Origin of the sequence: Lactobacillus corticis, from assembly GCF_018327645.1 — a bacterium.
Classification (GTDB): Bacteria; Bacillota; Bacilli; order Lactobacillales; family Lactobacillaceae; genus Lactobacillus; species Lactobacillus corticis.
The window spans coordinates 1-57671 of sequence record NZ_BMAY01000006.1 but is presented as its reverse complement, the minus strand read 5'-3'; the positions used below and the strand labels follow the sequence as shown (position 1 = coordinate 57671).

The 57671-nt window shown below is 40.8% G+C and carries 52 protein-coding genes and 2 tRNA genes; 44 read left to right on the top strand and 10 right to left on the bottom strand.

What is annotated here, in order from left to right; genetic code table 11:
* Nucleotides 1–86: 86 nt before the first annotated feature.
* Genes manA through KI210_RS05070 form a run of 4 tightly spaced genes read left to right on the top strand, consistent with a single transcriptional unit; the run spans nucleotide 87 to nucleotide 3687 of the window.
* Nucleotides 87–1055: a mannose-6-phosphate isomerase, class I gene (gene manA, locus KI210_RS05085; protein WP_212780818.1), complete on the top strand. Its 969-nt coding sequence runs from the start codon at nucleotides 87–89 to the stop codon at nucleotides 1053–1055.
* 30 nt (nucleotides 1056–1085) lie between these two features.
* Nucleotides 1086–1478 (top strand): SdpI family protein, encoded by a 393-nt coding sequence (locus KI210_RS05080; RefSeq protein WP_212780817.1) that lies wholly within the window; start codon nucleotides 1086–1088, stop codon nucleotides 1476–1478.
* Nucleotides 1478–2206: a response regulator transcription factor gene (locus KI210_RS05075; RefSeq protein WP_212780816.1), complete on the top strand. Its 729-nt coding sequence runs from the start codon at nucleotides 1478–1480 to the stop codon at nucleotides 2204–2206. Before KI210_RS05080 ends, KI210_RS05075 begins: the two co-directional genes overlap by 1 nt.
* Nucleotides 2203–3687, top strand: a complete 1485-nt coding sequence (locus KI210_RS05070; protein WP_212780815.1) for a sensor histidine kinase — start codon at nucleotides 2203–2205, stop codon at nucleotides 3685–3687. Before KI210_RS05075 ends, KI210_RS05070 begins: the two co-directional genes overlap by 4 nt.
* Nucleotides 3688–3738: 51 nt before the next feature.
* Here the strand turns inward: KI210_RS05070 and KI210_RS05065 are convergent, their stop codons facing one another.
* Nucleotides 3739–5910 carry an LTA synthase family protein gene (locus KI210_RS05065; RefSeq protein ID WP_212780814.1) on the bottom strand — a complete coding sequence of 724 codons (2172 nt, stop codon included), beginning with the start codon at nucleotides 5908–5910 and terminating at the stop codon, nucleotides 3739–3741.
* 151 nt (nucleotides 5911–6061) lie between these two features.
* On the opposite strand from KI210_RS05065, the gene KI210_RS05060 reads away from it, so the two are divergent.
* The 3 genes from KI210_RS05060 (at nucleotide 6062) to KI210_RS05050 (ending at nucleotide 8466) form a co-directional block, all read left to right on the top strand.
* Nucleotides 6062–6679: a VanZ family protein gene (locus KI210_RS05060; RefSeq protein WP_212780813.1), complete on the top strand. Its 618-nt coding sequence runs from the start codon at nucleotides 6062–6064 to the stop codon at nucleotides 6677–6679.
* 73 nt (nucleotides 6680–6752) lie between these two features.
* Nucleotides 6753–8093 (top strand): glucose-6-phosphate isomerase, encoded by a 1341-nt coding sequence (locus KI210_RS05055; protein ID WP_212780812.1) that lies wholly within the window; start codon nucleotides 6753–6755, stop codon nucleotides 8091–8093.
* A 172-nt stretch (nucleotides 8094–8265) separates the two neighbouring features.
* Nucleotides 8266–8466 (top strand): hypothetical protein, encoded by a 201-nt coding sequence (locus tag KI210_RS05050; protein ID WP_371870186.1) that lies wholly within the window; start codon nucleotides 8266–8268, stop codon nucleotides 8464–8466.
* A gap of 26 nt (nucleotides 8467–8492) precedes the next feature.
* Here KI210_RS05050 and KI210_RS05045 read toward each other — a convergent pair whose 3' ends face one another.
* On the bottom strand, nucleotides 8493–9503 hold the full coding sequence (locus tag KI210_RS05045; RefSeq protein ID WP_212780811.1) for a serine hydrolase domain-containing protein: 1011 nt from the start codon (nucleotides 9501–9503) through the stop codon (nucleotides 8493–8495).
* Between the two features lie 91 nt (nucleotides 9504–9594).
* Between KI210_RS05045 and KI210_RS05040 the strand changes: the two genes are divergently transcribed.
* Together KI210_RS05040 and KI210_RS05035 are read left to right on the top strand one after the other, a co-directional pair.
* A tRNA-Glu gene (locus tag KI210_RS05040) sits at nucleotides 9595–9666 on the top strand.
* An 8-nt stretch (nucleotides 9667–9674) separates the two neighbouring features.
* A tRNA-Gln gene (locus KI210_RS05035) sits at nucleotides 9675–9747 on the top strand.
* 87 nt (nucleotides 9748–9834) lie between these two features.
* Here the strand turns inward: KI210_RS05035 and KI210_RS05030 are convergent.
* Entirely contained in the window at nucleotides 9835–11184 is a 1350-nt protein-coding gene (locus KI210_RS05030) for a Mur ligase family protein (RefSeq protein ID WP_212780810.1), read from the bottom strand.
* Between the two features lie 140 nt (nucleotides 11185–11324).
* Here KI210_RS05030 and KI210_RS05025 point away from each other — a divergent pair, with 140 nt between their 5' ends.
* From KI210_RS05025 to KI210_RS04940, 18 genes are all read left to right on the top strand, one after another.
* Nucleotides 11325–11921, top strand: coding sequence for a thymidine kinase (locus KI210_RS05025; RefSeq protein ID WP_212780809.1), 597 nt, complete (start codon nucleotides 11325–11327; stop codon nucleotides 11919–11921).
* 37 nt (nucleotides 11922–11958) lie between these two features.
* Nucleotides 11959–13044, top strand: coding sequence for a peptide chain release factor 1 (prfA, locus tag KI210_RS05020; RefSeq protein ID WP_212780808.1), 1086 nt, complete (start codon nucleotides 11959–11961; stop codon nucleotides 13042–13044).
* Nucleotides 13037–13879: a peptide chain release factor N(5)-glutamine methyltransferase gene (gene prmC, locus KI210_RS05015; RefSeq protein ID WP_212780807.1), complete on the top strand. Its 843-nt coding sequence runs from the start codon at nucleotides 13037–13039 to the stop codon at nucleotides 13877–13879. Before prfA ends, prmC begins: the two co-directional genes overlap by 8 nt.
* Entirely contained in the window at nucleotides 13879–14880 is a 1002-nt protein-coding gene (locus KI210_RS05010) for an L-threonylcarbamoyladenylate synthase (protein WP_212780806.1), read from the top strand. Before prmC ends, KI210_RS05010 begins: the two co-directional genes overlap by 1 nt.
* Nucleotides 14881–14969: 89 nt before the next feature.
* Nucleotides 14970–15599, top strand: a complete 630-nt coding sequence (gene upp, locus KI210_RS05005; RefSeq protein ID WP_212780805.1) for a uracil phosphoribosyltransferase — start codon at nucleotides 14970–14972, stop codon at nucleotides 15597–15599.
* A 115-nt stretch (nucleotides 15600–15714) separates the two neighbouring features.
* Nucleotides 15715–16428 carry a F0F1 ATP synthase subunit A gene (gene atpB / locus KI210_RS05000; protein WP_212780804.1) on the top strand — a complete coding sequence of 238 codons (714 nt, stop codon included), beginning with the start codon at nucleotides 15715–15717 and terminating at the stop codon, nucleotides 16426–16428.
* Nucleotides 16429–16447: 19 nt separating this feature from the next.
* A complete protein-coding gene (atpE, locus tag KI210_RS04995; RefSeq protein ID WP_212780803.1) occupies nucleotides 16448–16672 on the top strand; it encodes a F0F1 ATP synthase subunit C in 225 nt (74 codons plus the stop codon).
* Between the two features lie 45 nt (nucleotides 16673–16717).
* Nucleotides 16718–17230, top strand: a complete 513-nt coding sequence (atpF, locus tag KI210_RS04990) for a F0F1 ATP synthase subunit B (RefSeq protein ID WP_212780802.1) — start codon at nucleotides 16718–16720, stop codon at nucleotides 17228–17230.
* On the top strand, nucleotides 17230–17778 hold the full coding sequence (locus KI210_RS04985) for a F0F1 ATP synthase subunit delta (protein WP_212780801.1): 549 nt from the start codon (nucleotides 17230–17232) through the stop codon (nucleotides 17776–17778). The genes atpF and KI210_RS04985 overlap by 1 nt, the downstream gene beginning before the upstream one ends.
* Nucleotides 17779–17791: 13 nt before the next feature.
* Nucleotides 17792–19303 (top strand): F0F1 ATP synthase subunit alpha, encoded by a 1512-nt coding sequence (gene atpA, locus KI210_RS04980; RefSeq protein ID WP_212780800.1) that lies wholly within the window; start codon nucleotides 17792–17794, stop codon nucleotides 19301–19303.
* Between the two features lie 10 nt (nucleotides 19304–19313).
* Nucleotides 19314–20276 carry a F0F1 ATP synthase subunit gamma gene (locus tag KI210_RS04975; RefSeq protein WP_212780799.1) on the top strand — a complete coding sequence of 321 codons (963 nt, stop codon included), beginning with the start codon at nucleotides 19314–19316 and terminating at the stop codon, nucleotides 20274–20276.
* A gap of 22 nt (nucleotides 20277–20298) precedes the next feature.
* Nucleotides 20299–21738, top strand: a complete 1440-nt coding sequence (gene atpD / locus KI210_RS04970) for a F0F1 ATP synthase subunit beta (protein WP_212780798.1) — start codon at nucleotides 20299–20301, stop codon at nucleotides 21736–21738.
* Between the two features lie 11 nt (nucleotides 21739–21749).
* On the top strand, nucleotides 21750–22190 hold the full coding sequence (locus tag KI210_RS04965; protein WP_212780797.1) for a F0F1 ATP synthase subunit epsilon: 441 nt from the start codon (nucleotides 21750–21752) through the stop codon (nucleotides 22188–22190).
* Nucleotides 22191–22253: 63 nt separating this feature from the next.
* Complete coding sequence (locus tag KI210_RS04960; protein ID WP_212780796.1) at nucleotides 22254–22484, top strand: DUF1146 family protein; 231 nt, start codon at nucleotides 22254–22256, stop codon at nucleotides 22482–22484.
* A gap of 81 nt (nucleotides 22485–22565) precedes the next feature.
* The gene (locus KI210_RS04955) at nucleotides 22566–23555 is read left to right on the top strand and encodes a rod shape-determining protein (RefSeq protein ID WP_212780795.1); all 990 of its coding nucleotides are present in this window, start codon (nucleotides 22566–22568) and stop codon (nucleotides 23553–23555) included.
* Nucleotides 23556–23567: 12 nt separating this feature from the next.
* Nucleotides 23568–23873: a membrane protein insertion efficiency factor YidD gene (gene yidD, locus KI210_RS04950; RefSeq protein WP_212780794.1), complete on the top strand. Its 306-nt coding sequence runs from the start codon at nucleotides 23568–23570 to the stop codon at nucleotides 23871–23873.
* A gap of 26 nt (nucleotides 23874–23899) precedes the next feature.
* Nucleotides 23900–24127 carry a DUF2969 domain-containing protein gene (locus KI210_RS04945; protein ID WP_212780793.1) on the top strand — a complete coding sequence of 76 codons (228 nt, stop codon included), beginning with the start codon at nucleotides 23900–23902 and terminating at the stop codon, nucleotides 24125–24127.
* A 17-nt stretch (nucleotides 24128–24144) separates the two neighbouring features.
* On the top strand, nucleotides 24145–25338 hold the full coding sequence (locus KI210_RS04940) for an FtsW/RodA/SpoVE family cell cycle protein (RefSeq protein ID WP_212780792.1): 1194 nt from the start codon (nucleotides 24145–24147) through the stop codon (nucleotides 25336–25338).
* Nucleotides 25339–25374: 36 nt separating this feature from the next.
* On the opposite strand, the gene KI210_RS04935 is transcribed toward KI210_RS04940, so the two are convergent.
* Nucleotides 25375–26697, bottom strand: coding sequence for an ATP-binding protein (locus KI210_RS04935; RefSeq protein ID WP_212780791.1), 1323 nt, complete (start codon nucleotides 26695–26697; stop codon nucleotides 25375–25377).
* A complete protein-coding gene (locus KI210_RS04930) occupies nucleotides 26697–27410 on the bottom strand; it encodes a LytR/AlgR family response regulator transcription factor (protein ID WP_212780790.1) in 714 nt (237 codons plus the stop codon). The genes KI210_RS04935 and KI210_RS04930 overlap by 1 nt, the downstream gene beginning before the upstream one ends.
* 179 nt (nucleotides 27411–27589) lie before the next feature.
* On the opposite strand from KI210_RS04930, the gene KI210_RS04925 reads away from it, so the two are divergent.
* The 5 genes from KI210_RS04925 (at nucleotide 27590) to KI210_RS04905 (ending at nucleotide 35798) form a co-directional block, all read left to right on the top strand.
* A complete protein-coding gene (locus KI210_RS04925) occupies nucleotides 27590–30013 on the top strand; it encodes a glycoside hydrolase family 3 C-terminal domain-containing protein (protein ID WP_212780789.1) in 2424 nt (807 codons plus the stop codon).
* A gap of 98 nt (nucleotides 30014–30111) precedes the next feature.
* Nucleotides 30112–30618 carry a hypothetical protein gene (locus KI210_RS04920; RefSeq protein ID WP_246487326.1) on the top strand — a complete coding sequence of 169 codons (507 nt, stop codon included), beginning with the start codon at nucleotides 30112–30114 and terminating at the stop codon, nucleotides 30616–30618.
* 380 nt (nucleotides 30619–30998) lie between these two features.
* Nucleotides 30999–33971 (top strand): beta-glucosidase, encoded by a 2973-nt coding sequence (locus KI210_RS04915; protein ID WP_212780788.1) that lies wholly within the window; start codon nucleotides 30999–31001, stop codon nucleotides 33969–33971.
* Between the two features lie 369 nt (nucleotides 33972–34340).
* On the top strand, nucleotides 34341–34727 hold the full coding sequence (locus KI210_RS04910; protein WP_212780787.1) for a hypothetical protein: 387 nt from the start codon (nucleotides 34341–34343) through the stop codon (nucleotides 34725–34727).
* Between the two features lie 57 nt (nucleotides 34728–34784).
* Nucleotides 34785–35798: a glycosyltransferase family 2 protein gene (locus KI210_RS04905; RefSeq protein ID WP_212780786.1), complete on the top strand. Its 1014-nt coding sequence runs from the start codon at nucleotides 34785–34787 to the stop codon at nucleotides 35796–35798.
* A gap of 58 nt (nucleotides 35799–35856) precedes the next feature.
* Here KI210_RS04905 and KI210_RS04900 read toward each other — a convergent pair whose 3' ends face one another.
* From KI210_RS04900 to rpsD, 5 genes are all read right to left on the bottom strand, one after another.
* The gene (locus tag KI210_RS04900) at nucleotides 35857–36330 is read right to left on the bottom strand and encodes a universal stress protein (RefSeq protein ID WP_212780785.1); all 474 of its coding nucleotides are present in this window, start codon (nucleotides 36328–36330) and stop codon (nucleotides 35857–35859) included.
* 67 nt (nucleotides 36331–36397) lie between these two features.
* Nucleotides 36398–36682 carry a hypothetical protein gene (locus KI210_RS04895; RefSeq protein ID WP_212780784.1) on the bottom strand — a complete coding sequence of 95 codons (285 nt, stop codon included), beginning with the start codon at nucleotides 36680–36682 and terminating at the stop codon, nucleotides 36398–36400.
* A gap of 333 nt (nucleotides 36683–37015) precedes the next feature.
* The gene (locus KI210_RS04890) at nucleotides 37016–38329 is read right to left on the bottom strand and encodes a replication-associated recombination protein A (RefSeq protein ID WP_212780783.1); all 1314 of its coding nucleotides are present in this window, start codon (nucleotides 38327–38329) and stop codon (nucleotides 37016–37018) included.
* A 3-nt stretch (nucleotides 38330–38332) separates the two neighbouring features.
* The gene (locus KI210_RS04885) at nucleotides 38333–38797 is read right to left on the bottom strand and encodes a YueI family protein (RefSeq protein WP_212780782.1); all 465 of its coding nucleotides are present in this window, start codon (nucleotides 38795–38797) and stop codon (nucleotides 38333–38335) included.
* A gap of 81 nt (nucleotides 38798–38878) precedes the next feature.
* Nucleotides 38879–39490 carry a 30S ribosomal protein S4 gene (gene rpsD, locus KI210_RS04880; protein WP_212780781.1) on the bottom strand — a complete coding sequence of 204 codons (612 nt, stop codon included), beginning with the start codon at nucleotides 39488–39490 and terminating at the stop codon, nucleotides 38879–38881.
* Nucleotides 39491–39834: 344 nt separating this feature from the next.
* On the opposite strand from rpsD, the gene ezrA reads away from it, so the two are divergent.
* The 12 genes from ezrA to mreD all read left to right on the top strand — a co-directional run bounded on the left by ezrA (nucleotide 39835) and on the right by mreD (nucleotide 57568).
* On the top strand, nucleotides 39835–41550 hold the full coding sequence (gene ezrA / locus KI210_RS04875) for a septation ring formation regulator EzrA (RefSeq protein WP_212780780.1): 1716 nt from the start codon (nucleotides 39835–39837) through the stop codon (nucleotides 41548–41550).
* Nucleotides 41551–41637: 87 nt separating this feature from the next.
* Complete coding sequence (locus tag KI210_RS04870) at nucleotides 41638–42795, top strand: cysteine desulfurase family protein (protein ID WP_212780779.1); 1158 nt, start codon at nucleotides 41638–41640, stop codon at nucleotides 42793–42795.
* A gap of 7 nt (nucleotides 42796–42802) precedes the next feature.
* Nucleotides 42803–44020, top strand: coding sequence for a tRNA uracil 4-sulfurtransferase ThiI (gene thiI, locus KI210_RS04865; RefSeq protein WP_212780873.1), 1218 nt, complete (start codon nucleotides 42803–42805; stop codon nucleotides 44018–44020).
* 287 nt (nucleotides 44021–44307) lie between these two features.
* Nucleotides 44308–48006, top strand: coding sequence for an SEC10/PgrA surface exclusion domain-containing protein (locus KI210_RS04860; RefSeq protein ID WP_212780778.1), 3699 nt, complete (start codon nucleotides 44308–44310; stop codon nucleotides 48004–48006).
* Between the two features lie 223 nt (nucleotides 48007–48229).
* On the top strand, nucleotides 48230–49087 hold the full coding sequence (locus tag KI210_RS04855; RefSeq protein ID WP_212780777.1) for a helix-turn-helix domain-containing protein: 858 nt from the start codon (nucleotides 48230–48232) through the stop codon (nucleotides 49085–49087).
* Between the two features lie 683 nt (nucleotides 49088–49770).
* A complete protein-coding gene (locus KI210_RS04850; RefSeq protein ID WP_212780776.1) occupies nucleotides 49771–52410 on the top strand; it encodes a valine--tRNA ligase in 2640 nt (879 codons plus the stop codon).
* 1 nt (nucleotide 52411) lies between these two features.
* Complete coding sequence (locus KI210_RS04845) at nucleotides 52412–53662, top strand: bifunctional folylpolyglutamate synthase/dihydrofolate synthase (protein ID WP_212780775.1); 1251 nt, start codon at nucleotides 52412–52414, stop codon at nucleotides 53660–53662.
* Entirely contained in the window at nucleotides 53662–54342 is a 681-nt protein-coding gene (locus tag KI210_RS04840) for an HAD family hydrolase (protein ID WP_212780774.1), read from the top strand. Before KI210_RS04845 ends, KI210_RS04840 begins: the two co-directional genes overlap by 1 nt.
* A 49-nt stretch (nucleotides 54343–54391) precedes the next feature.
* Nucleotides 54392–55027, top strand: a complete 636-nt coding sequence (locus KI210_RS04835) for a JAB domain-containing protein (RefSeq protein WP_212780773.1) — start codon at nucleotides 54392–54394, stop codon at nucleotides 55025–55027.
* 100 nt (nucleotides 55028–55127) lie between these two features.
* Nucleotides 55128–56132 carry a rod shape-determining protein gene (locus KI210_RS04830; RefSeq protein WP_212780772.1) on the top strand — a complete coding sequence of 335 codons (1005 nt, stop codon included), beginning with the start codon at nucleotides 55128–55130 and terminating at the stop codon, nucleotides 56130–56132.
* Nucleotides 56133–56180: 48 nt separating this feature from the next.
* Nucleotides 56181–57029: a rod shape-determining protein MreC gene (gene mreC / locus KI210_RS04825; protein ID WP_212780771.1), complete on the top strand. Its 849-nt coding sequence runs from the start codon at nucleotides 56181–56183 to the stop codon at nucleotides 57027–57029.
* Entirely contained in the window at nucleotides 57029–57568 is a 540-nt protein-coding gene (gene mreD / locus KI210_RS04820; RefSeq protein ID WP_212780770.1) for a rod shape-determining protein MreD, read from the top strand. Before mreC ends, mreD begins: the two co-directional genes overlap by 1 nt.
* Nucleotides 57569–57671: the final 103 nt, after the last annotated feature.

Sequence of the window (57671 nt, the reverse complement as noted above, 5' to 3'; positions counted from 1 at the left end):
CTGACATACCGTTAGCTAGCAGCTTAATTTTAGAAAAGGCTTTCAATAGCCAAAGCAAAAACTTATACTTAACTCGAGGTGATTAGATGGAACCATTATTTTTAACCCCGTATTTTCGACCAAAAATCTGGGGTGGTCGCAAATTGGACACAATTTTTCATTACAATATACCTGAGGGCAAAGTCGGTGAAGCCTGGATTATTTCCGGCTATAAGGATGACGCTTCAACTTTGACTTCTGGTCCATACAAGGGCCAATCTTTAAGACAGGTTTACCATGAACACAAGGAATTGTTTGGTAATCCTACCAGTGAGGAATTTCCTTTGCTGGTTAAATTTCTGGATGCAAATGATAATCTGTCGGTCCAAGTTCACCCAGACGATGAGTATGCTCGTAGAGTAGAACATGATCGAGGAAAAACTGAAAGTTGGTATGTTTTGCAGGCAGATCCCGGATCATATTTGATCTATGGCCATAATGCCAAGACTAAGGAAGAATTGGCCAAGATGATCAAAGATGGTGACTGGGATCATTTATTGCGCAAGGTGCCGGTAAAAGCGGGGGACTTTTTCTACGTTCCTGCTGGCACGATTCATGCCTTAACTAAAGGGATTTTGGTCATCGAAACTCAGCAATCGAGTGATGTAACTTATCGCTTGTATGATTGGGACCGCGTAGATGAAAAAACTGGCAAAAAGCGGGAACTTCACACGCAAAAGAGTATCGACGTGACAACTGTTCCTCATGTTGATCCCCAAATGGCAGTTACTGAAACCAGCGAACAAGACGTTAAGATTAAGACCTTAGCTCAACCGCCGATGTCGCCGCATTTTTACCTGTGGCAGCTTGACCTAGACGGTGAGTGGCAGACCGGCCTTAACGACCACCCATACTTGTTGGTTTCGGTGATTCAAGGCAGCGGCCAGCTGCAGGCTGATGGAAAAGTATATGATTTGCAACTTGGAAGCAATTTCATTATTCCTAATGGGATGAAGAAATTCACATTCACTGGTAAAATGAGGTTAGTAATGTCTGCACCTGGCGAAGGCGAGTAGATAAATCTAACCGAAGAGAGTGAAAAAAGTTTGATCTATGTTGCATGCGGTAGCATATTAATTGCGATTGGAGTAATTTGGCTAATTAATCCAGCTAAGCGGCCTAATCGAATTTATGGCTATTGGTCTTACTTAGCTATTACCACTAAAGAAAGCTTTAAATTAGCCCAAAAGTGGGCAGCTGGCTATTTTATCTTGTACGGCGGGATTCAGCTCCTGTTAGGGGTTGGCATCCACTATTTAAAGTGGGATCGGTATTTTCTATGCTGGTTATTGACTTTCTATCTCTTCATCATTTTCCCAATTGCAAGTACTGAGACAAAATTGAAAAAGTATTTGCTTGCTCGTCATGAACTGCCGGCAGATTATGTCAATCCAGACGATGTAAAACACGAAAAAGTTAAAGGATTCAAGGATCAATAATGAACTTAAATATTTTAATAGTCGAAGACGATAATTCTGTTGCCGAAATGATGGGCTTATTCTTTAAAAAAGAAGATTGGAATGAAGACCTGGCAACAGATGGTGAACAAGCAGTAGAAATGTTCAAGGCAAATCCCGAGAAATACGATATGATTACCCTGGATTTGAATTTGCCGAAAAAAGATGGCATTCAGGTAGCTAAAGAGATTCGGGCAATTTCACCCAAGGTGCCGATCATCATGCTGACGGCTAGAGATACCGAAAGCGACCAAGTCTTGGGCTTAGGAATCGGAGCAGATGAGTACGTAACCAAGCCTTTCAGTCCGATTGCTTTAATTGCCCGGATCAAGGCTTTGCACCGGCGGGTCATGATGGAACAAGAGGCTGATGACAAGCAAAGTGGAGAAAATAGCGACTTTGATGTTACTACTAAGCATCTAGAAATTTCTAAATCACGCCGAGAGGTTCGCTTTGACGGTCGAGTGGTAGAAAACTTGACGCCTAAGGAGTTTGACTTACTATATACCATTGCGCAAAAACCACAACAAGTCTTCTCACGTGAACAACTGCTAGAGCTGGTCTGGGGTTACGAATATTATGGCGAAGAACGAACTGTTGATGCACATATCAAGAAGCTGCGGCAGAAGCTAGACAAATTTGCTCCTCAAATTATTCAAACAGTTTGGGGCGTAGGCTATAAATTTGATGATTCGAAGGTTAAGCAATGAAGTTAATCTATCAGAACCTTCTCGGCTTCTTAGTCGTAATCTTAACAAGTGTCTCAATCATTGGTTATTCGGAAATTAAGTATGAATCTGTCCAATCCTATCAAAATAACTACAAACGGCTTGAAGGATATGCTCAAGCCTTAGGCAACATGGCAAAATCTGATGGCGATGGCAAGACGGCGGTTTTGAGCAATAATTTTCTGAATAAATTGCAGTTTGTTTTTCGGGATGACCAGGTCAGTATCAGTATTTTTGATAAAAACGGTCAGCAGATTTATCCTAAGAGCGCAGGCGAGGTTAAACTGCGAAAGGGCGTACTGAAAACCCTGAAAAGCGGAAAAGAAATCCGCATTTCAAATACGCAACGCGAGCAGGCGACCAAAAAAACCGATAAGGTAGCTTTCACTGGGGTCTTTGTGCCTTGGTTTAGCGGGAACACGATGATTGGCGTTATTTGGATTGGCGCGCGGGTTAACAATATCGAACGACCGATCCAGATGGCTAAGCGGAATTTGGTAAACGCCTTAATTATTTCAATTGCTGTGGCACTCTTGCTCAGCATCATCATGAGCTACTATCAGTCGAATAAGATCAAGCGTCTTTCTTTAGCAACTAAAAAGGTTGCCCAAGGAGATTTTGAAGTCCAGCTGCCTCATCGCAATCGGGATGAAATTGATGAATTGGCCGGCAACTTTAACAAGATGGTGCGGACCTTGAAACGCTCTGACGAAGAAGTCAAGGCGCAAGAAAAGCGGCGCGATCAATTCTTGGCTGATGCTGCGCATGAAATGCGCACGCCGTTAACCACGATTAATGGTATCTTAGAGGGCTTGCAGTATGATGTCATTCCTGAAGAAGATAAGCCTAAGTCAATTGAATTAATGCAGCATGAGACCAAACGTTTGATTCGGTTGGTAAATGAGAACCTTGACTATGAAAAAATCCGCAAGAACAAGGTGGTATTGCTAAAGAGTGAATTTGATGCCAAACCGCTCTTGGATGATGTCAAAGAACAGCTTTCGGGCAATGCCAAAAAATCTGATAACGAGTTGATTCTTAAGGTCCCGAAGAAATTGCCAACATATGCAGACCCCGATCGCTTCACGCAAATCATGGTAAATCTGATTCAAAATGCCATTCAGTTTACCGAACATGGGCAGATCCAAATCGTTGGTCGGCGAATTCCACATGGCAGTCAATTCCAAGTAATTGATAATGGCATCGGCATGAGTCAGGAACAAATGAAGTACATTTTTGAACGGTTTTTCAAGGCTGACCCATCACGGGCACGTCTGGGGACCGGAGAATCCGGTTTAGGTCTGGCCATCGTTTCTAGTTTAATAAAACAGCATGGCGGCAAGATTGATGTATCATCTGAGCCAAATAAAGGTTCTACTTTTACGGTAGAACTTTATGACAAAGGCTATGAACAAAAGGCTCAAGATGATCATAAAAAGCTAGTTCCTGAAGATGAAAATTAAAAGTTTGATAGTATAACAAAAAAGCAGCGCTTTGCGCTGCTTTTCTAATGCTTATTTTTCCGAACTGCTGCTCGAGCTAGAGAGTTCTTGATCAGTTACGGCCTTCGGTATTTTCGTGATTTCACTACGTCTGCCTGCTAATTCAGGGGCATCAGTTTGATATAGCTTAGTGGTAGTATGATTGCCGTTTTCGCTGTAAAGCGAGGTTGACCGTTTTCCCAGCTCTCGTTCAACTTTTCGCATTTGTTGATAGTTGGTGGTGTAATTGAAATTCTCAGGGTTTACCGGGATAAAGCCGCTGGGCGTATAATACCGCAGCAAATTCTTATTATTCAGCAGGTCTGAGTATTTCAAAGACAATCTTGCGGTTTTGCTTAACTTAGCAATTTCAGTCTTTTCTTTTGGAGTAAAGTTAACAATTTGTTTGCCATCTTTACGCTTATAAACTGTGCCTTTGATTCCCTTGCCGCCAATAATGACATAATTTTCGCTAACGATCGTGCCATTTCGGAAAACAATCCACTTCCTGCGATCTTCAGAAAGCATGTCAGTACCAAATTGCAGGTACTTTTTGGTGGCGACGCCAAGTAAGTGCAGGAGGGTTGGCAAGACGTCAATTTCGCCGCCAACTTGGTTTTCTCGTTTTCCTTTTAGGTTATCAGCGTAGATCATAAATGGTACGCGCTGCATTTCAACATTATTGTAGTTATTCCAAGTATCACTATCCTGGCCCAGTACTGGCGCCAAAGTTTCATATTCGGAGTTGCTTAAGCCATAGTGGTCGCCGTAAATAACAACCATCGTGTCCTTCAGCAAGCCGGATTTTCTGAGGTAGGCAAAAAATTCTTGCAGAGCCTGGTCAAGATAGTGGGCGGTTTGGAAGTAATTATTGATCGTCTTATCACTTGTTTTGGTGGTCTTAAAGCTTGGGTCTAAGTCTTCTTCATCCATATCAAAAGGAATATGGTTAGTGACGGTTAGATATTTAACATAGAAAGGCTGCTGCAGATGCTCAAGATATTTAATGCTTTCGGCAAAAAGCAATTTATCCTTGATACCATAGCCAATGGAATCTGACGATTCCTTTGAAAAATAATTTTTGTCGAAGAAATAGTTATATCCCATATTCTTGTAGACATCATTTCGATTCCAAAAGGTGCCCACGTTGCCATGAAAGACGGCTGAAGTATAGCCGTACTGTTTCAAAATTTGGGGTGCTGCCTGGAAGGTATTTTCTGATCCCAAGCTGGTGAAAAGCGAGCCATCAGAAATCCCATAGGTGCTGGTTTCCAGCATATTTTCGGCATCACTGGTCCGGCCCAGCCCCACCTGGTGGTAAAAGTTGCTAAAAGAAAGGGTGTGGGGACCGCGATAAAGCGAATTTAGGAAGGGCGTAACTTCTTTACCGTTGATTTTTAAATTAAGCAAGAATTGTTGGAAGCTTTCAAGGTGGATCACAATTACGTTTTTCCCTTTTTCCGCCCCATAGTACTTTTTATTAGGCTTGGCATAATTTTGAGAAAGGTAATTCATAATCTTTGAAAGATCACTGGTGGAGGCGTTTTTGGTCACCGATCCCGTCTCCAGGCTCTTAATCCCATCATAGATGGTAAAAGTATCAATCCCAGTGTATTTAACCACATAGACGCGATCAAAGGTATTTCGCAATAATCTTGGCCGCGAGGTTTCAGCTAAAGTCAAGTTTGCAACTGCTAAGAAGATTGCAAAACTAGAAACCCCCAAGGGTTCAATGACTCCGTAAGATTTTTGATCGATCTTTACTTGCCGGCTAAGCAGCAAGGCGATGATGATGACAAAATCTACCAAAAAGATTAGATCGTAGGGCTGCAATAAGGCCACTGTGCTTTTTCCTAGACCTTGCGAAACCTTGCCCGCATTGAGCATGGTTTTAACCGTTAAAAAGTCCGAAAATTGCCGATAGTAGAGGATGTTGGCAAATAATAGAATCGAGTTTAATCCATCCATGACCAGCATCACAATGTATGAAATCAGCGGCTTAGGAACGTAAAAGCCAATGCTGATCAAGAAAGCTGCCGTACCAATCGGGCTGGTCCACATAATGATGTGCTGCCAGGGATCAGATAAACCTAAGTTAAAGTCAGTGTAAGCAACTAGAATGTACTTTAATGAATAAAGCGTCACTAACAGGCAGAGAAACCCTAGCCTAGTATTTAGAAATCGTCGTAATTTTGTTAAGTTCACAACTTTGTTCTCCTTTAGTAACCTAATTTTATAAGAGTTCCAGGCTGATGACAAATTATCGTCAAGAGTTTCAAGATTCTTAACATTTTCGCCCAATAAATTTAGCAAAAGTCGGCTATAATTAGGTAAGAATTTTTAAAGGATTGGTAGCATGTTATTCTTTGGACCCTTGTACAATTGGCTAGCCGCTCACTATGCCATGCAAATTAATCATTTTGCACTCGTTAAATTAATTCTGACAGCACTTGATAAAACTATCTTTTATTTTCTGATTTTTGCCTTCTTTCGCTTGTTATGGCTTTTTGGCGTAAGGCATCGGCGAAGTTTAGCCAGCGAGGTCAGCGTTTGGCTATTAGTTTTTTATATGCTGCTGGTTTTTATGGGGACGACTTTTAGGGATGCCTACTTCCCTTGGCAAATTGAATTGCATTTGCATCGTCCTTTGTCCGATATCAATTTGGTCTTTTTAAAAGAAACCTGGAAGATGATCTATGCGCCAAGCCATTTGGACTTTTATTACAATTCTTTAGGCAATATTTTATGTTTCCTGCCATTCGGCTTCTTGTTCCCGATTGTCTTTTCAAAAAAGGCGACTGCTGCTAAGACCATTTTGCTAGGGATGGGCTGGTCGATTACCATTGAAATTTGTCAATTTTTCTTGGCCACCGGCGTGACTGATATCGACGATGTCTTTTTTAATACCGTTGGAGCCAGCTGCGGATATCTATTGTATCGCCTGTTTAAACGGGTAAAAAAAGAAATATCCTAGAGGTCTAGAAATCGGTTACGAAGATTGCTACAATAGGGCTTGTGAAATATATATTTTAGTTAGGAAGCGGATTATGAGTTTAATTAAATTTGATAGCAGTAAATTGACGCCATTCGTTCATGAAAACGAATTGAGCGAAATGCAAGCTATGGTTGATGCAGCTGATAAGGAATTGCATGACGGTACTGGTGCTGGTGCTGATTTCCGCGGCTGGGTTAACTTGCCAGTTGAATATGATAAAGATGAATTTGCTCGGATTAAAGCAGCAGCTAAGAAGATCCAAAGCGATTCAGATGTCTTAATTGGAATTGGGATTGGTGGTTCTTATTTAGGTGCCCAAGCCTCAATCGAATTCTTGAACGGTGCTTTCTATGGCCGTGACAAGGGCAACTACCCAACAGTAGTCTTCTGTGGTAATTCTCTATCTGGCTCATACCTTTATGACTTAATTGAATGGTTGGGCGACAAGGACTTCAGCTTGAACGTAATTTCTAAGTCAGGTACTACCACTGAACCATCAGTAGCCTTCCGGATTTTGAAGGACAAGCTGATCAAGAAATACGGTAAGGAAGAAGCTAACAAGCGGATCTACGCTACTACCGACCGGCAAAAGGGTGCTTTGAAGACTGAAGCAGATGCTGAAGGCTACCAAGAATTTGTTGTTCCTGATGACTTAGGCGGTCGTTTCTCAGTTTTGTCAGCTGTTGGTTTGTTGCCAATTGCTGCTGCCGGCTGCGACATTGACGCTTTAATGCAAGGTGCTGCTGATGCTCGTGCTGATTACTTGGGCAAGACTGATTTGAAAGAAGACAGTCCATACCAATATGCAGCTTTACGTAACATTTTGTACCGGAAGGGCTACACTACCGAATTATTGGAAAACTACGAACCAACTGTTAGAATGTTTGGCGAATGGTGGAAGCAATTGATGGGTGAATCAGAAGGTAAGGACCAAAAGGGCATCTTCCCAGCAAGTGCCAACTTTACTACTGACTTGCACTCATTGGGCCAATACATTCAAGAAGGTCGTCGGAACTTGATGGAAACGGTTGTTCGGGTTGTTAAGCCAGCTCACGACGTTGAAATTCCAAACGACGACAAGAATTTGGATGGTTTAAACTTCTTGTCAGGCAAGACGATGAACTACGTAAACGACCGGGCATACGAAGGCGTGGTTTTAGCTCACACCGACGGTGGCGTTCCAGTTATGACGGTTAACATTCCTGACCAAACTGAACATACTTTGGGCTACCTGATTTACTTCTTTGAATTAGCCGTAGGTATTTCAGGTTACCTGAATGGCATTAACCCATTCAACCAACCAGGCGTTGAAGCATACAAGCGTAACATGTTTGGTTTGTTAAACAAGCCTGGTTATGAAGACTTGCATGATGATTTGCAAAGTCGTCTTTAATTAGCAAAGCCTAATAAAAAGGACAAGCTGAAATTGCAGCTTGTCTTTTTTTATATCATAAAATAACACAGCCTATGTCTACAAATGTAGCTAAAAGTATTGATATATCAATAATGTAAAGGCTTTCTTTTTGAAATAAAATAGCATATAATAGATTCCGAAAGGAAGGAATATGGCAATGATGGTAGATAATTTATGGGTAAAAATCTTATGGGTTGTGGTTTATGGCATAACTTGCTATTACACTTTTACGGGGCAAATGATGCCGGCAATGTATTGGATGGCAGGTGGCATGTTGGCGCAAAGCGTCGTAGATTTAGTCTATTATTTCATGCCGCATCATTCGATGAAAATGAACGAAAAATCTATGTAAAAAAATAAGCATGGCCTTGGCTATGCTTATTTTTTGCTATTTTCAGCTAAGAAGGTATCGATAATCCGTTTTCTCATGGCAAGAAAGATCGTATTATGGCCAGTCGGATGAACCCGATTAGTCAACAGGATTAAGCCGCTTTGCTTTTGCCGGTCGAGAATAATTAAGGTTCCAGTGAAGCCGGTATGCAAAATAACTGGATGGTAATCAGCTGGATCAAAACGCAAATCCCAGCCCCAAGCCCGCGGCTTAACACCGGATGGCGTCCGGTCAAAAAACAATTGCTTGACTGTTTGCTGACTATAGGGCAAGACTTCTAAATTTTGACCAAGAATACCCTGGCTGAATGAAATTAGGTCTTCCATGTCAGCAAATAAGCCCGCGCTTCCGCAATCAGGGCCAAGCTGGCGGGCTTTAGGATCATGGGGGATGCCTTTTAAGACTTTTCCGTCGACTAGGGCTGTAGGGATGCACTCACTTGGATTAGGAGAAAAAGTTGCATGCTTAAGTCCCATCTCTTGCAGGAGATGCTGACTAACAGTTTGTACCGGTTGGTGATAGATTGCTTTGATGACCAAGCCTAATAAGATGAAGTTGGTATCAGCATAGCGCATTTTGCGATTGAATTCGTCGGTTACCGGCAAGTTCACGATAGCCTTTAATAAGTCATCATGGGATAGTTGGTCGCGATTAGGAATCCAACCGCGAATTCCACTAGTATGCGTTAACAGGTGCTGCAAAGTGATGCGCCGATCAGTGAAGTCGGGCACAAAGTCGGCTAATTTTTCAGAAAAATTCAATTTTCCCTGATCGTAGAGATGCAACAAAACATTTTCGGTTGCTAATACTTTGGTCAGGCTTGCTAGGTCATAAATGGCAAAGGGGCTAAGCTGCTCTAATTTGGGATAAATTGCCGAAAAGCCGAGCGTTGAGGTGAAAACTTGTCTTCCATTCAGAAAGGCATAGTTGGCACCGGGAACGATTCGTTCTGAGACCATCGCTTCAATTAAATGCTGCGTTTTTGAATAATCAATCATGGTTAAAAACTGTCCTTACTATTGATCTCCATTATAAATAAAAGTTCTTGACAAGACCAGACCAAAGTAGAATAATAATACCTGTTGGATTTGCCCGTTGGTCAAATGGTTAAGACGCTACCCTCTCAAGGTGGAGTTGCGAGTTCGATTCTCGTACGGGCGATCAAACACTGGGATGTAGCCAAATTGGTAAGGCAGTGGACTCTGAATCCATAATGTTCCGGTTCGAGCCCGGACATCCCAATTTTTTTATTCTTTAGCTTCAACCTGCGGGTTGAAGCTTTTTTTGTACAAAAAAAGCAGCATCAAACGATGCTGCTGGGCACTGGGGCTACATGCCTGCTTTAATGATTTTCTTTTCAGCCATTTTTTTGCGTAAGGCAAGCATTGCCGTGTAAGTTGAAAGAATATAGACCTTCTTGGTAGGCAGTTTGCCGATTTCTTCAATCAAGCTGTCATAGTCAGGATTAATCAACATGGCCCCGTTATCAAAGCCGGCAATTTCTAAGCGAAAGGCCATATCGTGCCAGCGCTGGCCGCCAACTAAAACTTTCTTAATCTGTTGGGGATTTAAACTTTCATAGTCAGCATCCCAAATCCAAGAAGTATCGATCCCATCGGCGTGGTTGGCATTAAGCAAGGTAACTAGCGAGAAATCATCCTGCTCGGTGTTGAGCATATGCAGGACTTCATCTAGCCCGACTGGATTTTTGACCAAAATCAAATCAATTTCTTTGCCACGGTAATTAATCAATTCTTGGCGACCGAACACCCGCTTGTTCGCCTTGAAAGCTGCTGCTACTTCGTCATCAGAAAGACCGAATTCTCGCGCAACGGCGTAGGCAGCCAGGGCATTATAAATATTGTAAGTGCCGCCGATATTAATGTGGTAGCCCTTAGTTCCCATATGAAAGGCAATTTCATTAGGCGTTTGTTTGTCAATTGAGTTTACCGTGTAGGTCAGTTTAGGCCGGTGATAACCGCAATTTGGGCAGAAGAAATTACCTAGGTTGGCATAAATTCGTTCGTGGTAGTGCAAGACGTGATCGCACTTAGGGCACAAAACACCGTCGGTGTTGACCGGAGCCTTCAGGTCGTTTTCTGGTTTTGCTCCTAAATCAAAACCGAAGAATACTTTCGGGTTTGGCAAGTCAACGCTTGAAAAAATGCTGGCGTCCCCATTGGCAATGATGGTTGCATCAGGCTGGAGCTTGATGCCGTCAACAATTTTTTCGTAGGTGGTATAGATTTCGCCATAGCGGTCCATTTGATCACGGAAAATATTTGTCAAAACGAAAGCCTTGGGGTGCAAAAGCTGGGTAACCATTTTGACGTTAGCTTCGTCTACTTCCAGAACCGCAATCTTTCTTTTAGCGCGATTTTTTCCATGGGCCAGAAAAGCAGTTACGATCCCTTGCTGCATGTTGGAGCCGCTAGGGTTGGTTAAAACATCGCCATATTTTTGCTTAAGCGCATTAACAATTAAGGCGGTAGTCATTGTTTTACCATTTGTCCCGGTGACGATAATGGTTTCATAGCCTCGGCTGAGGCTTTTAAGGACGTCGGGGTCTACTTTCATTGCCATTTTTCCTGGAAAACTAGTCCCGCCCTTGAGAACGTTATGCAAGAACCAATATGAGGACTTGCCTAGAGATGTTGCAAAACCTGATTTAAAACTCATGTCTATTCCCTCACTTCAAAAACTAAAACTTATATTAGCATAGAAGAGAGGAATAAAACGAGTTTCAAACATTTTCTCCTGCAGAAAAAACAAATTTCATCTATACTATATAGTCGGATAATTGCAAAAGGAGAACAGCAATGGCACAATTATTTTTTAGATATGGCGCAATGAGCAGCGGCAAAACAATTGAAATTTTAAAAGTGGCGCATAATTATGAAGCTCAACATCGGCAAATTGCCTTGATGACCTCAGGCTTAGATGATCGGAGCGGCAAGGGCGTAGTGGCTTCTAGAATTGGTTTGCACCGAGAGGCTGTCCCAATCGAAGCCGATATGGATTTATTTGCCTATATTAAAAAGTTGAACCAAGCTGATGAGGCACAAGGTCATGGGAAGCTGGCTTGTGTATTAATTGACGAAGCGCAATTTTTAAAACGGCATCACGTCTTGGAATGTGCCAGAATTGTTGATGAGCTGCAGATTCCGGTAATGTGCTTTGGTCTCAAAAATGATTTTCAAAATCATTTATTTGAAGGCAGCGAAAACCTTTTGATTTTTGCTGACAAGATCGAGGAAATGAAGACTATTTGCCATTATTGTGGTCATAAAGCGACCATGAATCTGCGTATCAATAACGGTAAGCCGGTATATGAGGGCGAACAAGTTCAAATCGGCGGGGATGAATCCTATTATCCAACTTGTCGTAAACACTATTTTCACCCAATTACTGATTAACAGGCAAATTGTATTAGGAAAGGAACGATTTTAACAAATGGATAAAGTGATGGCACAGCTTGAAAGTCTAGTAGCCCACTATGAAGAGCTGCAAGAAATGATGGCTGACCCCGAAGTAATTAATGATACTAAGCGGTACATGGAAATTTCCAAAGAAGAAGCGGACTTGCGCGAGGTGGTAGAGAAATATCGCAAGTATCAAGCTGATAAGCAAGAAATTGCTGACAATTTGGATATTATCAAAAGCGAAAGCGACAGTGACCTAATTGAAATGGCCAAAGAAGAAAACTCTGATTTGGAAAAAGAAGTCGCTAGCCTCGAAGATCAAATTAAAATCTTGATGCTGCCTAAAGATCCAAATGATGACAAAGACATCATTATGGAAATTCGTGGTGCTGCCGGTGGGGATGAAGCTTCGCTGTTTGCCGGCGACTTGTTGCGGATGTACGAAAAATATGCTGAACGACAAGGCTGGAATGTTTCGATTGTTGATAGCGAACAAACCGAAGTTGGCGGTTATAAGCGCGTAGCGATTATGATTACGGGTGACAAGGTCTACAGTAAGCTGAAATATGAAAACGGCGCTCACCGGGTTCAACGAATTCCAGTTACTGAATCACAAGGCCGAGTTCACACTTCAACCGCGACTGTTGCGGTAATGCCGGAATATGAGCAGGTTGATATCGACCTTGATCCTAAAGACATTCGGGTTGACGTTTATCGGTCAAGCGGTGCTGGTGGTCAGCACATCAACAAGACTAGTAGTGCCGTGCGGATGACTCACTTGCCTACGGGAATCGTTGTGGCGATGCAAGATCAACGGAGCCAGCAGCAAAACCGGGAAAAAGCCATGGAAATTTTAAAGTCGCGGGTTTACGACTATTACGAAAGTCAAAATCGTGACCAATACGATGAAAAACGTAAAAATGCCGTTGGTACGGGGGATCGGTCTGAACGGATCAGAACCTATAACTACCCTCAAAATCGGGTGACTGACCACCGGATTGGCTTGACTTTAAACAAGCTGGATCGGATTATGAACGGCGAACTCGATGAAATAATTGACGCCTTGATTTTGTACAACCAAACTAAGCAATTAGAGGAGTTGGCAGAAAATGCCTAGAACTATACATGAAGCTCGCATGTGGGCTTGTGAAACTGCAGATAATGTGCGTCCGGAGGACGTAGATTATTTATTAGCTGAGCGTTTGGATATGACGCCCAGTCAGTTTCAATTAAAGCAAGACTTGGTTTTAACCGAAGAACAGGAACACCAGCTAAAACTTGATGTTAAAAAGTTAAAGCGCGGAGTCAGCCCGCAATATATTTTGGGCTACAGCTGGTTTTATGGTTATAAGCTAAAAGTGGTCCGCGGAGTGCTGATTCCGCGGTTTGAAACTGAAGAATTAGTTTCCTGGGCCTTAGATCACGTAAAAAATGGCGATAAAGTACTTGATTTAGGAACGGGAAGCGGCTGTATAACCGTGGCTTTTGGTCAAGAAGCAGCCAAAAAAGGGATTAAAGATTTGGACCTCTATGCCAGTGACATTAGCGATACTGCTTTAAGAACTGCAGAAGAAAATTTTGCTGACTATGATTTGGATGTAATTGTGCGCAAAGCTAATATTTTGATCGGCTTGGAAAAGTTTGACAAGATTATCTCTAATCCGCCATACATCAAGGAAAATGAACGCGGCTACATGGATCAAAACGTTTTGGAAAATGAGCCGCAAGAGGCTTTATTTGGTGGCAAGGACGGCTTGGCCTTTTATCGTCGGTTTGCTGACCAAGTAAGAGATCACTTGCATGCTGGGGGAGAATTTTTCTTAGAATATGGCTTTAGCGAGCAAGACGAATTGCGTCAATTATTTGCCGAAAAGTTGCCTGACTTTACTGTTGAATTTCGGAATGACTTGGCTGGCAAACCTCGCATGGTATATGGAAAGTGGAATCAATAATGGAAACCAAAATACTGTCAAAAGATGATTTGGATCAAGCAGCATCACTTTTAGCACAAGGTGAGCTGGTGGCATTTCCAACGGAAACAGTTTATGGGTTAGGGGCAATTGCCACGAATGAAACCAGCGTCAAGAATGTTTACCGCGCCAAAGGGCGCCCTAGTGACAATCCACTAATCGTAACCGTTGCGGATGAAGCCATGATGCGCCGGTATGTAAAAGCAGTGCCTGAAGAAGCTGAAAAGCTGATCAAGCATTTTTGGCCTGGACCCTTAACTTTATTGTTATACGTAAAGCCTGGCAGCCTGCCTGAAGCTGTGACTGGGGGCTTGCCGACCGCGGCTTTTCGCTGCCCCGATGACCAATTGACGCATGATCTGATTGCTAAGCTGGGTTACCCGATTGTTGGGCCATCAGCAAACACCTCGACTAAGCCAAGTCCAACCACGGCTCAGCATGTTTATCATGACTTGAAAGGCAAGATTGCAGCGATTGTAGATGGTGGTGCCACTCGGGTGGGACTTGAATCAACCATTATTGATTTAACCGCTCAACCACCAGTCGTTTTGCGGCCTGGGGAAATCACACCGGAAGCATTAAGTACGGTTTTGGGTGAACCGGTTTTGCTCAATACCGGTAAAGTCGGTGAAAAAGATATTCCTAAAGCCCCTGGCATGAAGTATCGTCACTATGCGCCTAGCGAACCGGTCGTGGTTGTGGATCAAGTTTCAGATTTTAGCAAATTGATGCTTGATGAAACCACTGGGGTGATGGCTCTGAGCTCGGTCTTGGCCGATTTAGCGGTGCCTGATGCCAATAAATTTAATTTAGGAAATAATTTAGTAGATGCAGATCATAATCTTTTTGCAGGCTTGAGATATTTTGATGATCAAGCGGGGATCAAAAAGATCTATGTTCAAGGTTTTGATCAGGGGCAAGCTAGCTATGCCTACATGAATCGGCTAAATAAAGCAGCAGCCGGCCAACACTATCGAAAATAATTAATGACTGAATACGCGAAAGGCTTTAAACCTTTCGCGTTTTCGATTAGAATAATAAGGATAATGTATATCTTTTTTAGGAGGCAGAAATGGGAAAGTTTACTGTTTTAAATCACCCATTGATTCAGCACAAGCTGACGATTATTCGTCGCAAGGATACTGGTACCAATGAGTTCCGTCGCGTTGTAGGCGAAATCGCCGGGTTGATGGTATATGAAATGACTCGGGATTTACCGCTGGAAGACGTAGAAATTGAAACTCCAATCGGTAAAACCACCCAAAAGCAATTGGCTGGGAAAAAGCCGGTTATTGTACCAATTTTGCGTGCTGGCTTAGGAATGGTTGATGGCGTTTTGGAAATGATTCCATCAGCTAGAGTTGGTCACATTGGGATGTATCGTGATGAGGAAACTTTGAAGCCTCACGAATATTTCTTCAAGATGCCGCCAGACATTGAAGAACGTGAATGCATCATCGTTGACCCAATGCTGGCTACCGGTGGTAGTGCCAACATGGCAATTGGCGCTTTGAAAAAGCGGGGCGCTAAGAATATTCGCTTGGCAGTCTTAGTGGCAGCTCCAGATGGCGTCAAGGCAGTGCAAGCTGAAAATCCTGATGTCGACATTTATGCGGCAGCAGAAGATGAAAAGCTCATGTCTAACGGCTATATTTTCCCAGGCTTGGGAGATGCCGGTGACCGTCTCTTCGGTACTAAGTAAAAATATTTTACAAATTTGTTACTTGAACACGGTTACATTCGTTAATCTTTAAATTTTAGTGTTAGAATTAAAACGTGTTCGAGTTAATCAGCACGAGAAGGGAGGGTACGAAGCAATGGAGAAATCATTCGTGTTTCAGCTTTTTGGCATTAATTTTAATTTTGCCAATATAGCTGGCTCCACGCTGATGGCACTTGCAGTCTTTTTCCTCTGCAAGTGGTTAGCGCAAAAAGTGGAACTAAGACCGAACAAACGGCAGAATGTAATCGAAATGATTTTGGACTTTACCGACGGCATCGTTAAATCGAACGTCGCCGATGAAGATGCTCAAAAGCACTTGTCATTATATGCATTTGTTCTGTTTATGTTCATTTGGTTCATGAACCAATTAGGGCTTGTTCTGGAAGTCAAAATTGGCGATCTAATGTACATTAAATCGCCAACCGCGGATCCAGTCACGACGATGACCTTTGCAATGATGACCTTGCTGCTTTCGTTCACATTCGGTATTCAGAAGTTCGGCACTGGCGGATATCTCAAGAACTACGCTGGTCCGGTGTCATTCTTGTTGCCAATCAATTTGATTGAAGAATTGACCAACTTCTTGACACTGTCTTTGCGGCTTTACGGAAACATCTATGCGGGTGAAGTGCTGCTGACCTTGATTGGTAATTCCTTAGCTCCTAGTTACGGGATACTGACTGAGATCGTCGCTGCCCCGCTCGCCATCATCTGGCAAGGTTTCTCTGTCTTCATTGGCTCTATCCAAGCATATGTTTTTGTAACTTTATCAATGGTGTACATCGGTAAAAAGGTTACGAAAGAATAAAATTCGGAGGTTTGTTTTTATGGAACAAGGTTTAAGATATCTTGCTGCTGCTATCGCAGCCGGGATTGCGGCTTTAGCTGCTGCTATCGGTAACGGTCAAGTTATCAGCAGAACCATTGAAAGTATGGCTCGCCAACCTGAAAGTGCAGGTAAGCTGCAATCAACAATGTTCATCGGTGTTGGTTTGATCGAAGCCGTTCCTATTTTGGCTATCGTTATTGCGTTCCTGATTCTCTTTCTTTAATTTGTCGGAACCAACGATTTATCTGAATGAGAGAAGGGGCAGTAAATGACATTTCAAACATTGTTTGCTGCAGAATCCGGGAAGTTATATTTCGGAGATATGATCTGGTATTTAATCTGCTTTGCCATTTTATTGGTTGCCGTTAAGCATTATGCTTGGGGCCCAGTAAAAGATATGCTGGAAAAGCGTCGGCAACAGGTTATTGACGACTTGGATTCAGCTGCAGCTAACAGAAAAAAGGCCGAAACACTGGCCAATGAACGCGAAGCTGCCTTGAAGAATTCAAGACAAGAAGCAACGCAAATTCTCTCTGACGCTAAGACGAACGCGCAAAAGCAAGGCGAGAAGATTGTAGCAGATGCTAACGATCAAGCTGCCCAAATCCGCAAGCAAGCTAAGTCTGATGCTGCACAAGCAAAGGCTGACGCAATTAATGATGCGCGCGACCAAGTGGCTGACATTTCAGTTGCAATCGCTGAAAAAGTAATTGCTAAGAATCTTTCTGCTGATGATCAAAAAGACTTAGTTGATCAGTTTATTAAGGGGCTGGATGACTAATGGCTTTAAGTAGAGAGGAAATTGCAGCACGCTATGGGACTGCTTTGTTCGGTTATGCGGAAGATGTGCACAATCTTGATGCGATCCATGCTGAACTGAACGAGTTAGCTATCGCACTAAAGGAAAATCCTAAGTTTGTGGCTACCCTAAGTGATCCAATCCTCAATTGCAAAGATAAGGAAGCACTGTTGACCAGTGTTGAGCGTGACTTATCTGAAGAAGTACAAAACTTCTTAAACATGCTTTTGGATTACAATCGCTTTGATGTTGTAATTGAGATTATTGCTTTCTTTAATCAGCTTTACAACAAGGCAAAGGGTGTCGCAAGCGGAACAGTGACTACTTCATATCAGCTTAGCTCTGACGAATTAAGTCGACTAAGTGATGGCTACGCTAAGAAGTATCATTTGTCTAGCGTGCGTCTAGAGAATGAAGTTGATCCAAGTATTATTGGCGGGGCAGTACTCCAAGTTGGAGATATTGTCATCGATGGATCAGTCAAGCATCGCTTGACCAAGATTCGGCGTCAATTAATAGATAAAAAGTAAAGAGGTGAAACCATTGAGCATTAAAGCGGAAGAAATTAGCTCTTTGATCAAGCAACAACTTGAACACTACGATGATAAGCTTGATATCGACGAAGTCGGTGTCATTACTTACGTAGGTGATGGGATCGCCCGCGCTCATGGCCTTGACAATGTCTTGGCAAATGAGCTGCTAGAATTCGAAAACGGTTCTTACGGTATCGCTCAAAACCTGGAAACTAATGATGTCGGTATCATTATTTTGGGTAACTTTGATGATATTCGTGAAGGTGACCGAGTAAAGCGGACTGGTCGAATTATGCAAGTCCCAGTTGGGGACGCCTTAATCGGCCGGGTTGTAAATCCGTTAGGGCAGCCAGTGGATGGCTTAGGTGAAATCAAGACCGATAAAACGCGGCCTATTGAAGCTAAAGCACCTGGCGTTATGGATCGTCAATCAGTTAGTGAACCACTTCAGACCGGTATTAAGGCCATCGATGCTTTGGTACCAATTGGTCGTGGTCAGCGTGAATTGATTATCGGTGACCGTAAAACTGGTAAGACGAGTTTGGCGATCGATACGATTTTGAACCAAAAGGGTCAAGACGTAATTTGTATTTATGTTGCGATTGGTCAAAAGGACTCAACCGTTAGAACTCAAGTTGAAACTTTAAAGCGCTTCGGTGCGATGGATTACACTATCGTGGTTGAAGCCGGTCCATCAGAACCAGCACCAATGCTGTATATTGCACCATATGCTGGTACTGCGATGGGTGAAGAATTTATGTACAATGGCAAGCATGTGTTGATCGTATTTGACGACCTGTCGAAACAAGCCGTCGCTTACCGTGAACTCTCCTTGCTTCTCCGTCGTCCGCCTGGTCGTGAAGCCTACCCTGGTGACGTCTTCTATTTGCACTCACGTTTATTGGAACGTAGTGCTAAGTTGTCAGACAAACTAGGTGGGGGTTCAATGACAGCCTTGCCATTTATTCAGACCGAGGCTGGGGACATTTCAGCTTATATTCCAACTAACGTAATTTCAATTACCGATGGTCAGATTTTCTTGCAAAGTGATTTGTTCTTTGCAGGTACTCGGCCAGCCATTGACGCTGGTAACTCAGTTTCTCGTGTTGGTGGGGCAGCTCAGATTAAAGCTATGAAGAAGGTTGCCGGTACTTTACGTACTGACCTGGCTTCATATCGTGCTTTGGAAAGCTTCGCACAATTCGGTAGTGATTTGGATCAAGCAACTCAAGCTAAGTTGAACCGTGGTAAGCGGACTGTAGAAGTTTTGAAGCAGCCGCTGCATGATCCAATTCCGGTTGAAAAACAAGTTGTTATCTTGTATGCCTTAACTCACGGCTTCTTAGATGCTGTTCCAGTTGAAGACATCCAAAGATTTGAAACGGAATTATACGATAACTTTGACAGCAGCCATGCAGATTTGCTCAAGCATATTAAAGAAACTGGTCAATTGCCAGATACTGATAAGCTTGATGCTGCTATTAAAGACTTTGCTGAGAGCTTTACCCCAAGTGCAAAGTAGGAGGTAGATTATGCCTGCATCCTTACTTGAGTTAAAGAAAAAGATTGCTTCAGTTAAGCAGACCGGTAAGATTACCGAGGCTATGAGAATGGTTTCGGCATCTAAGCTTAATCAAACTGAGAAACGCGATAAAGAATATACCATTTATAATGATCATGTTCGGCAAACCGTATCTCGTTTGATGTCCAGCACTTTAGTTAATTATTTTGGTAAACAAAAAAGTCGTGTTAATGAAAATAACATGAACAACTTGGACTATTCAGAAATGTTTGGACCAGGGATTGTTGCTGATATGATTCAGGGTCGCGATGAAGTCAAATCAACAGGTTATTTGGTAATTACCGGTGACCGGGGTTTGGTTGGCTCCTACAATAGCAATGCGATCAAAAATGTGATGGGCTTGCTGAAGGATTCAGAGATTGAACATAAATCTGCGAAGGTTTTAGCAGTTGGTTCAGTTGGCGCCCAATTCTTTAAGAAAAACAATGTTAATGTTGTTTACGAAAAAGATGGGATTAGCGATGTTCCAACCTATAAAGAAACTTTGCCGATCGTCTCAACCGCAATCAAGATGTACTTAAACGGTGTTTATGATGAGTTGTATGTTTGCTACACCCACCACGTGAACTCACTTTCAAGTACCTTCCGGGTTGAAAAAATGTTGCCGATTTCTGACCTTGATATCGGTGTGTCTGAAGCGGACGCTCACGAAAAATTAGAATATGAAGTTGCGCCAGATCCGGAAACCGTTTTGGCTAGCATCCTGCCACAGTATGCACGTTCAACCATCTTTGGTGCCATCTTGGATGCCAAGACCGCAGAACATGCAAGTTCAATGACAGCCATGCAGAGTGCCAGTGACAACGCTGACGATTTGGTTTCAACTTTAACAACGCAATTAAACCGTGCTAGACAGGCACAAATTACTACCGAAATTACTGAAATTATCGGTGGTGCGAATGCCCTAGAGTAAAAAAGAAAAGGAGGTAGATGTTTTGAGTAAGGGTGAAATTGTTCAAGTTATCGGCCCTGTGGTCGATGTAAAATTCCCTCTTGATAAAGAATTACCTGATATTAATAATGCTTTACGCGTTATTAAGTCAGAAGATGAATCAATCATCCTTGAAGTCACCTTGGAACTCGGTGATGGTGTTTTAAGAACCATCTCAATGGAATCTACCGATGGTCTTCGACGCGGAATGACAGTTGAAGATACTGGCGGCCCAATCTCCGTCCCTGTTGGCGAAGATACTTTAGGTCGAGTTTTCAATGTCTTGGGTCAACCAATTGATGGTGGGGAAGAATTCCCTGCAGATCATCCACGCGAAGGAATCCACAAAAAAGCACCTAAATATGAAGAACTGACAACCAGTCGCGAAATCCTTGAAACTGGGATTAAAGTTATTGACTTGCTTGAACCATACGTTCGAGGCGGTAAGGTTGGTTTGTTCGGTGGTGCCGGTGTTGGTAAAACCACGATTATCCAAGAATTAATTCACAATATTGCACAAGAACACGGTGGTATTTCAGTTTTCACTGGTGTTGGTGAAAGAACCCGTGAAGGGAACGACCTTTACTATGAAATGAAAGAATCCGGTGTTTTAGCCAAGACAGCCATGGTCTTTGGTCAAATGAACGAGCCGCCTGGTGCCCGGATGCGGGTTGCCCTAACTGGCTTAACTTTGGCTGAATACTTCCGTGATGTTGAAGGTCAAGACGTGTTGCTCTTTATCGACAACATCTTTAGATTTACCCAGGCTGGTTCAGAAGTTTCTGCCCTTTTGGGACGGATGCCAAGTGCCGTTGGTTATCAACCTACTTTGGCAACTGAAATGGGTCAATTGCAAGAACGGATCACTTCTACCAAGAAGGGATCAATTACTTCTATTCAAGCTGTTTACGTTCCTGCCGATGACTATACTGACCCAGCTCCAGCTACCACTTTTGCTCACTTGGACGCTACTACTAACCTAGAACGTAGTCTGGTTGAGCAAGGTATTTATCCAGCTGTTGATCCGCTTGAATCAACTTCAAGTGCCTTGGATCCGGAAGTTGTTGGACAAGAACACTATGATACTGCTGTTCGCGTTCAGCATGTTTTGCAACGTTACCATGAATTGCAAGATATCATTTCCGTTTTGGGTATGGACGAATTATCCGATGAAGAAAAATTAATTGTTGCTCGTGCACGGAAGATTCAATTCTTCTTATCACAAAACTTCTTCGTTGCTGAAACCTTTACTGGTCAACCAGGTTCATACGTTCCAATCAAAGAAACGATCAAAGGCTTTAAGATGATTTTGGACGGTCATATGGATGATTTACCAGAAGATGCCTTCCGTTTAGTTGGACCAATTGAAGACGCTGTTAAGAAGGCTAAGGACATGGGGGTAACTCCAAGTGATCCAGAAGCTCAAGCTTTGTTAGAAAAGTAGGGTGATGTGCAATGGCAAATCCAGAGCACCTGTTCACCGTCAAAGTGGTAACTAATAGTGGTGTGATCTATGATCACTTGACATCTATCATTGACTTTCGCGCTGTCGATGGTCAAAGATCGATTCAATTTAATCACACTCCGCTTTTGACGCCGTTAGCAATTGGTGAAGTTACAGTTAAGCGCAGCCGGGAAATGAGCCAGCGTGTTGATCATATCGCAGTAAACGGCGGATATTTGGAATTCTCAAATAATGTCGCAACAATTATTGCCGATAGTGCTGAACGTGCCCGCAATATTGACCTTAGCCGAGCAGAAGCTGCCAAAGAACGCGCTGAAAAGCGGATCAAGGAAGCTGAAGCCAAGCATGATGAACAATCAATTGCAAGAGCTCAAGTGGCCCTGCGGCGTGCTGTTAACCGGATTAGTGTTTATAATCGCTATAAGCATTAATTAAAAAAGAACGAATGCACTTTAGGTGCATTCGTTTTTTTCGCTATCAGAAGGAGGAATTTTATGCAAGCATTGGGTATTCATGCAGTCGTTAATATCATTATTTACATTGTTTTTGTGGGCATTAGTTTTCAAGTAGTGAAAAATGTCGATGTTTCAAAATTTATGAAACCTGGACACATCTTTGAAAGCCAAGTTTTATTGTTGCTTTTCGCCATTGGTTTAGGCTATATTGTAGGCAGCTTCTTCATTGCCTTTATTGATACATCCATGCAATTAAGCAATTTGTTTTAAACTTCTTTAAAGCACACGCTGCAACCGTCTAAATAAAGGCATTTATGGTAAAATGTAGCATGTATATTTAGGAGGATTAACGTGGCACGAGATATAGGAATCGATTTAGGGACCGCGAATGTCCTGATTAACGTATCAGGCAAGGGAATCGTTTTAAACGAACCATCAGTTGTGGCGGTCAATACCGAAAGTAATAAAGTAGTAGCTGTAGGTTCTGACGCCTATGAAATGGTGGGTAGAACTCCTGGTAATATTCGCGTCATTCGCCCCTTAAAAAATGGGGTTATTGCCGATTTTGACATTACCGAAGCAATGTTGTCCTATTTTATTGAAAAGTTAAATGTTAAAGGCTTTATGGCTAAGCCTAATATCTTGATTTGTGCGCCAACAGGCGTGACTTCCATCGAACAAAAGGCAATTATTCAGGCTGCCGAAAAATCCGGTGGTGGCAATGTTTACTTAGACTTTGAACCGAAAGTCGCTGCTGTTGGTGCCGGACTTGATATCTTCAAACCGCAAGGTAATTTAGTTATTGATATTGGTGGGGGAACTACCGATATTGCAGTTTTATCAATGGGTGAAATTGTTACCTCGCAATCTTTGCGCTATGCCGGTGACAGGATGAACCAAGATATCATGAACTACATCAAAAATAAGCATAACTTGCTTATTGGGTCACGGACTGCGGAACAAATTAAAATTGAGATTGGCTCGGCTTATGAGCCAGATCCTAATGAAACAATTACTGTTCGTGGACGCGATATGGTTGAAGGATTGCCAAAACAAACTACGGTTTCAGCAGTTGAAGTTCAAGAAGCTATGCATGACGGCCTAATGAGTATTGTCCGGACGACCAAGAGCGTGCTGGAAAGTACTCCGCCAGAACTTTCTGCCGATATTATTGACCGCGGCATTATGCTGACTGGTGGCGGCGCCTTATTGCATGGAATTGATCAGTTGATTGCGGCTGAATTACAAGTTCCCGTCTTAACTGCCGATCATCCACTGGAAGCGGTAGCCCTCGGAACAGGGACTTTGTTGAAGAATATTCAAAAGCATCAGCGTCATTAAAGGGTGAGTTACTTGTCACGTATTTTAATTGGACTTGTGCGTTTATATCAGAGATATCTATCGCCAATTTTGCCCGATTCTTGTCGGTATTGGCCTACATGTTCAACCTACATGATTGATGCATTAAAGAAGCATGGTCTATTATTGGGCTTAATAATGGGAATTGCGCGAATTTTAAGGTGTAATCCCTTTGTACGTGGCGGCGTAGATCCAGTACCGGATAAATTTACCATCTTTCGCAATCCGCATCCGGAACGTTACGAAGATGAAGTAATTGCCCAAGCTTTTCATACTGAGCAAAAAGCTAAGAAAGGATAAGAAGTCAGCAATTGCTGACAAATGATATGAGTAAAAAAACTGAGAATATCCCGGTTGAAATCAATGAACTAAAGGGGAGAAACGTTCCTACTTGGGAAGTTGTCATTCCGAACCGGAAGACCATTGGTCTGATTGAAGAAATAAATGGTCGTTATCGTGCTACTACCAATAAAACAGGCGAGGAACTGTTTGATAAGAGTTTAGAAAGCAGTATTAATACGCTATTAGCTTACTTCGCCCTGCACGAAAAATAATAATTGAGTGATGTTGAATGGCAAAAGTAGAGAATAAAAGAAGCGTTATTGATCGAATTGCCTGGAATATTATTTTTCCAGTAATTATCCTAGCCGCAATTGGCGTCTATGCTATTTATGTGGCTTATTCAAACGATGAAAGCAATTTGGGTTCACCTAATCGGGCAATGATTATGCAGGCCGTATGGTATCTGATCTCAATTGTCATCATTGTCTTCATCATGCAATTCGATTCTGAACAATTATATAAAATTGCACCGATTGCTTATGGCGTCGGTATCCTATTACTGATCTTGGTTCTGTTCTTTTATGACCGAACAGCCGCAGCCAATAACGGTGCAAAAAGTTGGTTTAAACTCGGTTCCTTAAGTTTTCAACCTTCGGAGCTGATGAAGCCAGCCTTCATCTTGATGCAGGCACATGTTGTAAGTGACCATAATCAAAAGTATGCCCACAATCTGCGCAATGATTGGATTTTGTTGGGCAAAATTATTGGCTGGACCCTGCCAGTTGCCGTGCTTTTGAAATTGCAAAATGACTTCGGGACGATGTTGGTCTTTATTGCGATTGTTATCGGGGTGATTTTAGTTTCAGGGATTACCTGGAAAATTATTATTCCTTTTGGAATTTTTGGAGCCGCGGTCGGGGTAACTTTGATTTTACTGGTCACTACCAGTTGGGGTCAGAAGTTCTTAAGCCATTGGTTCAGTACTTATCAGTTTAACCGAATCAATTCCTGGTTAGACCCTTCAAGCGATACTTCATCAAATGCCTATCAATTATGGCAAAGTATGAAGGCGATCGGATCTGGTCAAATATGGGGCAATGGATTTGCTAAAATTATTGTTTATGTTCCAGTCCGTGGGTCTGATATGATTTTCTCAGTAATCGGTGAAACCTTTGGTTTTGTAGGCTGCGTTAGCGTTATTTTGGTATATTTGTACCTAATTACGCAAATGGTTAGAACCGCGTTTGAAACCAAAAATGCTTTCTATTCTTATATTGCAACCGGGATTATTATGATGATTCTGTTCCACGTATTTGAAAATATTGGGATGAGCATCGACCTGTTGCCGCTTACTGGTATTCCACTGCCATTTATCTCACAAGGTGGGTCAGCCCTTTTAGGAAATATGATCGGAATTGGATTAATTCTATCAATGAAGTTCCATAATAAGGACTACATGTTTAGTACTGCCGGTGACTTTTAATTACACAAAAACTCTTGCAAGTTTGCAAGAGTTTTTTTATTTAGCGATATTTGCTGGAAATAGTACTTGTAGAGCAAACCAATGATCCTGTTTTTTTATAGTCATAGTTCCATTATACTTTTGACTGATAATTGCGATACTTCTGAGACCATATCCATGAGCAGACTTGTCTTTTTTAGTTGTTTTGGGAAGTTCATGTTTTGAAATTGGAGAATTATTTCTGGTGTAGTTCTTGATTCGAAAAATCACCATGTCTCCACGTTGAGTAATCCTTATATCAATTAAACGTTTATGTTTATCAGGGATCTTTAAAACTGCTTCAATCGCATTGTCAAGACTATTTCCAAGTAGACTGCATAAGTCCATAGTTTCAATACCTTTTAGCAGATTACCATTTGCAATACATGTCAATTGGATGTCATTATCTATGCAATATGCATTTTTTCTGGTTAAAACTACATCAGCAATTGGATTACCAGTCTTTACATCCGCTTTATACTGCTTAATATCATCTCTTAAACTGTTAATGTAGGAAAGTCTTTTCTTTTCATCAGATTCTAGGGCGATTACATCAAGTTGCTGTTTTAAATCATGAAATCTTCGATTCACCATATCACTGCTTTCGCGATATGCTTGATATTCTTCATACTGAAGTTTGAACATGTTGTTCATATTGTCTAAATCTTTAGCCAGATACTGTTCAAACCGTTGGTTCTCTAATAAAGTAAATATTAATAATCCACATAGATCAACAAAAGTTCGAATAGTAAAAACAGTGGTAGAATTGCCAATCAGTGGATTTTTAGTAGTCCATAGAAAACTGACATTACTCATTAGGAATAAAATTATCATTAAGAGTAGACTAATTAAAGCAGATTTTTTCTCAATATTGAGAAGTCCGTAGTGAATTCTTTCGATTTGTTGTAGTTTATACATTCCAAAAATCAATAAGGCATAACAAATTGCCATAAAAAATTGTGGAATTAAAGTGTGTGTAGTAAATTTCCCGATTACAGCTAACAAAGAAAATGCTTCCCAAGAAAGGGCAGCAATAAATTCTGCAAATATAAAGGCTTTACATGTGTGATAAATCCTAGTAGTAATTGGAGTTGTTTCAAGGCAAATCGTTAAATACATCCAAAGTACGTTTAAAGCCATTCCTACTAACCAAAAACTGAGAGAGAATGATCCTGCCCAAAATTGGAGTAAAATTTGAATTATACCTGCACCAAAAGCATAGAAAAATACATTTCGTCTTCTCTGGCTGGAGGGAACTTGCGAAATCATTAGCATACATGCAAGCCATTCTGCTAATGCAGTGTATATTCTTGGAATGTCAGGCAAAGTGACGAACTTCATTAAATAAGCCCCATTCCTAAATAATCAGTTAAAGCACTCATAAAACCTTTTTTTCTTGGTCGCGAGATAGGAAGTTTATAATTACCTACTTTCACAGTGTTACCGGAAACCCCCATTACGTATTTCAAGTTAACTATAAAAGAGTTGTTACAGCGATAAAAATCATATGGTAAAAGGAGTTCCTCCATATTTTTCATCGAGTCTGTAATTTCAATAGTGGAATGGTTAGGATTTTCCAGGTGAAAAGTTATCTTATGTGCTTGGCTCTCTACATAGTACAGATCATCAAGCTGAATTTTAACCATTCCATCGGAAGTATTAACCATCACGGAATCTTCACGTCTTTTTAATTGTTGTTCTATTTTTTTGAAATGCTCACTGAAACTAAAGTAGCTAACCGGTTTTAATAGGAAATCTGAGGCATTGACACGGTATCCATCTATAGCATATTGAACATAGTTAGTGACAAAAACGATTAAGATCTCGGAATCTTGTTTGCGAATTTGTTCAGCTGTGTCCATGCCGGATATACCTGGCATTTGTACATCAAGGTAAACTATATCAAATCCTTGGTTAAAATGTTCCAATAATTTTATACCAGTATCAAAGTGAAAAATTTCAATATTCTCCTGATGATCCGATTCATATTGCTTAAAACAATGAATTAATTGATCTAGTTCTTGCTGATTATCTTCGGCAATCGCTACTTTCATTTTATTCCTCCATTACATTGGTAAGTTTTAAAATATTGCTTGTTTTTATTTTAGCTTTTTTTCGAAAGACTTCACTACAAAAAATGCCAGATTTGAGTCAAAAAATGCACTTTTTGTAAAAACGCTTACACTTTTTAGCTAATATGTGATTGTACAAAGTTATTACAAAGGAGTAAAACATGCTTGCTCATCAGGATATTATAAATAAATTAACCTTACAAGAAAAAGCAATGCTGACGGCAGGGGAATCAGAATGGCAAACCAGAAAAATAGAAGGAAAAGTACCTAATATGTTTTTGTCTGATGGTCCATTTGGTTTGCGTAAGCAGTCAGGCGCCGGAGACCATCTAGGCTTAAATGGCAGTGAACTATCTACTTGCTTTCCGTCATCAGCAACATTAGCTAACAGTTGGAATCCTAATGTTACCGAGTCGGTAGGAAAGGCTTTAGGTGTTGAAGCAAGTAGTTTAGGAGTTCAACAGATACTTGGACCAGCACTTAATACCAAACGTAACCCACGTGGTGGTAGGAGCTTTGAATATTACAGTGAGGATCCGTACTTAGCAGGAAAAATGGCCGCTGGTATGATTCGGGGAATACAAGAAAATGGGACTGTGGCTACGCCAAAACATTTTGCAGTTAATAGCCAGGAAACTAGAAGAATGGCTTCTAATTCTGTTGTAGATGAGCGTGCTCTGCATGAATTGTATCTGACAAATTTTGAAATTGCTGTTAAAGAAGGCCGGCCAAAGTCAATCATGTCTTCTTATAACGAAATCAATGGTATTTATGCAAATGAGAATGTTGAGTTATTGACTAACATTTTACGAAATGAATGGGGATTTAAAGGTTATGTGGTAACTGACTGGGGAGGCGATAATGATCATATTGCCGGATTAAAGGCCGGAAGTAATGTTACCATGCCCGGGCTAGGGATGAACTCAGCCCAAGAAGTAATAGATGCAGTTAACAGTGGGAATTTAAAGGAAAGTGTACTAGATAAAAGAATAGATGAATTTTTAGATGTATTATTAGTGACCCTGGAAGAACAGAAAAAAAATACCAAAGTAGATTGGCCACACCAACACCAAATCGCCCGTGAAGCAGCAAAGAAAAGCATCGTCTTGTTGAAAAATGAAGATCATATCTTGCCTCTGAAGCCAGGTAAAAAAGTTGCACTAATAGGGGACTTTGCAGTAAGTCCACGTTATCAAGGAGCTGGTTCTAGTTTGATCAATGCTCATGAATTAGAAAATTTAAAAGATACAGCGGCAGACTACAATGTTACAATTTCTGGTTACTCTAAAGGTTATGAACGGACGGATAAGTTGAATCAAACATTGATTGATGATGCCGTAAATGTTGGTAAAAATAGCGATGTTATTGTTTTGAGTGCAGGATTAATTGAAAGTTCTGAATCTGAAGGCCTTGATCGGAAAAAACTAGATATTCCTAATAATCAGCAACAACTGATTCATGCCCTTGCTACTATTGGAAAACCGCTGGTCTTAGTATTATCAGGTGGTGCAGTAATTACCATGCCTTGGATTGGAGATGTAAATGCCTTGGTTCATGGGTATTTGGGTGGTGAAGCCGGTGCTAGTGCAATGTGGGAAGTATTAACTGGAAAATATAATCCAAGTGGACGTTTAGCAGAAACTTACCCCATGAAAGAAACGGACATTCCATTTGATAATGAGTTCCCTGAAAAGCGACGCAATGTGAATTATAAAGAGAGTATCTTTGTCGGTTATAGATATTATGAAACTTCCGACGTACCAGTGCTGTTTCCATTCGGGTTTGGCTTAAGCTATACCCATTTTGATTATTCTGTTTTGAAGGTAAATAAAAATGGTCTCAATGTTAAAGTTACAAATACTGGTAATCGGGAAGGGATTGAAACTGTACAGCTTTACGTTGGAAAGAAGGATTCAGCGCTTATTCGCCCAAAACGGGAATTAAAAGGTTTTAAACAAGTCGGTCTGGCTCCAGGTGAATCCAAATTGGTAACAATTCCATTCGATAATTATACCTTTAGATTCTGGGATCCTGACTCACATTTATGGAAAGTTGAAAGTGGAACGTATCAAATAATGATTGGTAGAAATGCAGAAGATATCGTTTTGACTAGCGAAGTCTCGATTGATGGTCTTATGGTCAGCGTTCCACAAAATGAATGGTATGAAAAGTACCGAAAGGCCGATCTTAAACATATAACGGATCAAGATTTTGCTAAACTTTATGGCTCCTCTTTACCAATAAATGAGGAAAATAAAGAAATAGGTTACAACGATCCACTTATGGAAATGCATCATGCTAAGGGTTGGATTGGGCGAATGGCAGCTGGTTGGTTGAAAAAGAAGATTGATCAAAGTTTAGCTGTCGGCAAACCTAATTTGAACTTTTTATTTAATTACAATATGCCTTTCAGAGCAATGAATAAGATGACGGGAGATCTAATCAACAGTAAGATGGCACATGATATTCTTTTTATCATTAATGGGCATTTCTGGCGAGGTACTGGAAGATTGATCAAAGATCATTTTGCTAACCAAAAAGCAATAAAAAAGTCCAAATGGTATCCAAAGGAGAAACAGAAATGAGCTCAGATGAAGTGACAAAAGAAAACAAAAAAATCAGAAAAGCAACTGATTCAGATATTGATAAACTAGATAAAAACGATGATGCCTTAACAAAGTGGATGCTGAAATATCGCCATAACGGTATAATCAAAGCTATTTTAAAATTTGAAGTGAAATATCCTACGACATATCAATTTATCGTATTTAACTTATTAAGTAATTGTGCTACGATTACTAACTTCGTTGTTTTGTGGCTATCATCTTTATTATTCTTTAAAAATATGACGCAGCCGTTTAGTTGGTGGATTTTTGATTATTCTGCCAAATCTTCTGGTGGACTGGGAGGATTCGTATCATTCCTTTTAGCATATATTTGTGCTCAAGTAGTTAATTATTTCGTTCAAAGGGATATGGTTTTCGGAGCTAAATTTGGAGCTTGGAAACTGTTTTGGTATATTGTAACTGTAGTTGTAGCAGGTATTGTTTCTGTTTGGATGCCACCGCACATTATAGCCGTGCTAAATCCATACGTTGGGGGTGGTTCTTCAACTATTGCTAATATTTGCAATATTATTGCTCAGGTAGCAATTAATTGGCCAATGATGAAATTTGTAATAATGAAATAGGCAAGATAGAAGGGCACAGGTAACACTGTGCCTTTTTTCTCAATAAATTCCACATATCTTCTATTTTTTACTAATTACTATTTTTCTGAATACGTGGAATTTATTATGCTGTAGTTTGTACCCGGGAGTAGCTGCTTCAATTGACTTTATCTATCAAGATTTCATGAAGTGGGGTTAATTAAGAAAGATAATAAACTGACTTCAGTTTTATCGAAGATGTTTGTAGACATATAACTGTGGATGTTTTTTGCACAGAAACAGAAAATGCTTTCATTTTAGCAAAATATGTAAAAACTTCAAAAATACGAACAGATTAGCTTATTGTTATAACTGTAAACGGTTACAAACAAAAGAGTTAAATAAACCAGGAGGATTGTTTTATGAAAAATCGGAAATTGCGCAGTTTGCTAATTTCCTTGGGAGTCATAATTGGTCTATTAATCATAGTTGCTGGAGCAGCCACTGTTGTTATTAGATCATTATTGGCAGCTGGGATTGTTTCTCAGTCGGACATTACAAGCACTTTAGTGTTAGGTAGCAAGTATTTTATTGCAATCGGCATTGTTTTGCTATTAATTATAGTTTTGCTGATTGTATTTTGGAAACGCGAATCTAAATTTCAATTTTGGCTAAAATGGGAATCACTTATTGTATTTTTGGTTACAATAGTAGTTTCTATGACAAGTATGATTTTTGGCCCAATGCAAGGGTTGATGAATGCCAATAATGCAGGAACGTCCATTAATTCCATTAGTAAAGAGTTGTCTAATGATGGCAATCAATTAACTCAGCAAATCAGTAGTGAAGGTACGACGCTTCTACAAAACACTAAGGGTTATCTACCTATAAAAGCTAAAAAGGTTAATGTATTTGGCTGGGCTTCGACTTCACCTTTCTACGGTGGTACCGGTTCAGGTTCTGGTAATACTTCGAAAAATATTGATATTTATCAAAGTTTGAAAGATGCAGGTTTTACTACCAATCAAAAGCTTTATAATTTCTATCACAATTATCGGAAGAGTCGGCCAAGTTCGGGCAGTATTTTAGGTGCAGATTGGACTTTGCCAGAACCAAAAGGTTCACAATATTCAAAAAGCTTAATTAACCAAACAAAGAAATTCTCAGATACGGCTATTGTAGTTCTCAGTCGTTCCGGTGGAGAAGGAAACGATTTACCTACTGATATGCGTAACATGGCTGCCAATCAGACTTACCATGGACGTAAGGATGACTTTAACAAAGGACAATCATATCTTGAAATTGATAATCCAGAAAAGGAAATGTTAAAGCTGGTAAACCAAAATTTCAAAAACGTTATCGTAGTCGTTAACTCAGCTAATTCGATGGAGTTAGGCTGGTTAAAGAATTACAGCCATATCAAAGCCGCCTTATGGATGGCAGGTACAGGTGCTCAAGGGTTTGAAGCTTTGGGTAAAATTCTTAAGGGAGAAATTAATCCTTCGGGTCGTACTACAGATACGTACGTGTATAATTTAAAAAATACCCCAACCTATAATAATTTTGGTTCATATTACTACTCAGGCCAAGAAGCTGCGTATGTACATGAGACCGAAAATATCTTTGTGGGTTATAAATATTGGGAAACTAGATACTTAAATAACCAAAAAGGTTATAGACAGCATGTTCAATATCCATTTGGATATGGTTTAAGTTATACCACTTTTAAACAAAGTATGAGTAAACTTAACGTAAATAAATCATCAGGAGAAATTTCATTCAACGTTACAGTAAAGAACACTGGAAGGCGTTCTGGTAAAGACGTAGTTCAAGTGTACTACACTGCACCATACTATAATGGTGGTATTGAAAAGTCTGCAACTAATTTACTTGATTTTGCTAAAACCAAAAACTTAAAGCCAGGCGAAAGTCAGACAATAAAGTTTAGTTTTAACCGAGCAGAGATGTCATCTTATGACGAAAAAGATGGTGGACACTATGTTCTTGATCGAGGAGAATATCAAATTCAAATTAAGAATAATTCTCATAGTGTAATTGCTACTAGAAATTATAACTTGAGTAAGAAGATAACATATAATACTCTTTTAGGTGATAGCGGTACAACCAGTAATCAGTTCCAGTATGCTGAAAATGATGGATCTAATTTCACTTACTTGAGTCGAAAGAATAATTTTGCAAATTACAAAGAAGCAACAAAAGCTCCAAGTGCTAATACTAAGTTAAAGAGCAATTTGCTTAAGACAGCTACTCTTGCTCAAAATTATAAGAACACTAATTCGAGTGGTTCAATGCCTTCGCAAAATCAGAATAATAATCTTGTTTTGTCTGACTTGAGAGGTAAGAGTTACAACAACAGCAAATGGAACAAGCTGATAAATCAAATGTCAGTTAGTGACATGGGTAAATTAATAACTTATGGCGGATATCAAACTTTCCCAATTAGATCTATCGGAAAAATCGGGACTCACGATTTCGATGGCCCTGCCGGGTTCAATAGCCTGTTTGCTAGCGTAACTTCAAAGCTTAATACTACATCATTCCCGACAGAGGTCATGTTAGCGTCTACTTGGAGTAAGCAGTTAGCAAAGAAATATGGTGAACAGGTCGGTAAGGAGGGGAAACAGGCCAACATTTCAGGCTGGTATGGTCCTGCAATGAACTTACACCGCTCAGCATTTGGCGGCAGAAACTTTGAATACTTCTCAGAAGATCCTAAACTTTCTGGTTTTATGGCTTCAAATGAAATTTCCGGTGCAAAGAAGTATGGCGTGTACTCCTACATTAAGCATTTTGCTATGAATGAACAAGAGACCAATAGATTTTACATTAAGAAAGATGGATCAATCAGCGGTTTGATGACTTGGAACACTGAACAGGCTATTCGCGAAGCTTATTTAAAACCGTTTAGAATGGCTGTTGAAAATGGTGGTGCAAGTGCTGCCATGACTTCATATAGTATGATTGGAAATCGTTGGTCGGGAGCAAATAAGCAACTACTTCAAAATATATTGCGCAAAGAGTGGGGCTTTAAAGGACTAACTGAGACTGACTACTTTGCTGGTGGTTTCTTGAATGCTAATGAATCTATTTTGAACGGTGGTGATTTGATGCTTTCCACTCTTGGTAACGCTCAAGTCACGGATACTAGCAACCCTAAAGTTGTTAAGGCAATGCGTAGGGCTAGTCATAACATCCTTTACACTGTTGCAAATAGTAATGCATATGCAAAGGGACATTACCACAAAGGGCAGAGTGTTTTGTGGAATTACCAACAAACACTCATTAGATATATCATTGTGGTAGCTGTAATCCTACTTCTTTTGCAAATCTTAGTAGTTTTCCTTTATCGTAGAAAATATGTTAAAAAATCTTAATCATAAAAAGATCGGGTATAACCCCGGTCTTTTTATATGTATATATACAGAAAATGATGACTTTTTATCAATTTATGCAAATTAGGATAAAAACGAATATTCTTTTTATACTATAAGGTAAGCGGTTCCAAGCTTTGGCCTGAGTTTTTTATTTATAAAAGCCATTAAATACTATGCTATAGGCAATAACTTTGTCAGTACCTTTGTTTATGATGTCTTAAAAAATTATTTCTGAGTAATATTTTACTTTTAGTAAAAATATTTTCTAAAAATTCAACTTTTTCTTTGTGTAAAAAATGATAACAAGTAAAATTAATCTAGATTGAATTAAGATTAATCGATTTGCGTCACAGAAAGGATATTATCTTAATGACAAATTACTTAGTATATGACATAAGAGATACTATAAATAGAAAGAATAAGGTACCCGCGACTACTTCTAGGTTAGATAACTTCATAAATATGATGTATGTAATTGCTGATAATACCAAAGGTGGTTTTCAAGGAATTGCAATTGCTGACCCAGGTAAAATCGATGTCAAAAATAAGATAATTCATTTTGGAGTATCGCTGCCATGTTTTTATGGTTTGAATGTTAAAAAGGCTTTTGTGGATCAATATGGAGTGCATGTTGACGTGGAAAAAGATGGGAAAGCTGCATTTGAAGCGATTATTGATGGAAATGAACAGGATGTTAAATTGTTTAACATTTATTGTTCCGATGTTGCTAATATTTATGGTGCTTTGCAAGCTTAATCGCTCGCCCTGAACGGTGAAAGTGGAGACACTGAATAGTTTAGATTGGAGAATGATATGTCAAAAGTTTTAAGTCTCATTGTTCCTTGCTACAATTCCGCTGCTTATCTGGAACGGTGCGTAAATTCTTTGGTAGTTGGGGGCGAGGCCGTTGAAATCATCCTGGTAGATGATGGTTCAACTGATTCTACAGGCAAAATAATTGATAGCTATGCCAAAAAGTTTCCTAATTTAATTAAGCCACTGCATGAAAAAAATGCCGGTCATGGTGGTGCAATTAATAATGCGCTAAAATACGCCACTGGGACCTATTTAAAGGTAGTAGATAGTGATGATTGGCTTGATTTTAGAGCATTGCAAGAGGTTTTGGAATTTCTGACGCAAGCTAAGGCGACAGGCCAGCTACCTGATTTGCTGCTATGTAATTACTTGTATGACAAGGTGGGAGCCAAGCATAAAAAATTAGTCAACTTTACTCGTTTGCCGAAAAATCAAATATTTGGCTGGAAGCAGCTTAAGATGCACCCTGGTCAATATATGATGCTGCACGCGGTAATCTTTAAGACTGAAGTTCTGCGATTAAGTCAGGTGAAATTGCCAGAAAAAGTTTCCTACGATGATAATATTTTAGTCTATGAGCCGTTAAAATACGTGCATAGTTTTTATTACTTAAATATTGATTTATATCATTACTTCATTGGTCGAGAGGACCAATCGGTTAATGAACAGGTAATGTTGCGAAAAATTGACCAGCAATTATTGATTAATAAAAGAATGATCTATTTCTTTGCAAAAGAAGTTGATCATCAAGCAGACTATGCTCCATATCTGAAATATTATCTGGAGATAATTACCACTATTTCTTCGGTAATCTTAATTCGCGGCAAGAAGAGAGAATATTTAATGAAAAAGCGTCAGCTCTGGAATGACTTAAGACGATTGGATTATCCGCTATATCATTCATTGCGCCGACGTCCATTCGGACAATTAATTAACCTTCCGGGGTGGGGCGGCCGAAAGTTTGTTTCTGCCGTCTACATGCTAGTTCATAAGTTATATGGATTTAATTAACCCAACAAAAAAAGCAAGAAACTTTAGTTTCTTGCTTTTTTGCTACTGCTTTCTTAAATTAATCTTTTTCTGCCTTCAGAGCAGCTTGGATCTCTTTAGTTCGACAAACCAAAACATCACAATCAGCTGTTCTGGTTACGTATTCAGTCACCGATCCAATTAGTAAACGTTCAACAGCATTCAAACCAGTTGCACCGACGACGATTAAATCGATGTGGTGCTTGGTTGGAAATTCATGTCCAATGATAGTTTTTGGAGAACCAAACTCGATTGAATAATGTACATCTTGCACACCAGCTTTTTGTGCTCGAGCATAGTACTCTTCCAACTTATCCTTGGCATCGGCAGAAACTTGTTCTACCATTGCTGAATCAAAGCTAGAAACGTTTTGGAAGGAGCGGGTATCAATTACGTGTAAAATTTCCAATACCGCGTCATTTTTCTTGGCAAGTGCCACCGCCTTGCTAAAAGCTAAGTCCGCTTCTTTTGAGCCGTCGACAGAAACTTGGATGTGTTTATATTGTTTCAGCATATTAAGCACCTCTTTCTATCTTTATTTTACCATTGAATCATAAGAATTACTTTATAAAGCGGAAAGATTATTGTTGGTTGTATTTGGTGAAGCTGATACTAAAGATGGTCAAGACCACACAGGCAGCCAGGAGAGTAACCAATTCCAGCTGTTTATTTTGTAAAGCAATGGCGATAATTCCCAGAATTGCAACTGCCAGCAGCAAGATTGAGGAAAGTTTCAATAAAGCTGAAACTTCTTTGTTGGCAGCAGTATCTACCCCTAAAAAAGTGCTATTCCGATGGCTCCAAAAGAACCAGCCTAAGACAAGCAGCAAGATAACAAAAAGAACCATCAGGATTGTAATAATCATCAAAAAACTCCATTTAAAAATTGTGTATTAACGATAAAAAAAGACGGCCCGAAGACCGCCTCTAAAAATCCAAATAAATCCGAGTTGACAGAAGAAGCTTAATGACGTTTTGTTGAACCCGCAATGTTCAATTATTCGGTCGGTATCGCAGTGAATATGGATCCTAGGACGAGCTAGTATTCCGATTCAGTAGTTACTTACCAACCACCACGTCTTCTAGTTTGATCGGTCAACTATAGACAAAATAGCTTGTCGATCAACTCAGATCACTTATTATATTACTCATTGTAATGAGTTTTGTCAAGACTTTAGTAAGCGATTACAAATGTTGAACTAACGGGATTTTTTAAGACCATCGGCTTGCATTTTTCGCAAAATTTGGTACTGCTTTTTGAAGCCGGCTTCGATCTTTGAATTACCCTTAGGTTGAAAATAGCTTTTTCCCTGTAGCTTATCTGGAAGGTATTGTTGGGCTACCCAATCATTAGGATAATCATGAGCATATTTATAATTATTCCCATGACCAAGTTTTTTAGCCCCAGCATAGTGCGCATCTTTCAAATCTGCTGGAATTTCTCCAGTGTCATGATTTTCAACGTCACTCATTGCCTGATCAATCGCCATGATCGCAGCGTTGCTTTTGGGCGAAAGGGCCAATTCGATGACGGCATTAGCCAGCGGAATTCGCGCCTCTGGCAAACCAACTGCTTGGGCTGATTGAACCGCTATAGCCGCATGTTGGGCAGCAGCGGGGTTGGCTAAGCCAATATCTTCATAAGCAATCACAGTTAGCCGGCGGCAGACTGAAATTAAGTCACCGCTCACTAACAATTTTGCTAGGTAATGGAGGGCAGCGTCCGTATCGGAACCGCGGATTGATTTTTGAAAAGCCGATAGCAAATCATAATGACTATCGCCATTGGCATCGAATCTCTGGGTTCGAACTTGGAGTGAATTGCCCATTTCCTCTAAATCGATAGTAATTTGGTCGGTGCTTTTTCCCGCCATGCGCAATTCTTCTTTGGTGGAACGGGCTGCTAATTCTAACCCATTCAAAATTGACCGCAGATCGCCATTGCCTTTTTCTAATAAAAGCGTGCGTGCACTAGGGGTGAGGGTTACATGGTCTTTTCCCAAACCATTGGTTTCATCCTTAAGAGCGCGATCGACTGCTTGACTGGCTTCTTTTTCGGTTAAAGGTTTCAATTCAAAAATCTGACAACGGGATCTGATCGCAGGCGTAACCGAAAGATAAGGATTTTCGGTCGTTGCGCCGATTAAGATGATTTGGCCGCTTTCCAATAAGGGCAGGAGAAAGTCCTGCTTTACCTTGTTGAGGCGGTGAATTTCATCTAATAACAGAATTACCGTTCCTGACATTTTAGCTTCAACGGCAACTTGCTCTAATTCCTTCTTGCCATCAGTTGCCGCATTCAGCATCCGAAAAGCGTATTTGGTAGAACCAGCAATGGCCGTGGCGATACTGGTTTTGCCAATGCCAGGTGGTCCATACAGAATCATCGAAGAAAGCAATTTTGCTTCAACCATGCGACGGATTATTTTACCTGGGCCAATCAAGTGTTGTTGCCCGACGACCTCATCTAGTTGCGTTGGCCTCATCCGGTAGGCTAAGGGTTTAAAAGCCATAAGCTACTCCTTGTGAAACAGACGGCTGAAAAAACCTGGCTTTTTCTTTGGCTCGGGTAATTTTTCGGTAGGAAATTCAGGTGGATATACTTGTCCAATTTCGATCCTTGGTTTATTGATTGCCTCTTTGGCAACTACTAAAACGGCCGAATCTTCAGGACCAGTTTTGGCCGTTTCATTATTTACCAGGGTAAAAGGAATATTCTTTTGGCTAGCTTGTCCTTCAAGTTTCCCTAAAAAGCCATTGTCAGCGATATTTCCATTTACAAGGATGGTGTAGCCTTGATAGTCATCCAAATGTGCTAAAAAAGTTTTGGTTAAGTCAGGATTGTTGATTTCTTGATTGTTCATCCGCACCAGCACCCGTTCTCGGAGTGAGCCCAAGTAACGTCGGCGTTCATCTGGTTTGGTCTGTGGGGTAATGCCTTGAGCTGCATTAGCCACTCTTTGTTCCAAGTCTTCAGTCATATTATTCACCTCATAGTAATATTGTACGAAAAAAAGACTTTCCCGGAAACGAGAAAGTCTTTTTGCTTCGCCAAAATCGTATTACAGAAGTTTGTTGTAGTATTCAACAACAAGGGCTTCGTTGATTTCTGGTTCTAATTCGTCACGTTCTGGTAAACGAACTAAGCTACCTTCCATCTTGTTGTCATCAAAAGTAACAAATGATGGGCGAGCTGAAGTTGCTTCCAAAGCGTCCTTAACTTGTTGCAAGTTCTTTGACTTTTCCTTCAAGCCAATAGTTTGACCAACCTTGACTTCGTATGAAGGAATGTCAACACGCTTGCCATCAACAGTGATGTGGCCGTGGTTTACCAATTGGCGGGCTTGTTCACGAGTAGTTGCAAGACCGAGACGGAAAACAACATTGTCTAAACGCCGTTCCAAAAGGATCATGAAGTTGGTACCGTGTTCACCTTGACGGATCTTACCAGCGCGCTTGAACAAAGTTCTAAATTGACGTTCGTTCAAACCGTACATCCAACGCAACTTTTGCTTTTCGTGCAATTGTTCGCCGTATTCAGACAAACGACCACGGTTGTTTGGACCATGTTGACCAGGAGCGTAGTTACGGTGGCTAAGTTCCTTGCCTGAACCTGAAAGTGAAATACCTAATCTTCTTGACCGTTTCCAACTTGGGCCAGTGTATCTTGACATAAAATTTCCTCCAATAATTCTACATAATAGTTATTTGGAGTAAAATATTAAGAATAGGTTCGCATTCGTGCAGCTTAGATTCACATTTTCACCCAATGCAGCCGAGGGTTACTCGTTCACTTTACGTTCTAAGCTGTTGACGTTCTTGCTGCCTATTGCTGCAAATATTTTACACGATCACTATTATAGCGGGATCATAGCGTTTAAGCAAGCATTAGGCAGGATAAAGGATAGTTTTTTCCAATTTTTCGGTATTTTGCAATAAGTTGCTTTTCTTGCTAACTTCAATACTCGTTTTCAGTTTGCTTTTTGGTATAATTTAGATAGTAGTTTGGAGGAAAACAATGTCATCTACGGAAACCTTAATCGTAATCGCCATTGTGCTCCTAATTCTTGTTGTTTTAGGACTTGGCTTATTTATAAATCGCAAGCAATTACATGAAATTGAAGCCATTGAACGAGTTTTAGACCAAATTCAGGGCCTGGATTTAGAGCAAGATATCAATCGGCTAGATCAGATGGACTTAGCTGGTGAAAGTCTTACTACGCTCAATACTTGGAAAAAACGCTACTTAGAAATTGAGCGCGAAACAATGCCGAAGATTCGCAATTTCCTATCTATGGCTGAAGCAGAACTGCCTAAATATCGTTTGTGGACATCAAATAAGTATCTTAAAGAAGCTCAGCTCTTACTAGAGGATGCTCGAAAGGGCGCAAAAGATACTAAGCAGATCTTCACCCAGTTGTTAGAATCGAATCGGGAAAACCAGATTCAATATGATGGTTTAATAACTACCTACCGGGCGATGAGAAAAGACGTGCTGGCTAAGTCGTATAATTATGGTTCTGCCATTGATCCAATTGAAGACCAGCTGGCAGAAATGGAAAAAGACTTTAGCCAGGCTAAGAACCTCTCATCACAAGGGGATCACGTTGAAGCCAAGAGGGTATTGGACCACCTCGAGACGGCACTGGGAGATTTGGAAAAACAGTTGCCAATTGTCAGTGAGGCTGAACATCAATTAGATAGCGTCTTCCAGGATCAATTAGCTGAGCTTTCTGAATCTTATAAGCAAATGATCAGTGACAAGTATTATATTGATGAAATTGATTTGCCACAGGAAGTTAAGAATATTTACGGTGAAATCGATGAAGCCAATGAATATTTGAAACAGCTTGATATTGACCAAATGACCAAGAAAACTGATGAAATCAAGAATGAAATCAGCCAGTTATATGATGTTTTAGAGGCAGAATACAAGGCTCGGCCATTCGTTGAAAAAAATCAAGCCAAAATGCTGTCAGTTTTGTCCAAGCAGCAAAGTTCTTCTAAGAAATTAGTTGATCGCTTAAAGCATATCGATGAAAGTTATGAACTGACTCACGGCGAATTAGGCGAGAGTAAAAAACTTGCCCACGAAGTTGATGAAATGAGTCATCAGTACACAGTTGATACCCAAAATATTGCTGATGGCAAGGCTGTTTTCTCCAAGGTTCGCCAATCATGGCTAAAGATGCTGGAGCGGCTGCATGAGATCGACGAAGAACAAAAAGCGATGGCTCAAAATGTTGAAGGGCTGTACGATTCTGAAAATGTTGCGGTTGAGTCAATCAATAACTTTAAGCAAGAGGTTTCTTTAGTTTATCGGAGAATTGAACGGCGCAATTTGCCAGGCAAGCCAGACAGTTTCGTGCAAATGTACACTCTGGTGGTAAATGAAATTGGCAAAGTGAGTCGTGAATTGGAACAGGTCCGCATTAATATGGAAAGGATCTCGGATGAACTGATTCAAATTTCTGATGACGTTGAACGGTTAAAGCGTGAAGCAGATGATATTATCAATTCAGCTAATTTGGTTGAATTGACCGTGCAATATGCTAATAAGTTTGATGATGAACGAATCAAGCGGGCCCAAACTGAAGCCTTGAAACTGTATGAAGACCGGTATGAGTATAAAGAAGCGCTGGATACGATTGCTACGGCAATTGAGAAAGCTGAACCAGGAAGTTATCAAAGATTAGAAAATACCTACTACAGTGAAACTCATAATAGTAATTAATTGAAGCAATCAGCTTTTTAGGCTATGATTGTAAAGTATTTAAACGGTCAAGATGATTGACCGTTTTTTTAAAGGGAGAATAAAAACTTGATTTATTTTGATAATTCAGCCACAACCAAGATCTACCCTGAAGCTCTCACTACCTATAATAAGGTAGCAACTGATATTTGGGGCAATCCATCAAGCTTGCACAAGCTTGGCGATCGCGCAAGTCAATTGCTGATGTCATCGCGTAAACAAATTGCTGGTCTTTTAGGTACCGAAGTAAATGAAATCTTTTTTACCTCTGGCGGAACTGAAAGCAACAACACGGCAATCAAAGGCACGGCCATTCAAAAGCGCGAGTTTGGAAAACACATTATTACTTCCAGCGTTGAACATGCTTCTGTTGCTAATGCTTTTACAGCTTTAGAACGTTTAGGCTATCGGGTAACGCGTTTGCCGGTCGATAAGGAAGGCCGAGTTAATCCGCAAGACTTGAAAAACGCCCTAGATAAAGACACTACTTTGGTTTCAATCATGGGTGTAAACAACGAAATCGGGACAATTCAGCCAATTGAAGCAATTTCAGAGATTTTGGACAATTATCCTAATATTACTTTTCATGTCGATAACGTTCAGGCTTTTGGCAAAAATATTTGGGACCGGGTTTTCACTCCGCGGGTAGATTTATCCAGCTTGTCAGCCCATAAATACCATGCTCCAAGAGGAATCGGTATTTTATATAAAAAGACTGGTAAGATGCTGACGCCACTGCATGATGGTGGAGGTCAGGAAAAAGGCTTGCGTTCTGGGACCGAAAATTTGCCAGCAATTGCTGCTATGGCCAAATCCATGCGTCTTTTGCTTGAACAGGAACCAGAAAATGCCGCCAGAGAACAAGCCATCAAGGAAAAGATCTATCATTATCTCAAAACTTTACCAGGAATTGAAATCTTTTCCGGGATTGATGATGGTTTTGCGCCGCACGTACTATGTTTTGCCTTAACCGGCATCCGTGGCGAAACTTTGGTCCACACCTTGGAAAGTCATGATATTTATACTTCAACAACCTCAGCTTGTGCTTCAAAGACGGCCGATGAAGCAAGCACTTTGGTGGCAATGCATGTTGACGACAAGATTGCCACTAGTGCAATTAGACTGAGTTTTGATGCAAGCAATACCATGGAAGAAGCTGATCAGTTCATCGAAGTTTTTGATGGAATTTATCGGCATTTTGCTAAGATTAATCATTTAGGAGAGTAATTATATGTTGAACTATACGGAAGTGATGGTCCGCTACGGGGAATTGTCGACTAAGGGCAAGAACCGTAAAGACTTTATTAACCGCTTGGCTGCCAACATCCAAAAGACCTTAACGGATTTTCCTGATTTGGAATTTCATCCTAAGCATGACCGACTACATATTGTCTTAAATGGCACCTCATTTGAAGAAGTCGATCAGCGCCTAAAAAAGGTCTTTGGTATTCAAACCTATTCACCAGTTATTAAAACCGAACGGACCCTGGAAGCAATTGAAAAAACTGCCTTAAGTCTGATGCAGGCCACTTTTAAACCAGGGATGACCTTCAAGGTTAATACTCGCAGAAGCGATCATCATTTTGAATATGACACAAATGAACTTAATTCAATGGTCGGCGACTACTTGTTTGACCATATGGACGGTTTAAAGGCCGAAATGAAGCACCCTGATTTAGTTCTGAGAATTGAAGTGCGGCTTGACGGCGTGTACATTTCTAATGAATTGCTCCAAGGTGCTGGCGGAATGCCGGTGGGCACGGCTGGCAAGGCGGTGATGATGCTCTCTGGCGGAATTGATTCACCAGTTGCCTCATACTTAGCCTTGAAACGGGGAGTGGATATTGAAATGGTTCACTTCTTTAGTCCGCCATACACCACTGATAAAGCTCTTGCTAAGGCCAAAGAATTGACTGGCATTTTAGCAAATTATTCTGGCAAGATTAACTTTATTGCCGTGCCGTTTGCTGAAATTCAAGAAACTATTAAAGAGAAGCTTCCAGAAGGGTACCTGATGACCATTCAGCGTCGTTTTATGTTGCGGTTAGCTGATAAAATCAGAGAAAAGCGTGGAGGCAAGGCAATCTTTAATGGGGAAAGCGTTGGCCAAGTTGCTTCGCAAACCCTTGATTCAATGATGGCGATAAATGACGTTACGACTACTCCAGTTTTGCGCCCAGTAGTAACGATGGACAAGACTGAAATCATCAAACTTGCTGAAGATATTGGTACGTTTGATCTGTCCATCATGCCATTTGAAGACTGCTGTACGATTTTTGCGCCACCTCGTCCTAAGACCAAGCCAAAGGTTGATAAAGCTCGCGAATACGAAGCACGGCTTGATGTTGATGGGTTGATTGAAAGAGCCATGGCAGGTATTGAAATAACGCCGATCTATCCAAATCAAAAGTTTTTAGCTGATAAGTCAGCTGAAGATGCAGATCTGTTGTAATAAATAGTCGGATGACCGGTATCAAGACAAAAATCAAATAATATCAAAGAACTAATTTCGTAAGTAACGAAATTAGTTTTTTTAATATATTCATATATGACTATTCTTTGAAAATCTTGAACATCCTATTTATATTAATGTTGTAAATTATTGTTTAGACACTTAGTCATAAGTACATATACTGATTTATTGTCATTTAAGTATGATTAGTTGAGATGATTTTGGGAGATTTCAGTGGACTCAAATGAGCGATAAATCAGCATTTTTTCTACTAGGGAGGAAAAATAATGAATAATAAGAAGAAAATGGTCGGCTTGGCCGGTGCTGCTCTTGCTGCTGTTGCAGGGGTAACTGTAGCTAATCAACCAGTGTACGCTGCCACAAATACGAGCACAAGTTCAACTGATGCCCAAAAACAGGCTGCAGTTGAACAAGCTCAAAAAGCTGCCAACAATGCCCAAACAGCTTCAGATAAAGCTGTTTCAGCTAAAAACGCTCAACAAGGAGTAGTTGATCAAGCTCAACAAGCAGCTGATAAGAGTCAATCAGCCTTAAATCAAGCGCAAACTAAGCAAAATGATGCCCAAAAAGCAGCTGCTTCTGCTACTTCCGAAAATATTAGCAACGTCAAAAAGCAGATTAATCAGCAGAATGATGCAATTAAGAATGATAATTCAGCAATTAGCGACGCTCAAACATCTGCCAACAATGCTAAGAGCGATGTAGCTAAGGCTCAAGGTGTCGTTGATAACGCTCAAGCAAAAGTTTCAGATCAGCAGCAAGCTGTCAATAAAGCTAAGGATAAGCTTGCCCAAGCACAAACTGATTTAAATAAGACTAAGTCAGACCAACTCCAAAACGCTGTGGCTAATGCCAAAAACACTGTTGCCAATGATCAAAAGACCATTTCGAATGATCAAACCGATATTAGCAATAAAACAGAAAATCAAACTTCAGCAGCTGATGCCTTAGCCGATGCAAAAGAAACAAAGGCGAACGTCGAACAGAGTTTGTCAGATGCCAAGGATGATCAACAAAGTGCCCAATCCGTTGTTGATCAAGCTCAATCTGAAGTTAACGCTGCTCAGTCAGTGGTTGATCAAAAAGCAAACCCCCAACAAGATGCTCAATCAGCTTACGATCAGGCTAACAACGACCTTAATTCCAGCATTTCAACTGAACCACAGAATAACTATGACGAGGCAAGCGAGAAAGTTGCGAGTGATAAGCAAGACATTGAAAATGCTCAAAACAGTATCTCAAATGCCCAAAATGGTTTAAATTCTGCTAGTGATGCCAAGAATGCAGCCGCTGATAATCTAGCAAATGCCCAAACGGATTATGATAATAAAAATGCAGCCAATGCTTCAGCACAAAATGATTTAAGTAGTGCCAAAGCAGCTGCCCAAGAAGCTCAAAACAAGAAAGAAGCAGATAAGTTAAGGAGAGATGAGATTAATGCTTCTTTGAATAATATCACCATGAACTTGAGCCAGGATTACATTGATGCCTTGAGGGCATATCAAGATGATAAGTCTGCAGCTAACAGTCAAAGGCTTAAAGCTCTTGGTGATGTATTACAAAACACCTACAAGTACCAGAGTAATGCAGAGGATGCTCATAGACCTGTTGAATATAGTCCTGAAAATCCTTTAGCTGCTGATATTCAAGAAGAATTAACATTATACGCTGCGCAACTCTTGAATAATATTAGAAGTCAGTTTGGTTATAATAAATTAACCGTAAATGCAGGAAGCCTTGAATTTGCCAAGAGAGTTGCTGCAGGCTACGATTCTGATGGTTGGAATATAAAGAATGTTGCTACAGCTTGGCATGATACAGCTACTATTAACCGAGTGGCTCAAGACATGGGACTACTGGTTCCCAAAAATTCAGTCAATGACCCTGCCCATGGAATCAGAGGAACCCAATATTATGAAAATCTAAAGGGTCAAGATATGCATTACGTGGTAGAAGATGGAATTAAGAAAATTCTAACGGACATGACTCCTTCAAAACGAGAGACTACAGTCGATAAGATGAAGCAAAAAATTTACGACGCAGTTCGCTCGATGCTGTTTGGTGATGCTGATTCAAGCTGGGGTCATGCGCTTTCACTAACAGGTTTAATGAGCAACGGCGTGGCGACTTCGTTTGGTTATGACCGTGATTCGATGGAACAAAAGCACTTTTTGCAAATTCAAACAGAAGATCCACATAATTATGTTGATAATCCGAACGGTGAGTATGCTCAGTTGGCAGGACAAACGATTGCGGTTCCAGATGCAGCAAGTGAGTTAAACCAACAATTGCAGGCTGCTGAAGCTCAACTTGCTACTGACCAAGCCGATCTGGATGCTAAGAATGAGGCAGTCACTCAAGCGCAAACTGCAGCTGACCAAACGCAAGCAGCTTTGGACTCAGCCACTGAGACTTTAACTAATGCCAAGAATGCCAACAGCCAGGCTCAAGCCGCCGTTGATGCTGCGCAAACTGCTTTAGATAATGCAAATTACGCCTTACAAACAGCTAAAAATAATTTAGCTGCCGACACCCAAGCACAAGCAGACGCTAAGGCTAACCTTGATGCTTATAATCAAGATATCGCCAATAAAGAACAACAGGTAAAAACTGCCAAGGCTGCTCTTGATAATGCAAATTCAGATTTAGCCAGTGCAAATGCTGTCTTGGATAATAAGACTGCAACTTTGAATTCTGCCAAAGCCGTTTTAGCAGAAAAAGCAAACAACACCAATGCTGCCCAAACTGCTTTTGAAAATGCGCAAGCTGATGTAAAAGACAAGGAAAGCGCATTGGCAAATGCAACTCAAGCACTGGCAGATGCTAAGAGCAAATTGGCAAATGATCAAAACAAGTTAGCAGAAGATCAAAAAGCAGTTCAAACAGCTGAACAAGAACTGCAAAATTACCTGGCTGATCTGCCAACTAAAGAAAATGCAGTTAAGGCAGCCCAATCCGTTTTAGCTGAAGAAAAGGCTAAACTTGCTAGTTTGACTGCAGATCTCAACACGAAGAATTCTGCTTTGAACCAGGCTAAGACAGTTCTTGCAAAGCAAGAGGCAGCTGTTTCAAATGCACAATCTGCTTTAAAGGCTGATCAGGACAAATTAGCCCAGCTTACTGCTCAACTGGCTCAATACAATAAGAGTCTAACTGACTTAGTTCAAGCTAAGGACGCCGTTGCAGCAGCTCAAAAGGCAGTTGCTGAAGCTCAAGCTAAACTAACTGCCGAAAAAGCTAAGCTCGCAGATCTTACCAAGGCTGCCAATACCGCTCAAACTGCTTTAACAGATGCTAACAACAATCTTGCTAAGGCCAAGGCAGCTTTGAACACGCAAGCTAAGCAGTATGGCGACAAGGTGGTTATTGCAGTAACCAAGATTAAAGTTGGTCAAAGCGTACCAAGTCCAAAATTTAGAAATGCTTTAACGCTAAAGAGCAGTGATGGTTCTAGTAAATTCGTCGTATCCTACGAGTCGCTTTCTGGCAAGAATGCAATCAGTGATTTGCCTCAGGGTACCAAGGCAGCCTGGGCTGACGAAGCTAAGGTAGCTGGGGATGCCAAAGTTGCTGGCAGCTACGATGAAACTGTGATTGTAACCTTCCCTGATGGATCATCTGTTACTAAATTAGGTAAATTGCTGGTAGAAGCAAGTGAAACTGCGAAGGCGCCTACTAACAACACTTCTAAGTCAACTGAAACCACCTCAGGCAAACTGGCAGGAGGAGCTGAAAACAGCGCACCTGCTCATGGAATGCAAAGTGAACCAGGCAAAACGCCTGCAGCCACTGTTCTTACTAACTCAAAGAAGCGGCCAATGACTAGGGCAGAATATCGTGCTAGTCATCGATTGCCACAAACAGGAGAAGCTAAGAACGGATTGGAATTGTTAGGCTTAACCTTGCTTGGCTTAACTACTGCTTTGTTCGGCTTCGACAAGAAAAAGAAGCGCGATCGCGCCTAAAATTGTTATTTTACACTCATATATTCGCTTAAAAGAGTTGCTCGTTGCAGCTCTTTTTTTGTTTTGTAAATAAAAAATAGTCATATATGAAGATCATTTGAGACCGTATTTATTGTTATTTATATTGATCATAGCGCTTTGTAAAAGAGCTGATGAATGGATTAAAGCATGAAAACATGCTTTAGAAAAAAATGTAGGAAGTTATTATTAGGTATAAAGCCGTATGAACAAATTAAATCACTCTAATACTGCACCTATTGGCGAAGCGTTAAAGCAAATGAGGAAGGCTTATGGTTTGACTCAGTCTCAAATGGCTGCAGGTGTGATTAGTGAATCTTATTATTCAAAAGTTGAAAGAGGGGATAATCGCATTAATGCTGACGCTTTAGTTAATTTGCTGGTTTCGCATCATTTTGATGTTGGAAAATTTTTTGACCGCTTAGTAAATCAAAGCTCAGTTGAACCTGACTTGCAGATTGCTACCGAAATTTCAATTGCGCAATATACCAAGAATCTCAAACGTCTTGATGAGATTTCAAAAGAATTAAAGACGCGACCTGAAGGATCGCCTTCTTGGCTGGAACTAAGAATAACTTTAGCTTATGCTTGGATCAATCATTCACCCGAACAAGTTCCTGATGGCGTTAAGAATAAGATTAAAAAGATAATCCTGGAAGATAATTGGAATCGCGGGTCATATCAAACTTTTTGCAATTCGATTATCATCTATGAAATTGAAGAAGCAGCCCCATTAGTTCGCAATGCTCTAGAACATTTTGTTGCCAACCCGGAATATGATGAATTTACCTTGCAATATGTGGCTTTGATTGCAGTTAACTTTTTGAATTGTGCCTACCATGCCAGTAAAGAAGAACGAAAATCGGTTCACTCAACAATTTGTCAAGCAATTGAATTTCTGAAGAATGATTTGCCGGTTGAGCCCGCGATCGGTTTTTATAAAATAATGGGTGTTTATTATAAAGCCTTATTTGATGGCAATTTATCCCTGGTGAATCACATTAGTGAAATAGTTAAGGAAATTGGGTATGGCTCATTAATTGAAGATCTAAAGGAAAAATAGTCAAATATGACGATTGCTTAAAACTTTTCAAAACTAAAGCTATATTATTATGGCAAGAGCAAAATGGGTTGCTTGAGCATTAAATAAGGTGTCTGGATCTAATAGAGCGTTTTTACGCACGATAAATAGGATTTGATGTCTTAAGAGAATATTTCGACGGTTTCGGAGGAGTCGAGATAGGAATGAGTGTAAAGTAGCCCTTGCAGGTTATGAAGCTATCATGGGAGTAATAGTTATAACTTGTAAGTAGACAAAAAGTACCTAGTAGATACTACCTTATTTAATATCTGCCTTTAAATACAAGAGTTACTGGCTAATAAAGAGGACAGCTTAATGGGAGTTGTCCTCTTTAACTTTTTTAAAAAATAGGTATGGTGTAGGGGTTATAGCGACTTTTTGGTGGCTAAATCCCTTGCACTCAGTCTTCTGGTGTGTCATAATCATAGCAAAGCAACGATCAAGAGGTATCGACTTTATTAACAGAGAAAGGCCATATTGCTGAGAGGCTGAAAGTTGATTTGTAGCTTGGTAGCTGATTAACTGAATCAAGTAGGTTAATCCGGACACTTCAGCACCGTTATCGCTTATAAGAGAAGCAGTTTTTCTGCTTAACGTAGGTGGTACCGCGGTTATTAGATCGTCCTAGACAACTTGTCTAGGACTTTTTTATTGGAGGAATTTAAATGACAGACTTAGCACCTAAATACGACCCCAAGGCCGTAGAAGAGGGCCGTTACCAGACTTGGCTTGACGAAGATTTGTTCAAGCCTTCAGGTGATAAAAAGGCCCACCCATATTCAATTGTTATCCCGCCGCCAAATGTAACTGGGAAGCTTCACTTGGGACATGCTTGGGATACGGCAATTCAAGATACTTTGATTCGCTTTAAGCGGATGCAAGGCTATGACACTTTGTACTTGCCAGGGATGGACCATGCCGGAATTGCAACTCAAGCCAAGGTTGAAGCTAAACTCCGCAAACAAGGCAAGGATCGTCACCAAATGGGGCGTGAAGCCTTTGTTAAGCAAGTTTGGGACTGGAAAGACGAATATGCCAACATCATCAAGAGCCAATGGGCTAAGATGGGCTTGTCTTTGGATTACAGCCGGGAACGCTTTACTTTAGACAAAGGTCTGTCAAAGGCGGTTCGCAAAGTCTTTGTTCAACTATACAATGAAGGCTTGATTTACCGCGGTGAATATATTATCAACTGGGACCCTAAGCTTGAAACTGCCCTGTCTGATATTGAAGTTATTCATAAAGATGATCAAGGTGCTTTCTACCATATTAAGTATCCATTTGCTGATGGTGATGGCTATGTAGAGATTGCGACTACGCGTCCGGAAACCATGTTTGGGGATACGGCTGTGGCTGTTGCTCCTGGGGATGAACGCTACAAGGACTTGGTTGGCAAGGAACTCATCTTGCCACTAGTTGGCCGGAGAATTCCAATTATTGAAGACCAACACGTTGATCCAGAATTTGGTACCGGTTTGGTAAAGATTACGCCAGCTCACGACCCTAACGACTTCCAAGTTGGTAATCGTCACAACCTTAAGCGGATTAACGTGATGAACGCTGACGGCACGATGAACGAAGAATGCGGCAAGTACAATGGCATGGATCGATTTGATTGCCGTAAGCAATTGGTAAAAGACTTGGATGAAGCTGGCTACTTAATCAAGGTTGAACCAATTGTCCACTCAGTTGGTCACTCAGAACGGAGCGGCGTACAAGTTGAACCACGTTTATCTACTCAATGGTTCGTTAAGATGAAGCCATTAGCTGAAAAGGCTTTGGCTAACCAAAAGACAGACGGCAAGGTAAACTTCGTTCCTGAAAGATTCGAACAAACTTTCGATCAATGGATGGAAAATGTCCATGACTGGGTTATTTCTCGTCAGTTGTGGTGGGGTCACCGGATTCCTGCTTGGTACAACAAGGAAACTGGTGAAATGTACGTTGGTGAAGAAGCACCAAAGGATCCTGAAAACTGGAAGCAGGATGAAGATGTGTTAGACACCTGGTTCTCAAGTGCCTTATGGCCATTTTCAACCTTGGGCTGGCCAGATGAAAATGCGGCTGACTTTAAGCGTTACTTCCCAACCAATACTTTAGTTACCGGCTACGACATCATCTTTTTCTGGGTATCGCGGATGATTTTCCAAAGTTTGCACTTTACTAAGGAAAAACCATTTGACAATGTTGTTTTGCACGGCTTAATTCGTGATGAACAAGGGCGCAAGATGAGCAAGTCCTTGGGTAACGGAATTGACCCGATGGACGTAATTGACAAATATGGTGCCGATGCTTTGCGCTGGTTCTTATTGAACGGGACTGCTCCTGGTCAAGATACGCGTTTCAGCTACACCAAGATGGATTCGGCCTGGAACTTTATTAACAAGCTCTGGAATGCCAGCCGGTTCGTAATTATGAACTTGCCTGAAGATGCTGCACCTGCCCAAATGCCAGATACGGCTAAATTTGACCTAGCTGACAAATGGATCTTCGACCGCCTGAATCACACTATTAGTGAAGTAACCAGATTGTTTGATGAATTCCAGTTTGGTGAAGCTGGTCGTGAAATGTACAACTTCATTTGGAATGATTTCTGTGACTGGTACATTGAAATTTCTAAGGTAGCTTTGAATGGTGATGACGCCGAATTGAAGGCCCAAAAACAAGCCAACTTGACTTGGATTTTGGATCAAATCTTGCGTTTGATGCACCCAATTATGCCATTTGTAACAGAAAAATTATGGCTATCAATGCCTCATGAAGGTAAGAGCTTAATGGTTGCAGCTTATCCTGAAGTTCACCCTGAATTTGAGAATAAGGCTGCCGACCAAGAAATGGCCTTCTTAATTGACGTTATCAAGGCAGTTCGGAATATCCGGATGGAAGTTAACGCACCAATGTCTAGTTCGATTGACATCCTGATTCAGCTTGAAAATGAAGCAGATAAGCGGATTTTAACCGACAATGCATCATACGTTGAAAACTTCCTGCATCCTAAGAAGCTTGAAGTCTCAACCAGTATTGACGCTCCAAAATTAGCCAAAACGGCGGTAATTTCCGGTGCGCAAATCTTTGTTCCACTTACTGAATTGGTTAATGTTGATGATGAAATTGCCAAAATGGAAAAAGAAGCTGATCGTTTAGTAGGCGAAGTTGAACGAGCAAAGAAGAAGCTTGCCAACAAAGGCTTTACCGAACACGCTCCACAAGCTGTGGTTGAAAAAGAAAAGGCCAAGCAAGCTGACTACGAAAGTCAATTAGCAGGCGTTCGAGAAAGAATTCAAGAATTGAAAGAAAGCAAATAGAGTGAACTTTAAAACTGCAAAAGCTGTTATCAGCTACTTATATGCTTTGCCGCGGATTCACCGCAAAAGCGATTTATCGTATATAAAACGTGTGCTGGCAGTTATGGGGCACCCAGAAAGACAGGTCAAAACTGTCCATGTTACTGGGACCAATGGTAAAGGCTCGACCTCTTACTACATTAGCGAACTCTTACAAAAGGCCGGTCAAAAGACTGGCCTTTTTGTGTCGCCCTATATCAAAGAATTTAACGAACGGATTCAACTTAATGGCCACAATATTAGTGATGAAGAACTGATTCAAGCTGCAAATAAGGTGACGGCTGCGGTTGAACAAATCCAAAAGACTGATCCAGAATTCAACTTGGTGATTTTTGAATACGAAACAGCCATGGCCTTCTATTTTTTCAAAAAAATGCGGTGCGATTATGCTGTGATTGAAGTCGGAATTGGCGGTACGCATGATAAGACCAACGTCATCGTTCCAGAAGTAAGTGTTATTACGACGATCAGTCTGGATCATGAAAAAATAATTGGACCGGGTTTGAGCGATATTGCCAAAGAAAAAAGCGGCATCATCAAGTCAGAAAGACCAGTGGTTTTAGGTAAAATCCCCCAAGCCGTTCGTCCGATAGTTTTAGATCGGGCAAAGGCAATGAATAGTCCGGTCTTTGAGTTAACTGAAGCCTTTAAGGCGTCAGTTACCGATCACTTCAGTGTCGCCGAGGTTGGCGGAATCCGTTATTGCTTTAAACAGCGACCTTTGGTTGAAACCTACGATATGGCGATTGCAGTCCAAGTATTGAATTTATTGGGGCTGGCTTTAGCACCAGCAGTTGTTGAGAAGACTATCAATTCCACCAAGATTCCAGGAAGATATCAAATTTTGCAAAAGCGGCCAATGATCATCTTGGATGGTGCTCACAACCAGCAAGCAATTAGCAATCTGCTATCTTATGTCCATCAGCAGCAGAAAGTGCGTGGTGGTCAAGTAAGGGTGTTAATTGGTATGATGAAAGATAAGGACATTAAGCAAGTCTTTGACTTGTTCAAACCGAGCGACCAAATAACGCTGACCCAAATTGATTATCCCCGTGCTGCTGGTCAGGAGGATTTTCCCCCAGCTTATCCTTTTATGGCTAATCCTGAGGCTGCTTTTCGCCACTTGCAGGCAATTAGTCAAGACGAAGATATTTTACTCGTAACCGGGTCGTTTTACTTGGTTAGCCAAATCTTGCAGATGGAGGAATCGTGATGCGCGTAGCTGGTATTACCACAGAAATCAAGGGCGTAATTTTTGATATGGACGGCTTGTTAGTCAATTCTGAAAAATTATATTGGGATGCTAACATTCAGGCCTCTGATGAATTTAACCTAGGCGTTCCGCATGATGCCTACTTAAAACTGACCGGTGCCACGGTTGAAGATATGCAGGCCTTTTATCATAAGTACTTCAAGTCGGTTGAGGATCGAGACCGTTTTATCAAACGAACCGATGACCTGGTATGGGAATGGACTGATCAAGGCAAGCTCAAATTGCAGCCAGGGGTCCAACGGGCTTTAGATCAGTTTCAAAATATGGGCTTAGAGCTGGCAATTGCGTCAAGCAATTATGATGACGTTGTTCAACATGTCCTGTGGGCAACGGGGATCCGCAACTATTTTAGCTTTTACTTAAGTTGGAAAGACGTTGAAAAAGGTCACATTAAACCTAAACCTGCCCCGGATATTTACCTTGCTGCCAGTCAAAAAATGGGTTTGGCAAAAGACGAATTATTGGTGTTTGAAGATTCATCAACTGGTGTAGCGGCGGCTCATGCAGCTGGACTCAAAGTAGTGATGATTCCTGACTTGCTGCCTGCAACGACAATTGATAAAGAAAAGGCTACAATGGTAGTTGCTAACTTCAACGAGTTTTTAAGCAAAATAAAATAACCGTGAAAAATCCCTGCTTTTTGCGTATTTAATAAAAGGAGGGATTTTAATGGAATATATTAATTATGATAAGCATCAGCTTATTCGTTCCGACTTTGAATTATTAGAGCAGTTAATTGTTGCGCTGGAGCAAGCTGGAGTAGACCAGCTGGCAGATTTGCCGAATTTTTTCCGAAAAAATCAGATCAAGGGATTAAGCGATTTTGTCCAGTTTCTTAAAGGGCCCCAAGCCTCAGCTGAACTGGCAACGGCAGCAGAAGGCTTGTTTGATCGGATTCGGGCAAACTATAGTGAATTGCCTCAAACTTTTCCTGATCACCAAGCTGTCGGACAGTATTGGGCCAATCGGTTAGGAAATTTAAAACAAGAGGAATTTTGGGCACTTTATGTGAATAATGCAGCTCAGATTGTGGCAGAAAAACAAATTTCGCGGGGAACCTTAGATCGAACGATGGTCCATCCCCGAGACGTGATGCGTTGGGCTTTAATTTACGGTGCTGGCGGAGTTTTTATTTGTCATAATCACCCTAGCGGTCGTTTAACCCCCTCAAAAGCTGATGTAAATACTAGTAAACAATTAATGGCTGCCGCACAATCAATGGAAATTGATTTGGTTGACCACTTTATTGTGGGGAAGGGGCGCTTTCTAAGTATGGTCGAAGCAGGCTACTTAGAGTGCATTTGATGGTAAAGTTTCCTTTAAATTAGAAGGAATAACAAATATTTTTCTCAAATATGCTATAATAATTCAAGATTTAGAGACCGCAACATAAGGAGAGATTTTCGTGTTTGGATTAGGATCAAAAAATATCGGGATTGACCTGGGTACGGCTAATACTTTGGTCTACATGGAAGGCAAAGGTATTGTCCTCCGTGAACCATCAGTAGTAGCTAAAAATACGCAAACCGGTGAAGTTATCGCCGTTGGTTCAGAAGCTAAGGAAATGATTGGTCGTACCCCTGGTTCAATTGTTGCCATTCGTCCAATGAAGGATGGGGTTATTGCAGATTATGACACGACTGCTGCCATGCTGAAGTACTTCATGGAAAAGACTAATGGCAATTCAAAACCATCTGTTATGATCTGTGTTCCGTCAGGAGTCACAGAAGTTGAAAAACGGGCAGTTATCGATGCAGCCCGGGTTGCTGGGGCTCGTGAAGCCTTTGTAATTGAAGAACCTTTTGCAGCAGCAATTGGTGCTGGATTACCAGTTATGGACCCAACCGGTTCAATGGTTGTTGATATCGGTGGGGGAACGACGGATGTAGCGACGATTTCTCTAGGCGGTATCGTTTCATCTACTTCAATTCGTCAAGCCGGTGACAAGTTTAATTCAGCAATCATTAACTACATTCACTCTAAGTTTAACTTGTTGATTGGTGAACGGACTGCTGAAGACATTAAGATTCAAATTGGTTCAGCATCAATTGAAAAAGCTAAAGAAATTGAAGCCATGAGTATTCGTGGCCGCGATTTAGTAACGGGATTGCCAAAGTCGATCCAAGTCGAAGCTGTTGATGTCGCTTCTGCTATTCAAGATGTTGTTCAAGACATTATTGTTGCGATCAAAGAAACCCTTGAACAAACATCTCCTGAAATTGCAGCTGATGTTATTGACCACGGTATCGTTTTGACTGGTGGTGGAGCTCTCCTTAAGAACTTGCCTGACGTCATTGCAGAAGCAACCAAAGTTCCTGTCTTCATTGCACAAGATCCGCTCGACTGTGTTGCCATCGGAACTGGTGAATCACTTAAGAACATCGAAGTTATGCGTAGAAGTCGCAAATAGCAAGAAAGCCGGCTGCAAGGGCCGGTTTTTATTTAGGATTGGTTGTGTATGAAGAAATTTCTCGAAAACAAAAAACTCCTAACGACTTTTGTCGTAATTTTGCTGGTACTAATCGTTTTAGCCGGAACTACCGCTTTACGGAAGCGCAGAAATAATCCACTGGTAATTCAAAGTTTCGGCAATGATGTCGTGAGTGTTGGTGCCAATATTATTAATTTCCCATTGAAGCTGATCTCAAATGGAGCGACCAGCGTTTCTGATTTGTTAAAGGTTCAAGAAGAAAATAATCGCTTGAAAAAAGAAGTGGATGAACTTGGCCAAACGCAAGCAGAAAATAAGGCTTTGCAAGCAGAAAATAAAGAGTTGAAGAGCACGCTGAAGTTAAAGCAGACCTTAACGAACTATTCACAAGTGACGGCATCAGTTATTTCAAGGTCAACTGACACCTGGTCTGATTTATTGGTCATCAATAAAGGCAAAACTTCTGGGATTAAGAAGAATATGGCAGTAATGTCAGGTGGCGGCGTAATCGGTAGAATTGTGGAAGTTAATGCGGCCACGAGTAAGGTTGAATTAATTACCACCAGTGATACTTCAGCTAACCGCTTTGCCGTTGAAGCCACTGCCAAAAATGGCAAAACCGTCCACGGCATTATCTCAGTTGATTCTTCAAGTCAATTATCCTTCACCCAAGTGGTTGATAGCCGTAAGTTGACCAAGGGAACGAAAGTTTATACTAGTGGAATGGGTGGCAATTCACCTAAAGGCTTACTGGTTGGGACCGTTTCGACAACGACTAAAGACTCATATGGTTTATCTGACGTGATTCGGATCAATCCAGCAGGCAACCTCGATAATCCAACCATTGTTACTGTGATTGAGAGAAAGGTGAGCTGATGCGCTATTTAAGAGAATGGGCCTTAGCAATTGCCTTGTATTTAGCGATGGTAGCTGACGGCCTGGCTTCAACTTATCTGGGTGCATATCTAACCTCAGGAAAAATTCAGGCACCGATTTTTATAATGCCAATCGGAATTATGCTGATTGGACTAATGGATGAATACAATTCTCAAGAAATCTGGCTAGGCCTAGGGGCCGGAATTATCGCCGACTTGTATTTCTGGGGGATCATTGGCATTTATGCGGTCTTTTTCCCATTAGCCATTTGGGCTTGTCAAAAAATCGCCAGGTGGTTGCCAGAATTGTTTATTACTCGTTTGTTAGTCTTATTGGTTGGAACTAGTGCACTAACTGCTTACATTTGGTTGATCCTCAACTTCATGAAACTGGCGGTTGTGAGTGTTCATAGTTTATTGGTAAATCTAGTAGGAAATTTAATTGTGACTTTAATTGTTGCTGTTTTAACTTACTGGATTTGGTTCATCCTGGTTAGGGACTATCCATTTAGAAATGATTTGCGGTCATATCGCTATTAAAAAGGCTCTTTGTCAAATCCTGTTGATAAGGGTTGATATGAGCTTGAATTGAAGATCCGTATAGTATTAGTTTAGATACTATATGGATCTTTTTCTGTTACCA

Coding starts and splice junctions, on each gene's coding strand:
- KI210_RS04835 (WP_212780773.1), top strand. CDS start 54,392: ATGGAATATATTAATTATGATAAGCATCAGCTTATTCGTTCCGACTTT.
- KI210_RS05010 (WP_212780806.1), top strand. CDS start 13,879: ATGGAAACCAAAATACTGTCAAAAGATGATTTGGATCAAGCAGCATCA.
- KI210_RS05075 (WP_212780816.1), top strand. CDS start 1,478: ATGAACTTAAATATTTTAATAGTCGAAGACGATAATTCTGTTGCCGAA.
- ezrA (WP_212780780.1), top strand. CDS start 39,835: ATGTCATCTACGGAAACCTTAATCGTAATCGCCATTGTGCTCCTAATT.
- KI210_RS05070 (WP_212780815.1), top strand. CDS start 2,203: ATGAAGTTAATCTATCAGAACCTTCTCGGCTTCTTAGTCGTAATCTTA.
- KI210_RS04855 (WP_212780777.1), top strand. CDS start 48,230: ATGAACAAATTAAATCACTCTAATACTGCACCTATTGGCGAAGCGTTA.
- prfA (WP_212780808.1), top strand. CDS start 11,959: ATGGATAAAGTGATGGCACAGCTTGAAAGTCTAGTAGCCCACTATGAA.
- KI210_RS05060 (WP_212780813.1), top strand. CDS start 6,062: ATGTTATTCTTTGGACCCTTGTACAATTGGCTAGCCGCTCACTATGCC.
- KI210_RS04905 (WP_212780786.1), top strand. CDS start 34,785: ATGTCAAAAGTTTTAAGTCTCATTGTTCCTTGCTACAATTCCGCTGCT.
- rpsD (WP_212780781.1), bottom strand. CDS start 39,490: ATGTCAAGATACACTGGCCCAAGTTGGAAACGGTCAAGAAGATTAGGT.
- atpF (WP_212780802.1), top strand. CDS start 16,718: ATGACATTTCAAACATTGTTTGCTGCAGAATCCGGGAAGTTATATTTC.
- KI210_RS04860 (WP_212780778.1), top strand. CDS start 44,308: ATGAATAATAAGAAGAAAATGGTCGGCTTGGCCGGTGCTGCTCTTGCT.
- KI210_RS04930 (WP_212780790.1), bottom strand. CDS start 27,410: ATGAAAGTAGCGATTGCCGAAGATAATCAGCAAGAACTAGATCAATTA.
- KI210_RS04910 (WP_212780787.1), top strand. CDS start 34,341: ATGACAAATTACTTAGTATATGACATAAGAGATACTATAAATAGAAAG.
- KI210_RS04925 (WP_212780789.1), top strand. CDS start 27,590: ATGCTTGCTCATCAGGATATTATAAATAAATTAACCTTACAAGAAAAA.
- KI210_RS04900 (WP_212780785.1), bottom strand. CDS start 36,330: ATGCTGAAACAATATAAACACATCCAAGTTTCTGTCGACGGCTCAAAA.
- KI210_RS04985 (WP_212780801.1), top strand. CDS start 17,230: ATGGCTTTAAGTAGAGAGGAAATTGCAGCACGCTATGGGACTGCTTTG.
- KI210_RS04885 (WP_212780782.1), bottom strand. CDS start 38,797: ATGACTGAAGACTTGGAACAAAGAGTGGCTAATGCAGCTCAAGGCATT.
- KI210_RS05055 (WP_212780812.1), top strand. CDS start 6,753: ATGAGTTTAATTAAATTTGATAGCAGTAAATTGACGCCATTCGTTCAT.
- KI210_RS04890 (WP_212780783.1), bottom strand. CDS start 38,329: ATGGCTTTTAAACCCTTAGCCTACCGGATGAGGCCAACGCAACTAGAT.
- prmC (WP_212780807.1), top strand. CDS start 13,037: ATGCCTAGAACTATACATGAAGCTCGCATGTGGGCTTGTGAAACTGCA.
- mreC (WP_212780771.1), top strand. CDS start 56,181: ATGAAGAAATTTCTCGAAAACAAAAAACTCCTAACGACTTTTGTCGTA.
- KI210_RS04965 (WP_212780797.1), top strand. CDS start 21,750: ATGGCAAATCCAGAGCACCTGTTCACCGTCAAAGTGGTAACTAATAGT.
- KI210_RS04850 (WP_212780776.1), top strand. CDS start 49,771: ATGACAGACTTAGCACCTAAATACGACCCCAAGGCCGTAGAAGAGGGC.
- KI210_RS04975 (WP_212780799.1), top strand. CDS start 19,314: ATGCCTGCATCCTTACTTGAGTTAAAGAAAAAGATTGCTTCAGTTAAG.
- mreD (WP_212780770.1), top strand. CDS start 57,029: ATGCGCTATTTAAGAGAATGGGCCTTAGCAATTGCCTTGTATTTAGCG.
- KI210_RS05045 (WP_212780811.1), bottom strand. CDS start 9,503: ATGATTGATTATTCAAAAACGCAGCATTTAATTGAAGCGATGGTCTCA.
- KI210_RS04935 (WP_212780791.1), bottom strand. CDS start 26,697: ATGAAGTTCGTCACTTTGCCTGACATTCCAAGAATATACACTGCATTA.
- manA (WP_212780818.1), top strand. CDS start 87: ATGGAACCATTATTTTTAACCCCGTATTTTCGACCAAAAATCTGGGGT.
- atpB (WP_212780804.1), top strand. CDS start 15,715: ATGGAGAAATCATTCGTGTTTCAGCTTTTTGGCATTAATTTTAATTTT.
- KI210_RS04945 (WP_212780793.1), top strand. CDS start 23,900: ATGAGTAAAAAAACTGAGAATATCCCGGTTGAAATCAATGAACTAAAG.
- atpE (WP_212780803.1), top strand. CDS start 16,448: ATGGAACAAGGTTTAAGATATCTTGCTGCTGCTATCGCAGCCGGGATT.
- KI210_RS04915 (WP_212780788.1), top strand. CDS start 30,999: ATGAAAAATCGGAAATTGCGCAGTTTGCTAATTTCCTTGGGAGTCATA.
- KI210_RS05050 (WP_371870186.1), top strand. CDS start 8,266: ATGGCAATGATGGTAGATAATTTATGGGTAAAAATCTTATGGGTTGTG.
- KI210_RS04940 (WP_212780792.1), top strand. CDS start 24,145: ATGGCAAAAGTAGAGAATAAAAGAAGCGTTATTGATCGAATTGCCTGG.
- KI210_RS04920 (WP_246487326.1), top strand. CDS start 30,112: ATGCTGAAATATCGCCATAACGGTATAATCAAAGCTATTTTAAAATTT.
- upp (WP_212780805.1), top strand. CDS start 14,970: ATGGGAAAGTTTACTGTTTTAAATCACCCATTGATTCAGCACAAGCTG.
- KI210_RS05030 (WP_212780810.1), bottom strand. CDS start 11,184: ATGAGTTTTAAATCAGGTTTTGCAACATCTCTAGGCAAGTCCTCATAT.
- KI210_RS05025 (WP_212780809.1), top strand. CDS start 11,325: ATGGCACAATTATTTTTTAGATATGGCGCAATGAGCAGCGGCAAAACA.
- KI210_RS04960 (WP_212780796.1), top strand. CDS start 22,254: ATGCAAGCATTGGGTATTCATGCAGTCGTTAATATCATTATTTACATT.
- KI210_RS04895 (WP_212780784.1), bottom strand. CDS start 36,682: ATGATTATTACAATCCTGATGGTTCTTTTTGTTATCTTGCTGCTTGTC.
- KI210_RS04840 (WP_212780774.1), top strand. CDS start 53,662: ATGCGCGTAGCTGGTATTACCACAGAAATCAAGGGCGTAATTTTTGAT.